This window comes from Gallaecimonas xiamenensis 3-C-1, from assembly GCF_000299915.1.
Classification (GTDB): Bacteria; Pseudomonadota; Gammaproteobacteria; order Enterobacterales; family Gallaecimonadaceae; genus Gallaecimonas; species Gallaecimonas xiamenensis.
In genome coordinates, this window is sequence record NZ_AMRI01000021.1 from 1 (window position 1) to 56546 (window position 56546).

The following is a 56546-nucleotide window of genomic DNA, read 5'->3' on the forward strand; positions in this document are numbered from 1 at the left end:
CAATTTTCCTCATAAGCACATAACGCCCAAAGCAGCGGCCGAGCGTAGCGAGGTCCAGTCCCGCAAGGACGATGCTGCCTTTGCTTGTTAAATGTTGTTGCATGATTATGAGAACTTCCCTTTCACCTCATTACAGTAAGAAACCACCTTGAGTTCACCATTTGTTTCCCTTAGGACCTCTAGAACTGATTTGCCACCCAAAGCAGGAATAGGTTCACGAAGCCACAACTCGGTGTCAGGGCACGGCCCCCTGTTGATAGACTTTAAGCCCACCTTTACGCGATTAGGTAACGACTCAAATATTTGTTGCTTAATCTCAGTGCTCATAGACATTTAACAATAGTTATGAAGCCGGCTCGTTTTTACTCATTAGACCAGTGTCATAACGTTCTGATTAAAAAAGACTATAAGCGATGCTTATGTATGAAAGCGAGCCGGCTCGTTTTGCCACGGGGCGTGGCGCATAATCATCAGAGCCGACCTTTTAATAAGCTTTACCTATCAAAGACCTAAACTGGTCACACCGGTGAAAGCGAGCATGTTGTTGCGTGAAAGCGAGCCATTTTTTGTGCAGTTGCGCAGATATACTGTGTTGTTATACAGATGTGTGGGGGAGTTTTTGGGACCCTGCTCTGGGCGAGCTGGTAGTGTCGCCTTGCTTTACAGCGGCTGCGCCCAACTCATTGGTTGTAGGGCTTGGGTTCGGATCGGGGTAAGTTATTGTGTTTCGATTTAATAAAATAATATCAATGGCTTAAGTTGTTGCTTCCCGAAGATTAATCAACGCTACCGCCCTTGGGTTGCAGCCCCCACATGCTGATATCGTCCCTGTTATCAACTGGCGACAAAGGCCTTCTTGGTTGGCCCTCGGTGTGTGTCCTATACACCCGCTCAAGTTCTACAAGCTAACCTTTGCGGTCTGCTATCTCATCTTTCTACCTTATCCTGAAAGGACTTTATTCCATTTGGCATTATCCCTGTCAAGAATCACCAAAATGCCTGTAGGTACCTATTTTGGCTTAACACTGTGTTGGGGACGAAAGCTTGGGGTAGGGCAAGGGCCTAAGCCGGAGTGGTTACTCGCTTTTTGCCAGTAAGCATTATTGTGTGTGGCTTAACCAGGCAATTATCGGAGGGCAGTGCCTGGGCGAATACTTTACCGATACAAAACTGGACGCTAGCGTGGCCTGTGACCGCCCGGCTTATCCGATACTGCCTGATGGCTGCTTGCAAGTCGGCTAAGTTTAGGCTGCGCCGGAAACTGCCAAGGCTAAGTGCTTGCTGAACCATGCTTGGCCAGCTTTTGGGCTTGTAAGGTCACTTGAGCGTCTGGCCAAACCGACGCGCTATTACCTGTTACATACGGCAAGGCGCTCTGTCACCTTCCAGGCTGCCATTCGTGGTGGGTTGGGATGTCTTCATGGTCCAGCCAGTTCAGATCATGACTCGTCCATATATGAGCTTCCGGCATGGCACCAGGGGCATCGTCCAAAGTGGCAACTCGCAGAATCAACACGGGTTTGCCTGGACGCTCCGCTACCAAGTGGGTGCCGCAGAGCATGCAGAAATGCCTTATCTTTCCTGGGCTGGATTCAAAGCTTGAAAGGCTGCCTTCTCCCTTTAGCCAAACGAAATGCTCCCTCATCACACCTGCTGTTGGGACTAAAGGTGCGGCATGGGCCTTTCTACAGGTTTGGCAGTGGCAGAAGAGGATGGCTGTATCCAAAGCAGCTACTTCGTAGCTGATGGCTCCACACAAACAACTTCCTTTCATAGATAAGGTCCCCCAAGTATCAGTGCATAACATGGCAGGCGATTCACTATGCTTTTGGCCGGGCAATTAGCCAGAACGCCGATGTGCCCATTTAGCCAAATACTCCAAACCTGCAACCAGCCTAGTTTGGTGGGTATGCCATCGGCCATTGTGAGCGTGCCATTGATTTAGGTATTTCTTTTGAATTCGGTATTTCCCAGTGGTCAGGTAAATATTCCCATAGGGAGCGCTGCGAGAATAAAGTGACCAGCAGTGGACCTTTTTATTCTGCCCAGACTGGACGATGAATTTTATCCGTACCAGGGTAAGACGGCAGATACTGGGTTACTGATATGCTCTTAGACAGGCAAAGGCGATTGCCAAGTGGACGTGTTAAGTAGCAGATGTAGGCTGGGACTGGCATTTAATCCAGAAACTGCCATGTATCCGCCCCATCAAACTGCCTGACGACGACAGACGCTAGCAGCTCGGGCTCAAAGTTCCTAAGGTTCACGCCATGGCGGGAGCCAGGGGTTGGTTCTATTGGCTCCCAATGGGTGATGATACCGCAGGTTTTGCAGCGAAAATTTCTCATGCTTCTATCACCCCAGGTGTAGCTCTCGGTGTTGCCGGGGTGCCCTTGAATCACAACCGAGCCAAGCTGGTAGTAGGCCCAAATTCCTCCAGTGCGCCGGCATAAAGAGCAGTTGCAACTGCTCGCCATCTCCGGCGCTGCCGGCAAAGTAAGGCGAACGGCGCCGCAGTGGCATGAGCCCTGTAGCGGTGATGAAGGTCGTTTGTTGCTCACGGCAGTGCTCCCTTGGTTATTGGTCGCCTGGATTCAGCAGGGCTTTTGCCTAGTACGGTGGCCCTTTTGGCATCGGGGCCTGGCTTGTGTCGCTGGAGTTTAGCCAAGGGTGAGATATCGCCATGTCTTAGGTAACTGGGGATTGTTACGCTGGCAGGGCCTTATTCGCCAATGCGTATACCGGCGCCCGGGTGCCCAGCTTAGCCCTCATATCCTAGGGGCTTTTTAGCGGCTGCCAGAGTAATACTTCATCTGTTGCAGCCATCCAGACCAGCTCAGCCCATTGCTACCCAGTGCAGACTCCAGTTTTTGCCCTTCAAGGGACATGGCCCTGATTGTTCTGGCACTCACGCCAAATGCCTTACGAAAAGCCCGGCTAAAGCTGGCCGTGTGGGAAAAGCCGTTGCACTGCGCTATTTCAGCAATGCTGGCACCAGCCATCTCAGGGCGGGTCAACATATCCTTTATTTTATAAAGCCGCCGCAACTGGATGAACTTTGAAACGCCTCCATCCACTTGGAATAGATAGTGCAGCTTTCTAAGGGAAATGCCGAAGTGCTTTGATAGGTACTCTGGTGTCAGGTCAGCATTGTTCAGCTTGTTATCGATGAAAACCACAATGGTTGACCTGATACTGGTATGGATGGCAGGGCGGGTTTGCTCAGTTCCACAGCCATTCATTGCTGCTGCTATCAGGGATACGGTGATCGGCTCTAAATTGTCCACGTCGCGCTGCTTTATACCGACAGCCGTATTTGCCAATGTAGCCAAATGGCTCCTAAGGATCCTTACCAGCGGCTCGTCGCGATGCACAATGCGCATATGCTGATCATTGGGGAAGCTGAGCTTGGATGCCAGAATTGCTCTGGGTAGTACGATATCAATACTGCTGTGCTTTGTGACTTCAGCAGAAAGGGGCTGACTGAGATCGGTGATGATCAAATCACCTGGTTGGCTTTCTGTATTAAAGCGATCTATGCGGTTTCGGCAGCACCCTGTTTCATAGAAGCTTAAAAAATAATGGTCTAGTCCATCCTGGCCTATTTTTCTTAATGAGCGGCTAAATAATTGTGGGCCGATATCAATTTTGGAGAGCGACAGCCGCCCCAGCATATAAGCGTCAATCTGACTGAATGCACCTTCCCCTTCGGGGTCACGTAGTTGGGTATCTAATAATCCGGATACCCTTTCCTGCCAGAACTCTACAGCCGCCTTGCGGGGCATGCCGTAAGTGCTGACAAAAGAGCGCGGGATCTCACTGTCGTGGCTCACATCTCCATGCATAGTCATCTCTGACCACCTCAAACAATCGATTAATAATAGTGTTTACTGACGATAGTGGCGTTAGGGCCTGCGGCCTATCCAGCCTCTATCCTGGCTGTTAGTGGCCTTGAATCACAGGGTTACAACTTATTCAGTGCCGAAGTTTGGGGTGGGCCCAAGGTTAGCTGCGGTGCTTTGTCTATCTTCATCAACACCAAGTGGCCCAGCTAAGTGCAGCCGGTATTGTTTCTAAGCCCGCTCATGCTCGCGTTCCAAGGCTCAATACTCAGTGAGGGCAGGGCGGCGTGGTCCCGTAATGCCTAAGTATTGCACTCAGAGTCAAACCAAAAGCACGCACAGTTAAATGAAATCCAGGTGCGGTTAAATAGCACTTAAAAAGTAAAGCCACTGGTTATAGTGAATGGGCAAAGCGATTACGCTTCATGCAAAAACAATTTGGAAAATCACTAGGACAAGGAGTGGCTATGAAAGGCACAGCAAGGGTTTCTTGGGGCGGCTTAGGGGTTAGCGTCGTACAGGCGGACGTAACACTCGAAAATGGCTTGAGGTTCTTCATGACCAGCACCCTGGTTGGAGTAACCTTTGGCGGGGAGGGGAACATCATCGCCACAGATCTGGATTTCAATCCAGATAAAATCGAAGATGGTAAGCACTACTTCACTACTTTGGATGCTGTAGCGTTGTTCGTTGGCGCGACAGCAATTGTCTATAAAGAAGACATCTTTGCTAAAGACAACGTCGGCCATATCGTCTTTGCCGGTGTGGGTCTTGGCTTTAGCAAGGCCATAGGCGACTCAGAGGCCAAAATAAAGAGCCGTTAACGACGAGCAAAACGAGCCGGTCTTTGCTGTTCTTGAGGGCCGGCTCGTTCTTCTAAACTGTTTGATATCATTGTGCCTTACCGAACATGACTGCTTTATTCCGTTGAGTACATGGACTCGGTGGCATGTCGGCTAAGAAAAATTAGCTGACAGGGTCGGCATAGGGCGAACCCTTTCCTTTCTCTACATAGCTTTTAAGACTTTCCAGAAACTGCCCCCAGCCTTGGCTGCAAACTTCGTAGCATTCAATTTGTTGCGTAAGGCCAATATGTTCCAGATCCAATCGCGTAGTGGATTCGGATGGGCTTGATAGCTGAAAGAGGATTGTCGTACCAATCCATTCGTTTGTTCTTGTCAAGCCAGGCACCACGAGTTGTGCGTCTACTACATTCCAGCGAACCTCAGACTGTGGTCGTAGGGATTCAATGCGCATCACTTTGAAGGTTTCACCAAATTTTATCCTTACCAGTTCGCCGACCCTGGCCCCTACCTCGCAGGACCTAGTCCACCATCCGGCTATGCCGTGCTGCGTGGTCAATGCATCGTAGACACGAGCGGCAGGTGCGCAAAGAAGCATGTTGTTCTTGTAGCTATCCATGGCATGGCTCCTTGAGTAATGGCTGTGAAATGGCCTTGGCACTAAGTACGAGGGCCTAACTGAGTGTAGCCAGGTCCCTTGATGCTGATTGTTAACCGTACATGCGCCTGTAGTGCATGGCGACCACACCGTTATTCAGCGCCGCCGCCGTGAAGGCTAAAGGCTGTTCCAGGCCTCCACGGCGTTGCTGCGTTTAACCCTATAGAGAGTCTTTAACAATCTTCAGCCATTGTTCAAATGACTCAGCTTCCCAGTTGTTACTGACTATGAGCGCAGTAGCGTCATATTCTTTGGGGGTTCCCCCAAACCAATTCAGCCACTTACATTTGCTACCTTCGGAGATCCTCACCAAAGGAACATCAAATTCTTTAATGTAAAATTCTGTCCCCAAAGGGAAGTCTTCTAACTTTGGCAATTGCATCGCTAACTGTTTCCTGAGAAATAACGCCGACAACAGCAGCGTGCAAAGAAAGAGGTGTTCATAAAGTGGCTCGGCTACTTGGCCTGCCATTTAAAAGATAATTGTTTTTTGTGATGATTGCGTGCTTAAAAAACATTCCACGACTTAAGATTGGAAATAAAGACGCTCAGGTACCGCTTTGGCAGTGCTCTATTTTCTATGGGATAGACTGTGCCGATAGCTGTCTTCGATATCTCAGCACACAAACATCAGGCTCACAATAAAGTGAGCCTGGTTCACTCGCTTTTTAAAAAGCCCTTATTGCTGTAGATGCTATGGTAAATGCGCCCAGCTGGAGTGCAAATATCTCTGAGCGTCATATCAGGCCCTTAAGGTTTCCATGCTACAATAGCGCCGTCTTCATGTGGTGCAAGCGGTGCCTGTTTATGCATTTTTCCAACTTAGGTCTTCACTCGGATTTATTGGCTGTCCTTGATACGCTTGGCTATAAAGTGCCAACGCCGATTCAACAAGCGGCGATCCCGGAGGTCTTGGCGGGCCACGATGTCATGGCAGGGGCGCAAACAGGTACGGGTAAAACGGCTGCTTTTGCCTTGCCACTGATTCAACGCCACCTCGTTCGAGGAGTACCTGAAAAAGCCATTCGCGTGTTAGTGCTGACACCAACGCGGGAGCTCGCTCAACAAGTACACCAGAGTTTTATGAAATACAGTCAAGGTTTGGGCCTTAACTCTGTTGTGGCTTATGGTGGCGCGAGTATTAACCCGCAGCTTGATGCATTAAACCAAGGCTGTGATGTCCTGGTGGCCACACCAGGCCGTTTGCTGGAACTTGCCATTAAAGAACTCATTGACCTAAGTACGGTTGAAACACTGGTTCTCGATGAGGCAGATCGTATGTTGGATATGGGCTTTATTGTCGATATCAAGCGCATCTTAAAACGCCTACCCGAAGCGCATCAAACCTTGTTTTTCTCTGCAACCTTTAACGATGAAGTGTTTGCCCTGAGCAAAACCATTTTAAAGCAGCCAAAACTGATTGAAGTCGCCGAACGAAACTCAACGGTGGCGAAAATTGAGCAACGTTTTTACGAGGTCGACAACAAACGCAAAGCGGGCTTGGTGGCGTACCTGATTGGCTCCAAGAACTGGCAACAAGTGCTTATCTTCACTCGTACCAAACAAGCGGTGGATGCGCTGGCCAAAGAGCTTGAGAAAGATGGTATCAGTGCCGCAGCGGTACATGGCGATAAATCCCAGGGTGCCCGCGATCGCGGCTTGGAAGAGTTCAAAACCGGTCAAGTGCGGGCGCTTGTCGCCACCGATGTGGCTGCGCGCGGGTTGGACATTGAGCAACTGCAATTCGTGATCAACTACGAGTTACCCTACAACGCCGAAGACTATATCCACCGCATCGGCCGAACTGGCCGTGCTGGCCAAGCGGGCTTGGCCGTTTCGTTGGTCTCGAACAAAGATAAATACCTGCTCAAAGACATAGAAAAGCTTACTGGCGAGCATTTTACCCTGCAGTGGCTGGAAGGCTTTGAGCCGGCTCTGCTGGAACAGGAAGACACAAGCAGCCTCAAGGGTAAGCCGTCTAAGAAAGCCCTACGCGCTAAAGCCCTTGGGCAAAGTGGTAGCAACAAAGCTAAACCGCGTCGTCGCTAGGTTTTCTCGAAGCGCTCAAAGGAAGGGGTAAGAGTGTTGTGCGCGTAAACCTCACACCCTTGCTGCCTCACGTTCAATGTCGCTCATAGCAATACTCATGAAGCGTAAGGCGTAAAGGAAGGGGCCTAAGCTGCCCCTTTGCCTTTGCTTGCTAGATGCCCTACCTCAGCCAGAATGCGTTCTGCACAAGCATCGGGTTGCGCTTGTAATATGAAGTGCGGGCCGCCGACGTTGATAACCTTCAAGTGTGGGAACCTGTCTCTAAACTCCCTTGTTCTGTCACCGACCAGAGCGTCATTTACTGGGCGAATATAGGTTGCGTGAGTCTCGAAGCTAGTATCAGTTGCGCGGTATTTCGCTATCTGCTGTAAACGCCTTTTCAGCACTTTTGGGTCAACCGCGTTTATGGCCCTTCGCAGCAAAGAGATCGTATCTGGACTGGCGGAGCGCCCTATCAAGAGCACTTTCATGGCCAGAGGAGCCAGAACTGGAATAGCCATTAACGCCCGAATAGGGAGGACTGCCGCTACTCTAGACAGAGTGCGAGAGGGGCAAGAGAGAAAGGAGGCTATAAAAATGACATGCCTTATCTGCAGGTTATGCTTCTTGAGCAGTATTTCTACTATGCCGCCGGAATATGACTCGGCAAGGACAACACACTCTTGCTCCCCAATAAGTGCGGCCACCTTTTCTGCCAGGGAAGAATAATCTTGGGCGCCCTCACTTGGCAAAGGAATGACTTCCGTATCAAGGCTGCCAAGCCTGTTCAATAGCGGACCGAAAAGTAGCCCGGTGCCATCCATACCTGGAAGTAGTATTAGCTTCATTCGCTTCTCAATTCATGCCACTCTGAGCTGCAGCTAACTCATACCATACTAAAAGCAAATCACCAGGAGCACTGATTTTCAGCAAACAGGAAAAAAGAAGAGCAGTTAGAGCTAGCCCTGGATGTCGCTGAAAATAAGTTTAAAACTGGCAGTGCCAAAGAACATTGCGAACACGCCCTCAAAAATCGATTTGGACCTTATATAGAAATTTCTTACACCTGCATGAGAAAAGAGAAGTGCATAGCCAATGAACACGGCTGAGCTCACTGCACCAACTACCACTACCACAGAAAGCAGATCTTGTGGCGTTGCCGTTGTTGGAACAGCTATCGAATACAGGGCGCTAAAGAAGAGGATTGCCTTGGGGTTGGTCAAATGGATCAGCAAACCTTTAAGATAACTGTTGCTTCTTGAATGTAATTGTACTTTTGCAATGTTAGGTGGCCTAGAGGTCAGCGCTGATTTCAATGATTTGTATGAAAGGTACAGAAGATAAAGAGCCCCCAAGTACTTAAGGTTTTCAAACAACCAAATGTTCGACTTCAATACCGCCGCCAAACCAAACGCGGCTAGCATTGACCAAATTAAAGAACCAGTCAGTACACCAAAGGCAAGATATAGGCCAAACAGCCTGCCCTTCCCCATGGATGCTCCAGCTATAGCCAGTGTTGCTGGACCAGGGCTGGCAATTGCTGCTATTGCTGAAAATACTATGAGCAAATAATTTATGTTTTCCAATATTCAGCCCCATAAATATGGTTTCTAGTGTTGAGTCAGACAGCGAACACTCGTGAGCCTGGCAAAGATGCAGTCAGTTCAGATAACTCTTTATCTATCAGATAAACCTGGTTTTAATACTTTTTCATCTCGTCTTTGCCGATATATTTATCCCCATCTTCGGGGTTACGACCCGCCTGATACGATTCTGTTCGTACGTTACTACATGCGCACATCACTTTCCCCTAGTGACAGGAGAGACTATCGACATGGGCGATACTTCGGATGGGAACATCGGCCATATAAATACTGGGCCACAGTCCCTCAGGGGGAGCAATACGAGCCTCCCATTTCAGGTGCTGGGCTAATTCGGTCACATCGATTTCCAAGACAACAGGATTTTCTTCTGGAGATAACCAGAGATTGGCAACGAGTTCTGCTTGCTCCAACCATGTTCAGATGGATTCGTCATGTCGTTGGTCGGCGGCGCACCGAGGAAGGGTGCCGCAGCGCTCTGCGTCATGTAAATCAGCCTAAGGGACAACGCTATACAAGTCCTCCGATGCCGAACCAACCAAGTCCACTAGTAGTAGTGATGAAGCCGAGTTGTTTTCTTGCACTCAATCAGCTTCACAGGCTTCTGATTAAAATACTGAATGCACGTCGTTGGGATGCTTAACAGCAAGCGTTGGCGACATCGTATTGCTTTGCGCCATTTGACACTCAGCCTTGCTGTCAGCGTGGATGCCGGTGCTTGGAAGAAGTTGTCTCTTTATAACTATTAAATATCAATAAGATAGGATTGGTTGAATATAAAGCTAAGGCGACGCTACCGCCCCTAGGTTGCAGCCCCCAAATGCTGATAGCGTCCTTGTTATCCAGTTGAAGGAGGAGCTGCCTGACCCGTTACCCGGCTTATGCTCTCTGGGGATTATCCGCTTTCCCTGCTTTGTTCGCTGGCTTCTTACCATCGTCAGGCAGACTCGTCTGAGCTACCTGTCTCAGAGCCGCGCCGGAGTGCTCCCAAGCTTGGCTTCTTGTATCCATTACCGATCTTAAGCCAGCGTCCTGAAGGTCAATAAAATGGCAATGGCCAGGCAAAGTCAAGCCGCTGCCACTGGCACTGCGGTGCTAGAGTCGGCACCTTACCATTGGCTGCACTGCTTAAAATCGGTCTGACGGAGCAAATGTGAGGGGCTGTGGAAAGGCACCAGATATGGAAAGGAGAGGGCGGGCTCATTGCCGGGGAGTGGTGACGAGATACCCCAGAAAATCGAAAGGGCTAGCGGTTAAACCGGCTAGCCCTTTTAGTATCTGGTGGCCCCTGCCCGACTTGAACGGGCGACCAATCGATTATGAGCGGGTTTTTTGGCCATTTTCCAGAGAGTCGCTATGTACAGCAATGAACAAAAATAATGGATTTATTCATTATTTATCATGTTGTTGCGTTTGGTTGTCTTGTTCATTGCTGTACATGCTAAGCTTTCCTGTATCAATGGTTTTGCTATAAATATGCTATAAATATGGGCATCAAGAAGCGGATCAGTCTGGCCAGCATCAAAGAGCTTCGTCCCGAGGACAAGCGGCTCAACGACACCGATACCCCCGGTTTCCACGCCCTCATTGCCCCTACAGGGCGCATCACGTACTACATCTATTATCGCCACAACGGTAAGCAGGCGAACTTCAAGCTTGGCGTCCATGGCCACCTTACCCCGGCCCAGGCGCGCGACTTGGCTATGGAGAAGCTGGGGGAGGTTGCCAAAGGGGATAACGTCCAAGCCGTTCGCAAGGAAACGCGGCAGCGAACCTTGGCAGAGAAGCACAAGCGCCTGGATAGCTTTCTTGAACACCAGTACCGGCCATGGCTGGAAACCCGCAATCCCAAGACGGCCAAAAGCATCGTTGACCGACTCCGCACCCAGTTCCCAGAACTAATGGAAAAGCCACTGGATCAAATCACCCCCTGGGATTTGGAAAAGTGGCGCAGCCGCCGCGCCAAAGAGATCAAGCCAGCGACCCTCAACTACTACATCACCACCCTAAAGGGCGCCCTTAGCCGGGCCGTGGAATGGGGAGTGATCGAACGCCATGACCTCGGTAAGGTGAAGGCGCTGAAAGTAGACAACACTATAGTGCGCTATTTGACCTCTGCTCAGGAGCTAAAGCTTAGGGAAACCCTAAAGGGTAGGGACCAGCAAATAAAAGATGGTAGGGAAAGCGGCAATAGCTATAGGGTCAAAAGAGGCTATAGGGTGTTGCCGAACATCCCAAAGGGTGATTTTGCTGATCACCTGGAACCTATAGTGTTGCTGGCCATGAATACTGGCATGCGGCGAGGGGAGCTTTTCGGCCTGACTTGGGCTGACGTGAACTTCCATACTAGGGTCGCCACCATCCGAGGGGCTATAGCCAAATCCAGTAAGGCGAGGCACATTCCCCTGAATGGGGAAGCAACTGAAGTGCTCACCCGCTGGAGGGAGCAAAACCCCGATACCTTATATGTGTTCGAAGGTGAGTCAGGTAAAGCCCTAACCGATTTCAAGAAGTCATGGCTCAAGGTGGCCGAAGAGGCGGGGCTGTCTGAGTTCAGGTTTCACGACCTGCGCCACCACTTCGCCAGCAAGCTGGTGATGAAGGGGGTGGACCTCAACACAGTGCGGGAGCTGCTAGGCCATGCTGACTTAAAAATGACCTTACGTTATGCTCACTTGGCGCCAGAGCATAAGGCTGCGGCAGTTAACTTGATAGGCTAAGGAGTGGCTGATGAACTTTGATTCTTTTATCAACTCGCTTCTGGGACTCGTTCCAATGAAGCTTGAATATATAGCGCCACTTTGTTTGTTTATTTTAATTATACACTTTAAACCCTTAGATTTATTTTTCAGGCTGAGAGAGTTAAGACGGGCGGAGGCTTCATTTCTCAAAGAGGTTATCGCATCAAATAGCATTACACTTGAAGATAGGTCCATCGTCGAAGAGCAGTTTGAAAGAAAAGTTTTCTTTATTTCTACCGGTGTTGATGCATGTAAGATTGTGAGGGACTTTTATAAGGATCTTATTTCTTCTGCGAGAGGTCAGTTTGGTTGGCGGCAGATAAAGAGGGCAGATCAATATCTTGTTGTCCGTAATGGAAGACCTTCATATCAAGTGAAATGGTATCACCACCTAAAGTATGGGTTCTCATTAGTTTATATTTTTGGGTGCTCTGCTTATGCACTGTTCTTGGTCGGCTTGGGTGTGCTTTCTATATTCTTCGGTGGTGAATCCGCGAAGTTAATAATCTATGGCTGTTTTAGTGCTCTATGTGCAGTGATAGTCTATGCGGTTGAGCTGGCATACAAAGATACCAAGAAAATAATTTCTCACATCAGTGAATGTTCTTCTATTCCATCAATAGATGTACCTGAACCAAATAAAAAAGAAGCTGCTTAGTAAAAAATGAACAAGGAGTGTTCTTATGAGTCAGTGTCCTGTTTGTCATCGTGCTTTAAGAGTTGCTCAGTACAACGAAGATCAGTCGTTAAAATCATGCCCAGAATGCTCTGGCCAGTCAGGGCAGCACGTCTTCTATAGTAATCCCTCGGCCTTTGGCGTCTCTGATAAGCGGGCAACACCTCAGCATCCTGAAGGTATCCAGAGCTGGTGTAACGCTTGCCGGGATAGAGGTTCTAGCGGTGAACCTATCACGTGTAGTCATCTCTGGGGGGCTGATGACTGATAAGCAGCGGTTGTACTGCCGATTAGATGAAGCCAGTGGTGTGCTGTCGACTAGCCAGGGCGCTTTATTGGCAGCTATGGAAGACCGTAGCTTGACTCTGCTCGTCGGGCTGTCAGCTAAGAGCCTGCTCGGCTTTCTGGTTAAAGATGGTAAACGTACCTGCTTAGGGCGCTTTGATTATGACGGTGTTGTAGAACCCAGATTTGACGATGCCAAAGCCATTTTAAACGGGCGTGCTGGCCTGGTTCGATTCTGCAACATTCTTGAGTCGGAAAAGATCCGAAACTGGCGAGAGATAGCCGGTGATGAGATGCCATTTCCAAACAACCTATTTCAACGTTACCACCATATTGAACGGCCAAATATGGTTATCTCTGCTGCTTGCAATACTAGCTATAGCTCCCATGGTACAAACACCTTGGCTGCTTTACATACGATGTTGGAGAACCCGGCAGGAATTACATCCCCTCAGGATGTGATGGCTAACGTGGAGAAGGTAGTGAATGCCTACGGGCATCGCATCAAACCTCAGGATTTACGCTGTTCCCTGGCAGAAGCCAAGGCGCTATTAGAGAAGGCTATTGCCCTTTCAGCTAAACCAATTAAAGGCATCAAATACAGTAATGACCTCCATGAGGTTTTAGGTCATATGTTATTGGCCGCCGAGAGAGATAGCGCTAAAGAGATCTGGCAGGTACTTGAGCGGGAAGCTGCCACCAGTGAAGGTGAGCGGACCTTTGACCGGTATAACATCCTGGTTGATGTCAGTGGTAGTGAGGTGCTGTGGCGTGACAGAGCCAAAGGTAAAGAACACTATTTTTCATTTGCTTCACTTGGCCCGACGCTGACCAAGATCCGCAAACTTCAGACTAAAAATTAACGCACAGCTTAATTGAATTAACGGAGAGCTTAATTGGCCCTACCTGTGCCTTAGGGTTTGTTCATAGCCATTCGCGAGGAACCGCTATGAACAACCAACGTGCACTAACCGAGATCGAAGCCTCTCAATACATCGCCATGAGCCGCTCCTATCTGCGCCAAGCGCGGATGGAGGGCAACCGCAAGAACCGCACCCCGGCGCCGCCCTTCATCAAGATTGGCCGCGCCGTGCGCTACCTCCGGGAAGACTTGGACGCTTGGCTGGACCAATTCCAGCGCCTTGAGCACCTGGGCCAGGAGGTGCGCCATGGCTAACCTCACCGACCGCCAAAAGGCCCTCCATGCCTGGATGCTGGCCAAAGGTCAGCGGATCTCTAAATGCCTTCACGAAACCATGACCGAATTTCGGTTGATGGGAACCGATGGTTATCCGGGTAACGTCCACCAGTTAAGCCTCGAAAGACTGAAAGAGGCCGGTTGGGTTCGGTGTTATACCGAATCGGATTTGGGTCTGCCTTTGTTGGTTTATGAGGCTGTGGAGGTGGCTGATGCTTAACATCGACCCCCACGACCAAACCTATGTGGAAAGTCAGTTGGCCGGATTACCGGCCATTTTTCGATGCGAGCTTTTAAAGGGCTATAAGCGGCAAAAGACCCGCTTCGATGCCAATACCTGGATACGCCTTAAGCGCCAGGCTATCGCCCAGGCAATAGGGGTAAACCCTTTTGCCTTGGTGTTGGATGCCGATGAAGATGCCCTCAGGCAGCAGGCAAGCAAGCTGGCCGAGATCAATAGTCACATTGTCCTGCTATCGGCGGGCACCAACGCTGCCTACCAAAAAGCCTTAAACTTTGTTGAGGGCAAGCGACTACGGCCACCGGCACCTATAGAGCTTACGGAACCTGGCTATCGCAGCGCCATTGCGCGGATGACGTGCAAAGACTGGTGGCTCAAAAAATTACGAAATCGCCAGGTCAGGGATGTTGAAACCGTGGCGCGTATTCTCGGCTTGGTGAATGTGAAGCGCGGCCTCTATGCCAGTGATATCACGGTACTAAAGCGCCGGGCGCAGAAGGCATACCATGAGCAATTGCTGTCCAGCACTTTGGTGGTGAATGAATGGGGTCAGCAATACAGCCTCAAAGAACTTTCAGAGCTTAACGTTTCCAACCCTGCCATTCGTAAAGCCGAACTCATGGCGCGGATGCGGGGCTTTGAGGAATTGAGCAAAGCCCAAGGGGATGAGGCGCTTTTCCTGACCATGACTTGCCCATCCCGCTTTCATGCTCACCTGGGCACATCCGGCAGGCCCAATCCTAAATGGGACGGTTCAACCCCTGCCCAGGCTCAACACTACCTTTGCAGCACCTTCGCTTGCATCCGCTCCCATCTGCAACGAGAAGAAATCCGCCTCTATGGCTTCAGGGTGGCCGAGCCGCACCATGACGGTACGCCACACTGGCACCTATTGCTGTTCGTCAAACCAGACCAGCGCAAAAGGGTAGAGGCCATATTCCGGCAGCATTGCTTCAAGGTGGACGGCAACGAGCCAGGAGCGGCTGAGCACCGCTTTAAGGTAGTGCGGATAGACCCCGCCAAAGGCAGCGCAACTGGCTATATCGCCAAGTACGTATCCAAGAACATAAACGGCGAAGGGCTGGATGTGGGCGTCTATGGAGAGAACCCCATTGAGGCAGCGGAAAGGGTTGAAGCCTGGGCGGCCTGTTGGCGCATCCGCCAGTTCCAGCAGATAGGCGGCCCTAGCGTCACCGTTTGGCGCGAACTGCGCCGCATGAGGCCCATAGCAGGCCTAAGCGACCGCCTGAAGGCAATAAGGGAAGCGGCTGACCAATCGGACTGGCAAGGCTACACCCGCCTTATGGGCGGCGCTTTTGCGGCCCTCAAGGATAGGCCCCTTCGCATCTACTACGAGCTGAAGCACAGCAAGGAGACAGGGGAGCTATCCATGGGGGCCTATGGGGATCGTTTTATCAAATGCCTGAAGGGCTTGCTGCATGAAGGGCAAAGCATTATCACCCGTCGCTTTAGCTGGAAAGTATTGAAGGCCGGAACGGCCTTCAATACTTCACTTGGAGTTCTGTGAATAAGTGTATTTTTTCAAGGACTACATATTACGTCAGTTTCACAATCTGCAATTTCTTTAACGTATTCAGTAGCGGAGCCAATCAAAGATAAAACATCATCGCTTGCAGATGCTTTAGATAGTGCTGGCTGGACTATTTTTAGACCATATGAAAAATCTATGTGCCTAGCTTTATTTTTAAGCTCACCTATCTGGGTGATGTCACCTTTTTCTATCCTTGTATATCCGTTGCCTGATGCTATATTTTCACTTGATAAAAGTTTATCGAGAATTTTTTCTGCTTTAGGAATCCATTTTACGGACTTTACCAGCTGGCCAAGGACTTGGTAAAAATCATCTACTCGACTCCCAGGCTTCGAGTTTTTAGGGCAATATTTACAATGAAAGAGGTCGATATGATATTTGTCTTCGCCTAATTTTTTAATTGCGACAACATCAGCAACTTCTCCAGAACCATCGTCATCAAAAACAATATCGTACTTTTTTAATTGAGATTCAATGACCTTTCTTTGTATTGAATTTGGAATCTTTATTCTCTTTTGTGACTCAGTTGAAATATCAACGCCTGTCCAATCCCAATATTCTAATTTGTTTTTATCAAATGAGATATTATAGCCACCCTCTATATAGTAATTTGTGTCACCTTCAATAATAGATAAATCGGCATCAAATAATGTAAGGTAGTCATCTTCTAAAAAACTAGAGAGGTTTGTGGTGGTTCTTCCAAAGGAAATGGTCGCTTCAGGAGTGCACTCGATTGTAACGCGCTCGTTTTTAATTTCTTGCTTTACCTTTATTTTCTTGTCATCTTCAAGATAAAGATTGAATTGTATTGAGCCGTCTTTATTTTTTGATATATCAGAAAAACTACACTGTATTGCATTATATGCAATATTGTTTAGTTCTAGCTTTACCTTCTCTACGTCTCTTAAAAAAACAGTGGAAGGCCAGTCGATCGCAATGACATTTGCTTTCGAGTAGTTCGTTATATATTTGGCTCTTAGGGCGTTTTTTATAATATCATCAGTGTTTATTTTATTATTTAGTACTTTTCTACCAACAATATTGCACCAAGCAATCCACTCTTGAATGGTGGTTTGCTCCATGGACCATATTTTCCCTCTGTGAGAGCAGCCCATGGTTTGTGGCAGTCCATTGAAATATCCTTGCCCAAATATATTTGATTTTTTAGTGCCTGCCGTTTTTATTTGGTTTAGTATTTCCTGGATGTCGCTGCCGACGTGCATTTGAAATTTGATGTTTCTGTTGTTTTTGTTGAGACCAACATTATTAAGTTTCAATCTTTTTATATCGTGGAGAGAGCGAAACATCATCTCCCCTGATAAAGGCTTGTCATTCTTGGACACTAGCTTAGCAAGCCGTTTTGCCTCACTGTCAGAGCTACTAGCATTAATGTATAACAATCCGATTTTTCTGTTATAGTGGATAACGTATAAATCTTTGATTCTATCTTTTACATCATCAGCATTTGCCCACTTCACTTGTTCTTCAGATTCGGTGACGAACATTGCAATGCTTTCACTATTGTTTATTGACTTATAAGTTATTCTTTGGTTATTCCTAGGAAAGTTATCTAACTTATCAAAGTCAACGTCTTTATCATTAACTGAAAAAAGCAACGTGCTGCTATTTACTTTTAGTCCCAAGTTAAGGAGCTTTCTTTCTTCTGAATGGAATTCAGCCTTGAAATCTTGTTCGGTAAGCTCTTTTGTAATGTTATTATCACCGATAATTTGAATAGCTTCATTCCAATTTGAATCTTCTCTGTAGAGACGTTTTAGTTGCTCTTCTACACTATCATCAGCAATGTTGCATATAAATTTTGCGTTTCCAATTTTTGGATTATTTGTTCGAGTAAACCTACCAACAAACTGAAGTGTTATATTTGGGCTTTTGTGAGTGTCATGAATAGCGGCGATTTTCAAATTCGGAAGATCAAATCCCTCACCCAGCATATCTACACACACAATAATCTTGTGCTCTAATTGTTTCACTCTCTCTAAAATTTCTTTTATATTGCTGAGTTTGCTGTGCACTAAAATAGGTTTTAGCTCTTTCGATTTTTCATAAAAAGCGAATACTTTTTTAGCCTCCTTGATTGAGGCTGTTCTTGCCATCAAAATATGGTCTAGGCCATTTTTTAAATCAGCTTTGAGGATTTCGATAGCTTTATCGGCAATAGCCTGATGAGATTTTTCTTTAATAAACTCGTAAACAGGATGAAATTCAATTTTTTTGAAGTAATTATCTTCCTGTGCCTTCTTTATAGAGTATGAATAGACAATCCTTCCTTCTATTTTCTTTTTATCAGCTCTATATGGCGTTGCCGTAAATTGAAAGCATGGTTTTTTACCATGTGTTTTTTTAATTCTTTTCCAAGAGGTCGCTTCTACATGATGTGCCTCATCGAAAATCAGATGAGTCACGTTAGCCAATAGTTCTGCGAGAGTCTCACTATCTAAGGAAGACAAAGCCTGTGCAGTTGAAATTAAAACGTTATTACTGAGAAGGTCACTTATTTCTTCTTTCTTAATTCTAGACTTGATGAGTCCTACTCTTGGGGAGAGGATTTCTTTTTTAATAACCCCAATTTTTCTAAGAAGACTTAAGCTTTTAAGCTTTTCTGAAATTTGAGTGCGTAATGAATCTGAAGGCACTACTATGAGAGTTGTATCAAATTTTCCCGCAATAATTAAGCAGGCCATTGTTTCAGTTTTTCCTGTTCCAGTAGGTAAAACTACGGTGGCAGGTTCGTTTGATTCGGAATGGAGGTGTGCTAATGACGCATATAACGCTCCAATCTGTGGAGGGCGTAAACCATCTATACTATTTTTAGAGTCGCTCTCAATGTAATTTACGCTGTTCTCAATCCAGCTGTTTAAAACCAATGAACGTTCATTTACGTGTTGGTCCATTTTCACATTCCTTGTATAGTTACTGTCGATTAAAGCAGTATAAACGTATTGGAAAAAACCTGTTAATTACTTTTTATTGTGTAGGTCTGAACTAAAAAGATCACTGTTGGCTTTGTTTAGCAATATGCTCGAGAGAATCTCTAAGTAAGGCTGTTTCGATGGGCAATGGATTTTGCTGTGGCTGGATAACCTAGCTTCAGAAGAACGTGCAAACCTCTCAGCTCATCCAATGCTACCCCTGGTTAACGGCAGGCCAGGCCAGCTTCCCTTGCCGTGGAGCCGAGAATTTCCTGGGCCAAGCTCCGTGCCAAGGCCGAGACGGTGCAGAGCCTCAGTACCTTCAAGCCCGCCTGCTACCTGCGCCGATGTGTGCTGCCTTTTAGTGGCTGGTACGAGTGGGGCCAGGAGGCCCAGGAAGGCCCCAAACAGCGTTATTACTTCACAGGCCCAGGAGAGCATGGCGGGGATCTGTTGGCCGCCCAGTGAAGAGCGCCCAGGCGGCGCCCTTGTCACCCTGACTCAACCAGCCAACGCCGACTGTGCGCCCGACCATGAGCGTATGCCGGTGATCCTCAAGCCTGAACTCGCCGATGCCTATCTGCACGATGTGGATAGGGCAGGGGTTTTGTTGGATACCTACCAGAGATCAAGCATCAAGGTACAGCCGGTGAGCGGCCCTGCCTTCTGAATACCCGCTTTAAGCTGTCGATTTATGCTCTCTTCGCCTAAAGACACCATCAAAGGCTTCTCTAGGTCACTTTGCTTTGTGGGCGGAGTAGGGGAGGGCTTTGCCTGTTTGGCACAGGGATGGCCGCTAACGGGCCGGGAGGAGCAAAAAATTTGCTATAAATATGCTATAAAATTTGCCGAAAAATACGAAGGGCTAGCGGTTACTCACCTGCTAGCCCTTACTGTATCTGGTGGCCCCTGCCCGACTTGAACGGGCGACCAATCGATTATGAGTCGACTGCTCTAACCAACTGAGCTAAGGGGCCGTGGCTGGGGAGTATAAGGGGTTCGGGGTCGGCTTGTCACCATCTTGGGGGTGTCAAAGTCCATGTGATTGAAGGGTTTGGCGAACTTTTAGGCACCTGGCGAACAGGCTGTTCGGTTTTCCCCATTAGCGGCTTTGCTGAGAATCATTACTATTTGTGGGGAGACGATTCGTAATGAGGACTGACCCATGCTCAAGACCCTGAGTTTTGCCTGTATCCATATGACAGTGGCCTTCAGTGTGGCCTACCTGATGACCGGATCCGTGATTGTTGGAGGCGTTATGGCGCTGATTGAGCCGGCCTGCAATACGGTTGCCTACTTCTTTCATGAGAAGCTCTGGGACCGGATAAAGGCGTCCCGTCGGCAGGCGCAGCAGGCCATGCTGGCCATGTGAAAAAGTGCTAATCTGCGGCTTTTACCGCCCGAGTCTTAGCCGCGTCATGTTTGCCTCCCTTGCCGTTATCCTGCTACCCCTGTTGTTGGGCTACGCCCTGCCCACCCCAGACGCTCGCTGGCTATCTTGGGTAAACCGCAGCGTCAGTGCCTTGGTTTATCTCATCCTGTTTTTTATGGGGATGGGTCTTGCTGCCATTGACGACTTGGGGCCGGCTTTGGTGAAGATGGCCGGTACCACGGCGTTGATTTTCACCGCCATTACCCTGGCCAACGGCCTGGGGCTGTGGCTTTTGTCCCGCGCTTTTCATGAGCACGGCCGCAAGGGTGACCGCCAGCCCATCGCCTGGGGCAAGGTATTGTTGGATTCAGGGATTCTTATCGGCACAGTGGCGACCGGCACCCTGGTGGGGCTGCTGCTGCCTATTAACGCCCATCTCTTGTCCGAGGCGGCGCTGGTGGCGCTGCTGGCCCTTATCGGTATTCAGCTGCGGGCGGCCGGTATGAGCCTGCGCCAGCTGTTCTTAAATCGCCTGGGGCTCTTTATTGCCCTGACCCTGGCGCTGACCACCCTGGCCACAGGGGCGCTGTTGGCCCCTTGGCTGGATTTGCCGGTGCACCACGCCATGGGGGTGGTCAGCGGCTTTGGTTGGTATAGCCTGTCGGGCATTTTGGTGTCTGACGCCCTGGGGCCGCTATGGGGCGCCACCAGCTTCTTTGTGGATCTATGCCGAGAGCTGGTGGCTCTGGCCCTTATTCCTACCCTTATGCAAAGGGCCATGCCCCTTGCCATAGGTTATGCCGGGGCCACCGCCATGGATTTCTCCCTGCCGGTTATCCAAAAAAGCGGCGGTGCCCAGGTGGTACCCATCGCCATTGTCTCCGGCTTTTTACTGAGCCTGGCAACACCGGTGTTGATGGCCATACTCTTGGTATGACCAAAGCCAACCTCTTTACCCCCTTGCCCGATGCCTTTGAAGGGGAAATCTTTGACACCTTGCTAAGCCGCGCCGGCACGCGGCTGGAACGCATCGTATCCCATGGCCAGTGCTCGCCGGACGGCTTTTGGTATGAGCAGGCCGAAGGGGAATGGGTGCTGGTGTTAAAGGGGGAGGCGGAACTGGGCTTTGAAGATGGCAGCGCCGTGCGCCTGGGGCCAGGGGAGTATTTGGACCTGGCCCCAGGTGTTCGCCACCGGGTCAATTGGACCACCCCGGATGAGCCCACCGTCTGGCTGGCGTTATTCTATCCCCCATAAAAAAACGGCACCTCAAGGTGCCGTTTTTCGTTAAGCGCTGGGCTTATTCGTCCAGGAAGCTGCGCAGGATCTCGGAGCGAGAAGGGTGGCGCAGTTTACGCAGGGCCTTGGCTTCAATCTGACGAATACGCTCACGGGTAACGTCAAACTGCTTGCCTACTTCTTCCAGGGTGTGGTCGGTGTTCATATCGATACCGAACCGCATGCGCAGTACCTTGGCTTCACGGGGGGTGAGGCTGGACAGCACTTCCTGGGTGGCAAACTTGAGGCTTTCGCTGGTGGCGGCGTCGGCCGGCAGCTCGAGGGTGTTGTCCTCGATGAAATCCCCCAGATGCGAATCTTCATCGTCACCGATGGGGGTTTCCATGGAGATCGGCTCTTTGGCGATCTTCAGCACCTTGCGGATTTTGTCTTCCGGCATGGCCATGCGAATGGCCAGCTCTTCCGGGGTGGGCTCGCGGCCCATCTCCTGCAGCATCTGGCGGGAGATACGGTTGAGCTTGTTGATGGTCTCAATCATGTGCACCGGGATACGGATGGTGCGGGCCTGGTCCGCGATGGAGCGGGTAATGGCCTGACGGATCCACCAGGTGGCGTAGGTTGAGAACTTGTAGCCGCGACGGTATTCGAACTTGTCCACCGCCTTCATCAGGCCGATGTTGCCTTCCTGAATGAGGTCGAGGAACTGCAGGCCACGGTTGGTGTATTTCTTGGCGATAGAAATAACCAGACGCAAGTTGGCTTCAACCATCTCTTTCTTGGCGCGACGGGCCTTGGCTTCGCCAATGCTCATGCGGCGGTTGATGTCCTTGATGGACTCGATGGTCAGGCCGGTTTCCTGCTCGATCTGTTGCAGCTTCTGTACGCAGCGGCGCAGGTCTTCTTCCAGGCCTTTCATGACCTCGGAATAGCCTTTACCGGCTTCCAGGTGGCCGTCCAGCCAGCCCATGTTGGACTCGTTGCCGGGGAAGGTCTTCATAAAGACCTTGCGGGGCATCTTGGCTTCTTCCACCGCCAGCTTCATGATCAGCCGTTCCTGAACGCGGACGCGGTCCATCATGTCGCGCATGTCGGCAACCAGGCGGTCGAACTGCTTGGGTACCAGGCGGAACTCTTTGAAGATCTCTGCCAGCTTCAGTACTTCTTCGCGGGCTTCGTCAGAGGCGCGGCCTTTGGCCTTGATGACGGTACGGGCAGCTTCGTACTGGGTGCGCAGGCCGGCGAATTTCTCGCGGGCCAGCTCAGGGTCGAGGCTGTTGTCGTCTTCAGAGCTGTCGGAGTTGTCTTCTTCTTCCTCGTCGTCGTCTTCCTCGTTCTGCTGTTCCTGGGTCAGTTCGGAACCGACGTGGGTAGCAGTGGGGGCGGCGTCTTCGACGGCGTTGGGATCGATAAAGCCGGAGATGATGTCAGACAGACGTGCTTCGCCCGCTTCCACCTTGTCGTACTGCTCCAGCAGGTAAGTGATGGCTTCCGGGTACTCGGCTACGGAGCATTGCACCTGGTTGATACCGTCTTCGATCCGCTTGGCGATGTCGATTTCGCCTTCACGGGTCAGCAGTTCAACGGTACCCATTTCGCGCATGTACATGCGCACCGGGTCAGTGGTGCGGCCCAGTTCGCTCTCAACGGTGGCTAGAGCTTGGGCGGCAGCTTCGACGGCGTCTTCGTCGGTAGAATCTTCAGACATCATCAGGGTATCGGCGTCAGGTGCGCTTTCGAACACCTGGATACCCATGTCATTGATCATCTGAATGATGTCTTCTATCTGATCGGAATCGACGATGTCGTCCGGCAGATGGTCGTTCACTTCGGCGTAAGTCAGGTAGCCCTGTTCTTTACCTTTGGCGACCAGAAGTTTAAGCTGCGACTGTGGGGTTTGCTCCATAGACATCATCCGCTCAGGTTGAGTTGCTCTGCCAAAAAGTGAATACGACAGTATAGCGAGTCGTGTTGCTCACTGCTAGCACAGCTTGAGTGTCAGTCAGTCCCGGCCTTGGCCGAGATCAACGCCATAAGTTCTTGAATTTCTTCTTCTGTAGCCTGTTTCCTGTCTTGCTTGGCAACAAGCTCTTGATAGCGAATCTCAAGCGATTCGTTTAATAGGCGCTCGACGGCGCCAACCAGTTCCGGGGCCAGATTGTCTTCAACAGCAGAAAGATCAAGTTCTGCCAGCTTGGTAAAGATGGGGGCATGTTGGCTATTTTCAAGCCTGCGCAGCAATTGTCCCGTGGTGGGTGTGCTGCCGCTTTGTATTGCCCGCACCGCTTCGTCCAGTACGTCCGCCCCAGGCAGCCGCAATGCACGAAAATCCATATCAGGTAGTTCTGTAACCAGGGCCGGGTGTTGCACCAAGATGGCGATGGTCAACCGCATCAGTGGTGGGCGCCCAGCTTTGCCCTTGAACTGGGCCACTTGTGCCTTGGCCGGGGCTTTGGCCACAAAACGTTCCAGTTGTTCCTCCGCTACCCCAAGGCGCTTGGCCAGGCTTTCCCGCAGCATCACCCGGTAAACCGAGTCTGGTAACCTGTCCAGTAGCGGCACCGCCTTTTCGGCCAGGCGCGAGCGGCTGTCAGGGCTACCCATATCGATGCTCTTTTCCAACTCCTGGAACAGGAACTGGGACAAGGGCAGGGCGCCGGCCAAGGCTGTTTCGAAGGCGTCTTTACCTTCCTTGCGCACCATGGAATCCGGGTCTTCGCCGTCGGCCAGGAAGATAAACTTCAAGGTGCGGCCGTCGCGCAGCAGCGGCAGGGCATTTTCCATGGCCCGCCAGGCCGCTTCCCGGCCGGCGCGGTCGCCGTCGTAACAGCAGATCACTTCAGGGGCCGAGCGGAATAGCAGTTCCAGCTGGTCGCTGGTGGTGGAGGTGCCAAGGCTTGCCACCGCATAGCTGATACCGGCCTGGAACAGGGCCACCACGTCCATGTAACCTTCTACCACCACCAGCCGCTCCAATTCGCGGTTGGCTTGGCGGGCCTCGTAAAGGCCATACAGCTCCGAGCCCTTGTGGTAGATGCGGGTCTCGGGAGAGTTAAGGTACTTGGGGGTACCGTCTCCCAGCACCCGGCCACCAAAGGCGATGGTGCGGCCCCGGCGGTCGCGGATGGGAAACATGATACGGTCGCGGAAGCGATCGTAACGGCGCCCTTTCTCGTTCTGCACCAACATGCCGGTGTCCATCAGCAATTGCTGGCGCTCAAAACTGGTGCCGAAGACCTTAAGGACGCTGTCCCATTCGTCGGGCACAAAGCCGATACCGAACTGCTTGACGATATCTCCCGACAGGCCACGGCCCTTGAGGTAGTCCACGGCAGCCGGGTGGCCCTTGAGATTCTGGTAATAGTGGCGCTGTATGTCCTGCATCAGGGCATAGGCGTCTTCGCGGCGTTCCTGGGCTTTGGGGTTGCGCTGGTGGCCCTGTTCACGGGGCACTTCCATGCCGTGCAGGGCGGCCAGCTCTTCCACGGCCTCGGCAAAGCCGATGCGGTCAAACTCTTCGACAAACTTGATGGCGTCGCCCTTGGCGCCGCAGCCAAAGCAGTAATAGAACTGCTTTTGCGGGCTAACCGAAAAAGACGGGGTCTTTTCACTGTGAAAAGGGCAGCAGGCGCTGTAGTTTTTGCCGGTTTTTTTCAGTTTGACGCGACTGCTGACCAGCTCAACGATGTCGGTGCGAGCCAACAGATCGTCGATGAAATCACGGGGAATGGTTCCAGCCATGATGCTCCAATCAGCACGATAGAAAGAGAAGGGGGTGAAAGGATTATCCTAACACCCCAATCAGAATTGTCAGGCGCTTAATTTAGCCTTCACCTGGCCACTGATGGGGCCAATTTCGGCACGGCCTTGCAGCTTGGGCTTCAGCCAGCCCATGACCTTGCCCATATCGGCAGGGCCAGCAGCACCGGTAGCGGTGATGGCCTGCTCGATCAGCGCAGCGATTTCATCGCCGCTAAGCTGTTTGGGCAGGAAGTCCTGAAGTACGACGATCTCTGCGGCTTCCGCGTCGGCCAGCTCTTGGCGGCCAGCGTTCTCATACTGCGAGATGGAGTCGCGACGTTGCTTGATCATCTTGGTGATGATGGCAATAACGTCGTCGTCAGAGAGTTCGCGGCGCTCATCAACCTCAACCTGCTTGATGGCAGAGAGGGTAAGGCGCAACGTGCCAAGGCGCAGTTTGTCCTTGGCACGCATGGCATCTTTTTGCGCGTCGGTGAGTTGCTCTTTGAGACTCATAACGGCTCCGGATGCAAAAAGGTATTAGTACAGACGAACGCGACGGGCGTTTTCGCGAGCCAGCTTCTTGGCGTGACGCTTAACAGCAGCAGCTTTCTTGCGCTTACGCTCAGTGGTGGGCTTCTCGTAGAATTCGCGCTTGCGGCACTCGGCCAGAACGCCTGCTTTCTCGCAGGAGCGCTTGAAACGACGCAGAGCTACGTCAAAAGGTTCGTTCTCACGTACTTTAATTACCGGCATGTACCATCACCTCAGGGGTTATACGGTTAGGTGGTCTGCAAAATGACCACTGCGACTAAAAATGGTGCGGAATTCTAACGTAGCCAAAGACCCAATGTAAAGCCGATATGTCCGCCAAAGGTGGAGATAGTCGTGCCCTGCGGGTAAGATAGCGGCCCCCGAGGTACAGAGGCTCTATCCATGCGCGTTCTTGGCATTGAAACGTCCTGCGACGAAACCGGCATTGCCATCTATGACACCGAACAAGGCCTGTTGGCGCACCGGCTCTACAGCCAGGTGAAGCTCCATGCCGACTACGGTGGGGTGGTGCCCGAGCTGGCGTCCCGTGACCATGTGCGCAAGACCCTGCCGCTGATCAAAGAAGCCCTGGCCGAAGCCGGTCTTAGCGGCCAGGACCTGGACGGCGTTGCTTATACTGCCGGCCCCGGCCTGGTGGGGGCGTTGCTGGTAGGAGCGACCATCGGCAAGAGCCTGGCCTATGGCTGGAATATCCCGGCCCTTGGGGTGCACCACATGGAAGGGCACCTGCTGGCCCCCATGCTGGAAGAGCGCCCCCCCCAGTTTCCCTTTGTGGCGCTGCTGGTGTCCGGCGGCCACACCCAACTGGTGGCGGTAGAGGCTATCGGCAAGTACCGCATCTTGGGGGAGTCCATTGATGACGCCGCCGGTGAGGCTTTTGATAAGACCGCCAAGCTTCTGGGACTGGACTACCCCGGCGGCCCGCGCCTGGCCATGCTGGCCGAAAAGGGCAACCCGGACCGCTTTACTTTCCCCCGCCCCATGACCGACAGGCCGGGCCTGGACTTCAGTTTCTCCGGCCTCAAAACAGCGGCGGCCAATGTCATTCGCAGCGAAGGGAACGACGAGCAGACCCAGGCCGATATCGCCCGTGCCTTCGAAGAAGCGGTGGTGGACACCCTGGTGATCAAATGCCGCCGGGCCCTGAAAGAAACCGGCTTTAAACGTATCGTCATCGCCGGTGGCGTCAGCGCCAACAAGCGCCTGCGCGGCGCCCTGGAAAAGCTGATGGCGAGCCAAAAAGGCGAGGTCTTCTACGCCCGCCCCGAGTTCTGTACCGACAACGGCGCCATGATCGCCCTGGCCGGCGCTTTGCGCCTGGCCAAGGAAGGCAGCACCGAACTGAGCGTCAAGGCCCAGCCGCGCTGGTCCTTGGAGAGCCTGGCGCCCATCGCCTAAGCGATAACTGACATCAAAAAAGGCGGCCTTGGGGCCGCCTTTTTATTTGGGTTTACGAAACCGTACCTTGGGTTCGGTACCGTTCCACAGCCGCCGCAGGTTGTCCTTGTGGCGAACGATGATAAGGGCCGACAGCATGGCCACCGGGATCACGTAGGCGGGTTTGATAAACCAGGTATAAAGGGGCGACAGGGCGGCGGTGATGATGGCCGCCAGGGACGAGAGCCGGGTCAGGGCCACCAGCAGCATCCAGGTGAGGATCTGGGCTCCGGCCAGGATCAAGCCTATGGGCAGCATGGCGCCAAAGGCGGTGGCTACCCCTTTGCCGCCGCGAAAGCGAAAGAAAATGGGGAAGATATGGCCCAGGCAGGCGGCGATGGCGATCACCCCCAGCCAGATGGGGTCGATGCCGAGAAAGTAAGAGCCCCAGACCGGAATGGTGCCCTTGAGCACGTCACCGGCCATCACCGCCGCCGCCGCCCCCTTGCCCCCCAGGCGCAGCACATTGGTGGCGCCAGGGTTACCTGAGCCGTGTTGGCGCGGGTCGGGCAGCCCCACCAGCCGGCAGACAAGGACGGCACTGGATACCGAGCCCAACAGATAGGCGACCAGGGTCATCAATACGGCTGTGGCGATCATGATAGGGCTTAGTTTTTTCCAGTTAGGGGATAAGGTAAACTCGGCTGCCGTTGTCACACAAGCAGGCCCGCAGCTTAACAGGGCCGGCGCCTAAACGAGAACCGACCTGTGACCGATCGCATCTTTATCGAAGGCCTGGAAGTTTACGCCGTTATTGGTGTTTTCGACTGGGAAAAGACCCATAAGCGCAAGCTGGTGTTCGACCTGGAGCTGGCAACCGACATCCGGGCGGCGGCCCGGGGCGACGATTACGGCCAAGCCCTATGCTACGGGAAAATCAGCGCTTTTATTACCCAGTACACAGAAAATCACCAATTCGAGTTGCTGGAAACCCTGGCTGAGCGCATTGCCCAGCATCTGATCAGCGATTTTGGGGTGAGCTGGCTGCGTCTGAAACTGTCCAAGCCCCGCGCCGTGGCCAATGCCCGCAACGTCGGCCTTATCATCGAGCGCCAGCCGTGACCCCCATACTGCTGAGCCTGGGGTCGAACGTGACCCCGGAACTTCATCTACGGGCCGGGCTCAAAGCCCTGCGCGATGCCTTTGGCGAGCTGCAATGCTCGCCGGTATTCGAGGCAGAACCTGTGGGGTTTAAGGGCACCAACTTTTTGAATATGGCGGTCAAGGCCTGGACCGACTGGCCCCTGGAAGAGGTGCTGGCCTGGATAAAGGCTTTGGAGTTTGCCCACGGCCGGCCCCTCAATGCCAAGAAGTACGCCCCCCGCACCTTGGATATCGATCTGCTGACCTTCGGCGACCTGGTTTGCACCCAACCGGTGGTGCTGCCCAGGCCCGATATCTGCAAGCTGGCTTTTGTGCTTTGGCCCCTGGCCGAACTGGTGCCAGGGGAAACCCTGCCCGGCAGCCAACTGAGTTACGCCACGCTCTGGGAGGGGTTCGACAAGAACCAGCCCCTGTGGCAAGTGCCTTTTGAGGAATAAGTCTTGAGTATTGTTGAAGCCATAGTCCTGGCGTTGTTGCAGGGCCTGACCGAGTTTTTGCCCATTTCCTCTTCCGCTCACCTTATCCTGCCGTCCCAGTTGCTGGGCTGGAAGGACCAGGGGGTTGGCTTTGACGTGGCGGTGCACGTGGGCACCCTGCTGGCCGTGGTTTGGTATTTTCGGGAAGACGTGGGCCGCATGCTGGTGGCCTGGCTGCAGTCTTTTAAGGGGCGCCGTGACGCCGATAGCCGCCTGGCCTGGCAGATCATCGTCGCCACCATACCGGCGGGGCTGTTTGGCCTGTTGGCCAGCGACGCCTTGGAAGAATACGGCCGTTCCATTCCGGTGATCGCCACCACCACCATTTTGTTCGGCTTGCTGCTGTGGTGGAGCGACGCCAAGACCAAGGGCGGCAAGGACGAGCACCAGGCCAGCTGGAAGGACGCCGTCCTTATTGGCCTGGCCCAGGCCTTGGCACTGATCCCCGGCACCTCCCGCTCTGGGGTCACCATGACGGCGGCGCTGATGCTGGGGCTGAACCGGGTGGCGGCGGCGCGCTTTTCCTTCCTGATGTCCATACCGGTCATCGTCATGGCCGGCGGCTATGAAGGGATGAAGATGCTGGACAAGGGCCCGGGTGTGGACTGGAGCATCATCGCCCTGGGCACCGCCATTTCCTTTAGCTGCGCCCTGGCCTGTATCCACTACTTCCTGAAGGTGTTGGAGCGCCTGGGCATGCTGCCCTTTGTTGTCTACCGCCTGCTGTTAGGCGCCGGCCTCTTCCTGTTTCTGGGCGTTTTTTAACGCCTGAACCAGCCGAATACGTTCGGCCTTTACCGCGTCACCTACCGCAGGGCCCTTGAGGCCCTGCGCTACTATGGCCTTCACATCCACCTGGCGGGCCGCCGAAAAGGCGCTGCGCAGCCAGTCGGCCTGGGGGTAGGGGCGCTGTTCAAAACCGGTGCGGCCTTTGTAATCGGCGATACAGGCCAGGGCCAGCTTGTCTACCCGCTCGGGTTTGCGCCAGGCGTCCAGCTTGTCGAAAAGCCGCACCAGGGTGCTGGCCTTGAGCTCAAAGGCGGTGTGGACCTGGCAGTGCAGGTCGGACACCAGCAGTGCCAGGTCCCGGCAACCGTTGGGTACCCGAAAGCGCTCACAAAAGGCCTTGATAAGGGGCAGGCCGCTCTGGCCATGGCCATGGTGGCTTGGCCATTTTTCCGGCGGGGTCAGGGCCTTGCCAAAGTCGTGACACAGGGCGGCAAAACGGACCTCGATGTCGCTGCTCAGCAAAGCGGCCTGCTCAAGTACCATCAGGGTGTGGATACCGGTGTCCACTTCCGGGTGCCATTTGGCCGGGGCCGGCACTCCAAACAACTGGTCCAGTTCCGGGAACAGGGCGCCAAGGGCGCCGCAATCGCGCAGCACCTGGAAAAACACCTGGGGCGAGTCAGTGGCCAGGGCCTTTTCCAGCTCCTTCCAGACTCGTTCTGGGGTCAGGGCTGCCAGTTCGCCGGAGTCGGCCATGGCTTTAAGCAGGGTCTGGGTTTCCGAGGCGACGGTAAAGCCCAGATGGGCAAAGCGGGCCGCAAAACGGGCCAGGCGCAGCACCCGCAAGGGGTCTTCGCTAAAGGCCTCTGACACATGGCGCAGTAGTCGGTTGTCCAGGTCGGCTTTGCCGCCGTAGGGGTCGATAAGGCTGCCGTCCTCGGCCTTGGCCATGGCATTGATGGTCAGATCCCGGCGGATCAGGTCCTCTTCCAAGGTCACCTCAGGGCTGGCCGAGACTTCAAAGCCGGTGTAGCCGCTGCCTTTTTTGCGCTCGGTGCGGGCCAGGGCGTATTCCTCGTGGGTTTTGGGGTGCAGGAATACCGGGAAGTCCCTGCCTACCTGCTCAAAGCCTCTGGCCTTCATGGCCTCCACGGTTTCCCCCACCACGACCCAGTCCCGGTCCTGGACCTCAAATCCCAACAACTCATCGCGGACAGCACCGCCAACCAGATAACAGTTCACAAAACCTCCTGATAACCCGGCCATTATACCTTGCCAAAGCGGCGAGGGCGCGTAACCATATTGCCCAGAACCTGAGCACTTGACTGGCCATGTACGAATCCTATTTCGGGCTGACCGAGAACCCCTTTTCCATTGCCCCCAATCCGCATTTCCTCTATATGAGCGAACGGCACCGGGAGGCCTTGTCGCACCTGAAGTTCGGCCTGCGTGAAAGCGGCGGCTTTGTACTGCTGACCGGGGAAGTGGGCACCGGCAAGACCACGGTATCCCGTCGCCTGTTAAAGGAACTGCCCGAGCAAACGGACCTGGCTTTTATCCTCAACCCCATGCTCACCGAGAGCGAGCTGCTGGCCACCCTCTGTGACGAGCTGAAGATCCCTTACCCCGCCGAGCCCAGCCTCAAACAGCTGACCGACGCCATTCAGGGTTTCTTGCTGCAAAACCACCAACAGGGGCGCCAAACGGTACTGTTGGTGGACGAGGCCCAGCATTTGAAGGTGTCGGTACTGGAGCAGTTGCGACTCTTAACCAACCTGGAAACCGACACCCAGAAGCTGCTGAAGATCATCCTTATCGGCCAGCCCGAACTTAACCAGTTGCTGCGCCGCCAGGAGCTGCGCCAGCTGTCCCAGCGCATTACCGCCCGTTACCACCTGCTGCCCCTTAGTCGCAAAGACTGCGCCCAATATGTCCTGCACCGCCTGCGCATTGCCGGCCGTGAAAGACCCCTTTTTACCCGGGCGGCGGTGGCCAGGCTCCATAAGCACTCAGGGGGCATTCCCCGTTTGATGAACCTGCTGTGCGACAGGGCCATGATGGGCGCCTATGGTGCCCACCAGGAAAAGGTGGACGCCAAGCTGATGGACCAGGCCGCCAGAGAGGTACTGCATCAAGAACCTATGCCTGGCCGGCGCCAGCCCCTTTGGCCTTGGGCGCTACTGGTGGCGGTAGCGGGGGCGGCCATTGCCGCCTATCCCCTCTGGGAGCGCCAGGGCAATGTGCCCCAGGCTGCTATTCAGCCCAAGGCCGAGCCAGCCCCGGTCGCGGACCACGTGCAACCGACTAGCCGCGACCGCATTTCCCTGGCCGCCTTCGACGCCCTTTACGGGGCCTGGGGCATGCCGGCACCCAAGGGCGAGCCTTGCGCCCAAGCCGAACCCTTGGGCTTTCGCTGCCTGCGCCAGCAGTCTCCCTGGCGTGAGCTGGTGGCACTGGGGCGGCCGGCGGTGCTGGAACTGCTGGACGATAAAGGGGAACGTTTTTTTGCCACGCTGACCCAAGCAGGGGATAATTACCGCCTGGTGCTGAGCCAGGGTAGCCAGACCGTCAGCAGCCATTGGCTGGATCTGCATTACCGGGGCAACGCCATTTTGCTGTGGCGGCCGCCGCCGCAGTTTAGCCAGGCCCTGCTGCCGGGCAGCCAGGGCGCTTTGGTGGGCTGGCTGGACACGGCCCTGGCCCAGGCAATGGGGGATACCCCCAGCAGCAGTAACCAGTACGACCAACAGATGCAAAACCGGGTGCGGGCCTTCCAGATGCAGGTGGGCCTCAAGGCTGATGGCTTAGCCGGCGAAAACACCCTGGTAAGACTCAATCGCGCCTTAGGCGCGCCAGGACCTGTATTATGAGTTTGCTCGCCAAGGCGCTGGCCAAGCGCCAACCTGAAACCGGCCCACAGCGGATAGAGGGAGGGTTTCAGGCCGATACCGGCCTGATGTTAAGGCGCCTGCTGGGCACAGCGGGCTTGTGCCTGGCCATGGCCGCCGGCGTCTGGCTGTGGCCGCAGTTGCAGTGGCTGGACCTCAACCCCCCAGAGGCCTTGCAGCCCAAAGTACCCCAGCAGGTTCAAGAGGGCAGTGCCCCGGCCCTGCGCATGCGTGAACCGGCTATCGTCGCCGATCCTTTCTTCCTGGCTCGCCAGCAATTGCCGGCCGCTCCTAAGGCCACCACGCAGCCGGCGCCCCAGGCCATTCATTACACCGGCCATTTTTACGCCACCGAACCGGCATTGCGTTGGGTTAAGTTCAATGGCCACAAATTGCACCAAGGGGACAGCTGGGAGCAGATCCAGGTGCTGGAAATTGGCCCGGAAAGCACCAAGGTAAAACTGTCCGGTAAGGTCTTGTGGTTAAACGCCCTGACCAACTGGCCGGTGCAAAACCAGGCTTCATAAAAAACGCGGCTCTGAGCCGCGTTTTTTTATGTGCCGGTAGGCTTTAGAAGCTGAAGTTGATGCCGAAGGTTACGGCGTCAATGTCATCACCTTCCACTTCCATCAGCTTGGCGTATTCCAAGAAGAGGTGAGCCTGGTCGCTGACCGCCAGTTTCAGGCCGCCGCCAAAACCCATATCGCTATCGCTGTCGCTGGCGCTCTGGCCGTAGCCGGACACCTTAAGCTTGGCCTTGGTCCAGCCTACCAGACCGTAGACGGAGAACACATTGTTGAAGTGATACTGGGGCAGCAGGTAAATCCCGTAGTTGTTTTGCAGCTCCACGTCGATGGAGGTGCCGCTGATGTTATCGTCTTGCACGCTGAATGCGGCGCGGCCTTCCAGGGCGAGGAAGTCGTTGAACTGGTAGCCCAACTGGCCCCCCAGGTTACCGAAGTCGAAATTTTCACCGTCTTCAGAGTCGAGGCTGATAGCGCTGTAGTGGGCGCCGCCGTAGAGACCAGGCTGGGCCGCCATAGCCGGCACGGAAATAAGGGAAGCGACAAGCAGGGGCAAGTATTTTTTCATGGCTCGAAATCCTTTCATGAGTTTGCCAATGAAGTTGGCGACGAGATTATGCCCAAAATTTAGGGAATAAAAAACGCGGCCTTGGCCGCGTTTTTTAGTGCATCGGGTTTATTCGCCCAGGGTCAGCAGGGTGGCGTTGCCGCCGACCGCCGTGATGTTGTTGGTGCGGGTCTTCTCGGTCACAAAGCGGAACAGGTAGTGCGGGCCGCCGGCTTTGGGACCGGTGCCGGACAGGCCCTGGCCGCCGAAGGGCTGGGTACCGACCATGGCGCCGATCTGGTTACGGTTGATGTAGCAGTTGCCCACGTTGGCCTTGTCGGCGATCTCCAGGGCCAGGCCCTCGTTGCGGCTGTGCACACCCAGGGTCAGGCCGTAGCCGGTGTCGTTGATGGCATCGATAACGGCGTCCAGCTCGCTGGCCTTGAAGCGCACCACGTGCAGTATGGGGCCGAAGTTTTCTTTGCTGAGCTGATGGATACCGGCGATTTCAACGGCGGTGGGGGCCACGAAGGAGCCTTTGGCCGCAACCTCGTCGCTCACCGGGGCGGTGGCGATGGGCTTGGCGAAGGCTTTGAGGGCTTCTAAGTGCTCGTCCAGCAGGCCTTTGGCCTTGGCGTCGATCACCGGGCCTATGTCGGTCTTGTACTGCCAGGGATCGGCCACCACCAGTTCCTGCATGGCGCCTTTAAGGAGTTCAAGGATGCGGTCGGCCACATCGTCCTGCACGTACAGCACCCGCAGGGCGGAGCAGCGCTGGCCGGCGGAGGTGAAGGCAGAGCCAATGACGTCGTTCACCACCTGCTCAGGCAGGGCGGTGGAGTCGACGATCATGGCGTTCTGGCCACCGGTTTCGGCGATCAGGGTCTTGATGGCCCCTTCGTGGTCGGCCAGGGCCTTGTTGATGGCCTTGGCGGTGGCGGTAGAGCCGGTGAAGACCACGCCGGCGATGCGGTCGTCGCCGGTCAGGGCGCTTCCGACAGTGGCACCGGTGCCGGGCAGGAAGTGCAGCACATCACCGGGGATACCAGCTTCAAGAGCCAGCTGGATGGCGCGATAAGCTACCAGGCAGGTCTGCTCGGCCGGCTTGGCCAGCACGGTGTTACCGGTGGCCAGGGCCGCCGCGACTTGGCCGACGAAGATGGCCAGGGGGAAGTTCCAGGGGCTGATACAGACGAACACGCCCTTGCCCTGTACATAGAGTTCGTTCAGCTCGCCGGTGGGGCCAGGCAGCACTTCGGCGCCGTTGAACATCTTGCGGGCCTGCTGGGCGTAGTAGCGGCAGAAATCCACGGCTTCGCGCACTTCGTCGATACCGTCTTGCAGGATACGGCCGGCTTCACGGGTCACCAGGGCGATAAGCTCGGCGCGGTGCTCTTCCATCAGGTCGGCAAATTTTTCCAGGGCCTTGGCGCGGTCTTCAACATTGCTGCGGCGCCAGGCCGGGAAGGCGGCATGGGCGCTGTCCAGGGCGGCCTTGACGGCGTCGTTGCCGGCAAAAGCCACGGTGCCCACCAGATCTTCGTTGTTCTGGGGGGAGCGCACTTTTTGCAGCTCACCGGCCATTTCCTTACCGGCCACTATGGGGGCGGCCTGCCATTGGTGAGTCTGGAAAGGGGCCATGGCGTCGTGGAAAGGCTGGGCTTCAGACTGGATATGCAAGTTGATTCCTCCAGAATTCTTACGGGTACCGTAGATGGCGTCCGGCATCGGGATCTTGTGGTTGGCAAGGCTCGGGGCCTCGGCCAGGGTTTTCATGGGGTGGGTGGCCAGGCTTGCCACCGGAGTCTTGGGGTCCACCAGTTTGTGGACGAAGGAGCTGTTGGCGCCGTTTTCCAGCAGGCGGCGCACCAGGTAGGGCAGCAGATCCTTGTGGCTGCCCACCGGGGCGTAAATGCGCACGTGCTGGCCTTTGTTCTCTTCCAAGACGGTGTCGTAGAGCTCGTCGCCCATGCCCCACAGGCGCTGGTACTCAAAGGCACGACCGGCGGCCATGGTCTTGATGGCCACCACGGTCTGAGCGTTGTGTGACGCAAACTGCGGGTAGATCACCCCTTGGGTGTGCTCGCTCAGCAGGAAGCGGGCGCAAGCCAGATAAGAGGCGTCGGTGGACGCCTTGCGGGTATAGACGGGGTAACCGGTCAGGCCGGCCGCCTGGCACAGTTTGATCTCGGTATCCCAGTAGGCCCCTTTAACCAGGCGCACCGGAATCAGGTCACCCTGCTCCTTGCCCAGGCGGGTCAGCCACAGCAGCACCGGCAGGGCGCGCTTGGAAAACGCCTGTACCACCAGGCCGAAGTTACCCCAGCCCTTGGCGGCATCACTGCGGTAGACCGCTTCGAAGATGTCCAGGGAGATCTCCAGGCGGTCTGCTTCTTCGGCGTCGATTTGCAGGCCGATATTGGCGGCGCGGGCTTTTTCCACCAATTGGCGGACAATCTCAACCATCTCGGTGCGCACCCGGTCGACGTTCTGCACGTCATAGCGGGGATGCAGGGCGGACAGCTTGATGGAGATGGTGGGGCGGGGCGCCTGGCTTTCATCGTATTCGGCGCTGCCCAGGGCAGCGATGGCGCTGGCGTAGTCGTTGAAATACTTCTGGGCGTCCTTGGCAGTCAGGGCTGCTTCACCCAGCATGTCATAGGAGTGGGTGTAGCCAAGCTTGCGGGACTTTTGCGAGTTCTTCAGGGCTTCCTTGATGGTGCGGCCCAGCACGAACTGCTTGCCCATGATCTTCATGGCCGCATACATGGCCTTACGTACCACAGGTTCGCCCAGGCGGTTGACCATGCGGTTAAGAAGGTTGGCGGGGCTGCCGTCGATGCGGCGGTCCATGGTGATCACCTTGCCGGTGAGCATCAGGCCCCAGGTGGAGGCATTGACCAGCAGAGATTCGGACTGGTTGAAGTGACGGGCCCAGTCGGCGCCGGACAGCTTGTCCTTAATCAGGGCGTCGGCGGTGTCCGGGTCGGGAATACGCAGCAGCGCTTCTGCCAGGCACATCAAGATGATGCCTTCCTGGGTGTCCAGGCTGTATTGCTGCAAGAAGGCCTGGATGCCGTCGCCGTTGTCGTGGTGGGCGCGGATCTTGGTGACCAGGCGCTCGGTGTCGGCGGTGATGGCGGCGGTTTGGGCTTCATCACTGGGGACCAGCTTGAGCAGCTCGGTCAGATACTGCTCTTCATCGACCTGGTAGTTGTCGGTGATGGCCTGGCGAAGGGCGTCGAGGCTGGGCACCTGGAAATCCGGTGCAACCACTTGGCTTGCGTTGAACATAGGGCTAGCGACCTTTAGTGCGAGGCCCCCTGATACCTCAGGAGCTGGGCCAAAGGCTGATGATTTTTCCCCGCCAAGGGGATAAGACGCGCAGAGTATACAATATACCTTCTGCATGAAAATCCCCTTTTCACCGCATCTGGCAGGCGAGTCAAAGCGCTGTCGGCGCCATCACAGAATAGGCCAAAAGGCTGCCAATTTTTCCATTAGAATACAGTTGTTTATGGGGCTAATGTTTTACGGGCGTAGCCCTTGTTTGCTGGGCCTTGATGCGGTTTGGGTTGGTTGCGAAGAGTGGGTGGTTATTCCCTTGTCCGATCAGTGCTTGGGAGGATTTTTCATGCTGGGTAAGGGGTTTATGGGGGGCTTATTTTTTGTGTGAATTTTAATTCGTTTAATGTGAGTTTTTAATTAAACCCGAGTGCTTGCTTAGGGCACAAAAAAGCCGCCCTGAGGCGGCTTGATCTATTAGGGGCCGAAGTATCAAGCCCACATATCCTTACGCTTCTTGCGTGGGATCAGATGAGGCAGCAACAGACCCAGCAGCAGGCCGCCACCGGCCACGCCACCGCCGTAGAGGAACCAACGCATCAGGTTGCTCTGGTCCATACCCTCTACTTGGGCCTTGAGCTTGCTGATGGTGGCCTCCTGCTCGGCGACCTGTTGGGTCAGCTGGACTTTGTCCTGCTTGAGGTTGTCCAGGGTGCTGGTCAGAGACTCATGGCCGGAGGAGAGGTTGCCAATCTTGGCTTCGGCGGCCTCAAGAGACGCCTGGAGCTTAGGAATGGTGACCCTGAAGCTGGGTTGGTTGGTCAGGAACTGGCTTTCCACCCAGCCACTGCGGCCTTCGGAGTCTTGGACCTTGGTGAAGTCCTTGCCTTGTTCGAGCACATCCAACTGGGTACCGGCATTGACCGACCCTATGATGCGGTAGTCACGGGAAGGGCCGGAATGCAGGAAGATATAAATGTCTTCACTGACATAGGCAGCATTGGCAAAAGAAAAGCCAGGCGCCATGGCCACAAGCAAAAGCAGCGCACGCATTAGCATTGTATTGATTATTCCGAAATAAAGTCGCCGGAACATCCTAGAGAGCATAAGGGGCCATGGCAAGAGCCAGGCCCCTCAATGTTCAGCCGAGGATCAGGGCTTCGAGGATCCAGAAGATGATGATGGACAGGAAGGCCCCGGCCGGCAGGGTGACAACCCAGGACACCACGATGTTGCGGATCACCGACATGTTCAATGCGGCGATACCACGGGCCAGGCCCACGCCCATGATGGCGCCAACCAGGGTCTGGGTGGTGGAGATGGGCAAGCCGGTACCGGACGCCAGTACCACTGTGGTGGCGGTGGCGAACTGGGCGGCAAAGCCACGGCTGGGGGTCAGGTGGGTGATGCCGGTACCGACGGTGGCCATCACTTTTTTACCCATGATGGCCAGGCCAAAGACGATACCGAAGGCACCCAGGGGCAGTATCCACCAGGCGATCTTGGACTGGGCCGCCACGGCGCCGCCAGCTTCCACCACGCTCACTACCGCAGACAGGGGCCCGATGGCGTTGGCCACGTCGTTGGAGCCGTGGGCGAAGGCCATGGCGCAGGCGGTCAGCACCATCAGGATGGCGAACACCTTTTCCACGTTGGCAAAGCCCATGTCTTTGTCGTCGGAGGGGTTGTAGTTCTTACGGCCGATAAAGAGATAACCCAGTGCCATTACCACCAGGGAGGCCGCCACTGAGTAGAGCCAATGCTCGGTGCCGCTGAGCTTGAGGCCGATGTGGGACAGGCCCTTTTTCAGGGTAACCAGGCTAATTACAAAGGCGGTCAGGAACATGTACAAGGGCACGAAGCGCTTGGCGTTCTTGAGGGGGTTCTCGGTATCGAAGATCAGCTTTTGCACGCTGACAAAGATGAAGTAGGCGATAAAACCGGAGATGGCCGGGGTGATCACCCAGGAGCCGACGATACCCAGGGTCTTGCCCCATTGTACGGCTTCGCTGCCCACGGCCACGGTGGCAAAACCGATGATGGCGCCGATGATGGAGTGGGTAGTGGATACCGGCCAACCGTAATGGGAGGCCACAATCAGCCAGACACCGGCGGCCAGCAGCGAGGCGATCATGCCCAGTACCAGCAGGTCGGAATGACCGACAAAGGCATTGGAGTCGATGATGCCCTTGCGGATCGTAGAGGTGACTTCGCCACCGGCCAGGTAGGCGCCGGCGAATTCAAAAATCATGGCGATGATGATGGCTTGCTTGATGGTCAGCGAGCGGGTGCCCACTGAAGTCCCCATGGCATTGGCCACGTCATTGGCACCGATACCCCAGGCCATCAAAAAGCCGACAACGGCCGCGAGCAGCACCAGGGTGGTACCGTAATTAGCGATGATTTCCATGTTGTTTTCCTGTTAGCTGCGCGCGAGCAACAGCTCCAAGCGGGACCCCACGCCTTCAGCGCGGTCGGCCAGATCGCCAACCCACTCAAGAATGGAGTAGAGGAACATGACGTCTACCGGGTTCAGATCCTTCTCGATCGCCAGCAGCTGGCGACGCAGGCGGATCTGCAACTCGTCGGTATCGTGCTCGATTTCGTCGAGCTCGTTGATCATCCTGTTGACCAGTTCCACCTCGCGACCACGGAAGCCGGTTTCGAGCAGCTCATCGAGCTCGTTGATGGCTTTGGCGGCCAGGGCGGTTGCGTCCAGGCAGCGGGAAAGGTAGGCGCCGAACTCTTTGGCGAAGAGGGCCGGGATCTGAAGCTGGCGGCCCAGTACCCGGCCGGCAATATCTTTGGCCTTGTTGGCAATGCGATCCTGTTCCTTGACCAGTTCCAGGAGATCGGTGCGCTCCACCGGCATGAAGAGGCCGGACGGCAGGGTGAGGCGGATCTCCCGTTTCAGGCTGTCAGCTTCCTTCTCCAGGCCGCTGATGATGTTGCGCACCTGACTGGCTTTTTCCCAGTCATTTGCCAACACTGCGTCGAAGAAGGGCAGCAGGTTCTGGCAGCACTCGTGGACCTTGTCCATGTGCTGCTGCAGGGGCCGGATCGGCGATTTTGCGAATAGACCTAAAATACTGTTTGCAGGCATGGTTGCCCCTCATATTTTTGACGATATTGTCGGCATCAGGCCAATGCGGCGCGCATGGTAGCGCAAAGGCTCTTTGCAATAAAACGGTAATAGCGTTTTTTTTGGCGCCATGCTCGTTATAATCAGCCCGACACCTGTCAACTAAAAGCCACAATGGCCATCGAAACTGAACTCAAATTGCGTGTTGCCGATCAGGTCGACACAGACGCACTGCTGGCTCCGCTGCTTGAAGACGCGGCGCCCAAGCACCTAAAAAACACCTACTTCGATACCCCCGACGGCCAACTGGCCGGCTGGCGTATGGGCCTGCGTATCCGCGAGGTCAATGGTGAGCGCGAACAGACCCTGAAGCTGGCAGACAATGCCGGTTCGGCCCTGTCTGCCCGTCCCGAATATAACCTGCCGGTGAGCGGTGATAAACCGGACCTGGCCGCTTTCCCGGCCGAGGTCTGGCCGGAAGGCACCGACCTTGGGGCCCTGCAACAGGCCCTGGCACCGGTTTTTGCCACCGATTTTGCCCGCCGCAAGACCCTGGTGGCCAATGGCCAGGTGGAACTGTGCTGGGACCAGGGAGAGATCTGCGTAGGGGAGCGTTGCCTGCCCATTCGCGAACTGGAACTGGAAATGCAGGGTGAGGATCTCAAGGCCCTGTTCAGCATCGCCGAGCCGCTGTTGGTGGAAGGGGTGCAGTGTTTTGGCCTGTCCAAAGCCGCCCGGGGCAACTGGCTGGCCAAGGGGCAGGGCGCTTTTGACCTGAGCGAGCCGGTGCCGGCCATCAGCCGGGCCCAGAGCAATGACCAAGTGCTGCAACAGGCCCTGGGCGCCGCCCTTGGCCAGTGGCAGCAGGCCGAAGACGCCTTCTTGATGCAGCCGGGCTGGCAACCGCTGTTGGCCTTGGCCGACGCCTTGCAGTATTTCCGCCAGGTGCTGAGCCTCTTTGGCGGCCTGGTGCCGCGCAAGGCCTCCAGCGAGCTGCGCCAGGAATGCCAATGGCTGGCCGACCAGCTGGCCCAGGCCCAGGCCCAGGTGCGCCTGGCCAAGGTGCTGGCCGGCAAGAGCAGCGCCTTTAAAAAGCTCAATATCAGCGACGAGCTGGTGGAGCTGGCCCAGCAGCGCCAGCAGGCCCTGCCCAGCCTGAGCAGCTTTACCGCCTTGCTGGCTGGCCCCAGGGCCAACAAGCTCAAGCTGGCCGCCCTCAAGTTCGCCACCCTTAAAAGCTGGCGCGAGCGCCTGGACGCCGGCGCCCTGGCGGAGCTGGATAAACCGATCAAATGGTTTGCCGACACCCAGCTTGCCAAGGCCTTTGCCGAGCTAAAAAGGCACCTGCCCAAGGGCATGAGCCTAAACGACTATGTGGACCAGGAAACCCGGGTGATCCGCTACCTGACCTGTTGTCGCACCTTTGCCGCCCTGTACGGCGAAGAGCGGGCCTTAGATGGCCTGGAGCAGTGGCAGGACTTCTTGTACGGCATCGAAGAGGCCAAGCGCCTGGACGGTGTGGCACAACTGGCGGCCCGACTGGACTTGTCTGAAGAGGATGCCGAACAGCTGGAAGGCTGGCTTAATCGCAAGCGTCAGTCTTTGGTGTCGGCGATGGACCAGTCCCGTCAGCTGGGGCTGAACCAGCCTGTCTACTGGCCCTGAGCTCGGCGCACAGGGTATCGAGCTGGCCGCCCATGGCGGCCAGTTTTTCTTCCAGCCCCTGCAATTGGTTGTGCAGGGCGCGCCTTTCCACTTCCTCTCGTTCGTCCCTCATGGTCAGCTTGGCGGCCATCAGGCCGCTGACACCACCAAAGAGCGACACCCCGGTGATGATCACCAGGGCGCTGACGATGCGCCCGGCGGTGGACACAGGGTAAAAATCCCCATAGCCCACGGTGGAAATGGTTACCAGTGACCACCAGATGGCGTCCTCGGCGGTGTGGATATTGGACGCCGGGTTCTGGCCTTCGGTCAGCAAGATGGCGATGGAGCTACCCCCTATCACCACCACCAAAATCACCAGCATGGTGGCCAGCACCGCATGGGTGCTTTGGCGCAGCAGTTGGCGTATGGCCTGGTTGGCCAGGCGCAGGATGCGCAGCACCCTTACCACCTGGAATAGCCGGCCGTAACGGAGGATGTCCACCGCCGGGATGCTGGAAACCAGATCGATCCAATGGGTACGGATATAGGGCCATTTCTGGCCGGCCCTGGCCAGGCCGATAAAAAAGCGGCCAAGGAAGATGATGCAGATGGCGGTGTCGATGAGCAGCAGCAGTTTGCGCTCGTCAAGGTTGAGGGGGGCAAATTGCAGGACCAGAACCACCGCCACCGCCAGGATGGACAAGATCATCATGGCCAATTCGATGGGGGTGGGAGCCAGTACCCGAATTTCCTGTTTCACGTCAGCAGTCCTTGAGGAGGCGGTCAGCCTGGTCCATCAAATCCTGCATCACCCGCTTTTTGATTTCCAGCTGCTCGTCCGGGGCCAGGCCGTACCTTTGCCCCAAAGCCAGATAGTCCTGGGGGTTCAAGGTGACGGTGAGCCTAGGCCGCTTGGGCCTGGTGGTGACCGGCAGGGCCAGCATGGTACGAATTTGATCGGACGGGCTCAGGCCTTCCTTGAGTGCGGCCAGCCGGATGGCGTACTGCATGCGGGCATCGAGGTCGAAGGCTACCTGCACCGCTTTCATGGCGGCGATGGAAGAGGCCCACTTTTCCTGGAGTTTTTTACTCAAGGGCGCTCCCCCTTGAGGCGGGCCAACACCGAGGCGGCGCTGGCCGGGGCCTGCTGGTCCTGGGTTGGGTTGCCCTGGGCCTCGCGCTCGCGAATTTGCTGCAAGGTGGCTTTGACCGGCCCCTGGCGCTTGGGCCAAAGGGGCTGGAGGGTATGCTCCATCTTCTGCAGGCCCTCGGCGGCCACCAACAGGCTTAATTGGCGTTTCAGATCCACCAGGTGCCGTTCCAACTGGAGGGCCTGATTGACGCGCAGTTGCAGCTGCTGCTGGTCATGGCGCAGTTGCAGCTCCTGGTTTTCAAGGCCAGCCAGCACGGCGGCGGCCGCTTCCAGTTCTGCCGCTGCGGCACTGGCCAGCTTGGCCTTAAGGGCCTGCTCGCCTTGGGCCAGCTGCTGTTGCAGCCGTTGGCGTTGGCTGCCTAATTCGGCTAGCTGGCGCTGCCACTGGGGCAGCTGCGGGGCGCAGGCGGCCAGGGCGGCGCCGGTGTCCCTTACCGCGTCTTCCAGCCCTTTTCGGTCCTGGGGGCTGTTGGCCATGACCTCTTTGAGCAGTGTCATAGGGCCTCCAGGAAGTGGCTCATGTCGTCGAGGATATCCAGGGTGTTGTCGGACAACACCACCAGTTCGTGTTCGATGTCGGCCAGGCTGGAGTGGACCGACAAGGCCCCGAAGATAAGGTAGCGGTCGCCCATCTTGGCAAAGGCGGACAGGGGCATGGGGATGTTGAGTTCGAGCATGGTTTCGAGCATGGCCAACCTTTTGTCCTTGGCCACTTCCGCCTCTTCCCACAAAAAGCTCATCACCAGCACCTGATCTTCGGCTAGGGACAGGAAGATAGGCAGCTCTTCGCGGCCCTGCACCACGATTTGCAGCACCTCTACTTCGCCGCTGATGGGGGTGCAATCGAAATGGCAACCGGTGTGGCCGGCATTGGCCGACTGACTCAGGTGGCGGGCTATGGTGTCGATGGTGGCGGCTTGGGCTGGCACTGCGGGGCCTTTGGGCTTTATGCTCATGATGCCCTTTGTCTAGCAAAATCGACATAATATGTCCACCCAGTCCCTGCTGGTGCACCAGGCCGACAAGGCCCTGGCCAGCCTTTTAGAGCGTCATCCCCATTGTCTTGACGGCCTCAAGGCCGAAGACACCGAGCGCCTGCGCCAGGCCTTGGCCTGTTCCGACTTCCTGTTGGCTCAGTTGCAGCGCCACCCCGATTGGCTACCCTGGCTGCTGGCCTGCCATACCGCCAGCCTGACCCAGGGTCCTTGGCAGCCGGACCTGGGCGATATCAGCACCGAGGCGGCGCTGATGAGCCGGCTTCGCCAGTTCCGCCACCGGCAATTGGCGGCCCTGGCGTTTTTGGGGGCCCTTGGTGACATCGACGAGCCGGACCGGCTCTTTTGCCTGTCGGCCCTGGCCGAAGGCCTTATCGCCTGCGCCCGCGACTGGCTCTACGCCCAGCAGGCCAGCCTCAGGGGCACCCCCACCGATAGTGAAGGCCAAGCGGTGCCGCTGCTGGTGATGGGCATGGGCAAGCTGGGGGGCGGCGAGCTTAACTTTTCTTCCGACATCGACCTTATCTTTATGTATCCCCGCAGCGGCGAAACCAGGGGTGGCCGTAAGGAACTGGATAACCACGAGTTTTTCGTACGCCTTGGGCAAAAGCTGATCCAGGTGCTGGACGCCGTCAGCGAGGACGGCTTCGTCTACCGGGTGGACATGCGGCTGCGCCCCTTTGGCGATGCCGGGCCCCTGGTGCTGTCCTTCTCGGCCCTGGAAGATTACTACCAGTCCCAGGGCCGGGAGTGGGAGCGCTATGCCATGGTCAAGGGCCGGCTGATGGGGGGCGGCTTCGGCTATGAAGCGGAGCTTGAGCAATTACTGCGGCCCTTTGTGTACCGGCGCTACCTGGATTACTCGGCTATCAATTCCCTGCGGGACATGAAACGGCTTATCGAGGCCGAAGTGCGCCGTCGGGGCCTTAAAGACAACATCAAGCTGGGGCCGGGGGGGATCCGCGAAGTGGAATTCCTGGTGCAGGTATTCCAGTTGATCCGTGGCGGCCGGGAGCCGGCCCTGCGTACCCCGTCCCTGCTGGCGGCCCTGGCCATGCTGCCGGGCCTGGGGGTTATGAGCAGTGACGAGGCCGAGCAGCTCAGGGCCAGCTACCTGTTTTTGCGGGTGGCGGAGAACAACCTGCAGGCCATAGCCGACGAACAGACCCAGACCCTGCCGGCCGACCCCTTGAACCGGGCCAGGCTGGCGGCCATGCAGGGCTTTGGCGGCTACAGCGCTTTCCAGGCGGCCCTGGAAGGGCACCAGGCCTTTATCCATAAGCTGTTCCGGGAAGTGATAGACGAAGGCCCCACCGAAGACGACCTGCCCCAGGCCCTGCGCACCCTGATGCTGGCGGACTGGTCCGAAGAGGAAGTGGCGGCGCTGCTGGCCGAAGCGCAATTGGCCGAGACCCTGGCCCCGGCCCTGGTGGCCCTTCGCCAGCAGTTGGCCCGCCGCTCCATGGGGGAGCGGGGCCGGCGCCAGTTGGACAAGCTGCTGCCTTACCTGCTGCTGGCCCTCAAGGACGACGACCACCCGGTGCGCACCCTGGCCAGGCTGGCAAGGTTGCTAGAACAAATAGCCAGCCGCACCGTCTATTTGGAGCTGCTGCTGGAAAACCCCGGGGCCCGCCGCCAACTGGTGAACCTGATGGGGGCCTCGGCCTTTATCAGCGAACGCCTGACTCAGATGCCAATTTTGCTCGACGAGCTGATAGACCCGCGCCACCTCTATTCGCCGCCGCCCCTGGACGCCTACGAAGGGGAGCTGCGCCGTTTTATGCTGCGCATCGAACCGGGTGACGTGGAAGGACAGATGGAGGCCCTGCGCCAATTCAAGGCGGCCCAGACCCTACGCATTGCCGCCGCCGACGTCACCGGGGTGCTGCCCTTGATGAAAGTGAGTGACCACTTAACCTGCTTGGCCGAAACGGTGCTGGCCGCCTGCCTGCCCCTGGCCTGGCAGGACGTGGCCCGCCGACACGGCAATCCCCCGGGGCTGGACCCTTACCAGCCTGGGCTATTGGTGGTGGCCTACGGCAAATTGGGGGGATTGGAGCTGGGCTATAGCTCGGATCTGGACCTGGTGTTCCTTACCGACTTGGATGAGGCCCAAGCCAGTGCCCAAACCGATGGTGAGCGCCCCATCGGCACCCGGGAGTTCTTCCTGAAATTAGTGCAGCGCCTGACCCATTGGCTGGCCACCCGCACCTTAAGCGGTGTGCTCTACGACATCGACATGCGGCTGCGCCCCTCCGGCGCATCGGGGCTGCTGGTCACCCCCCTGGACAGCTTTGCCCAGTACCAGCAACAGGAAGCCTGGCTTTGGGAGCACCAGGCCCTGGTGCGGGCCAGGCCGGTGCTGGGGCCCCAAAATATGCGTGAGCGCTTCAGGGCCATTCGTTTAAAGGCCCTGTGCCGGGAGCGGGACCAGTCACAGTTGCGCCAGGAAGTGCGTGCCATGCGTGACAAGATGCGCGCCCACCTGGACAAATCCAGCCATCGGCAATTCGATTTGAAGCAGGGTAGGGGCGGCATCACCGACATCGAGTTTTTGGTGCAGTACTGGCTGCTGGCCTGCCGGGACCCGGCATTGCTGCAATATAGCGACAATATCCGCCAGCTGGACGCCTTGGCTAGCGCCGGTCATATCCTGGCCGACGACGCAGAAGCCCTCAAAGGGGCCTATGTGGCCCTTCGCCAGCAGCTGCATCGCCAAAGCCTGGATGAAGGCTCCAACCTGGCGGCGGTCGATGCCTTTATGGCAGAACGCGCCCTGGTGGGCGCGCTCTGGGATAAGACCTTGGGATCTCAGTAGTAGGAAGGATCCGACTCATTGGGGCGGGTCTTAAAGCGCCGGTGCACCCACATGTATTGCTCCGGCTGCTTACGAATTTCCCGGGCCACGATTTGGTTGACCAGCTTGGTGTCCTGCAGGTCGTCGCCGCTGGGCAGGGTCTTGAGGGGCGGGAAGAAGCTCAGCTTGTAGCCGGAACCGTCGGCCAGACGGGTTTGCACAAAGGGCACCACCTTGGCGCGGCCCTGCTTGGCAAACATGGAGGTGGCGGTGACGGTGGCGGCGTCCGGCACCTCGAAGAAGGGCACGAATACGGCGCGGCGGCGGCCATAGTCCTGGTCCGGGGCATACCAGACCGCCTCACCTTCCCGCAGCGCCTGCACCATGCCCCGCACGTCCCGTTTGTCCACCAGGTATTTGTTGGAACGGACCCGGCCATGGTATTGCAGGTATTCCATCAGGGCGTTGTTATGGGGGCGGTAAAAGCCAACACCGGGTTGCAGCATGCCGAACATCCGCGCCCCTATCTCCAGGGTCACAAAATGCATGGCCATCAGGATCACTCCTTGGCCCTGGTCCAGCACTTCCTTGATGTGGTGAAAATTCTCCACCTGCATGTGCTTTTTCACCCGCCACTGGGGCCACCACCAGGCCATGCCGGTTTCCAGCATGGCCACACCTGTGGCTTCGAAGTTGGCGATCAGCAGGGCGTCACGCTCGGCCTGGCTTTTCTCGGGAAAGCACAGTTCCAGGTTGCGCTTGGCAATTTTAGCGCGGCTTTTCAAAAGTTTACCCAGGGTGCGCCCCAGGGCTTTGCCCAGTCCCAGCTGCCAGCGATAGGGCAGCCAGGACAGGCCGTACATCAGTATCACCCCCAGCCAGGTCAGCCAATAACGGGGGTGGAGCAGCGCCAAACGGAAACGGGGCGCTTCGATTTTCTGGATAGCCAAGGACTCATCTCCTTGTAATTGCCGATTGGCCGCCAGTTTACCCTAAAGCCAGGGGCTGCGAAGGGCGCTTTTGCCTATGGTAATATCCACCCATCTGAGTGAAAGGAAAGAAGCCCTCGATGAAACTGAATTTGCCGGCCTTCGACAAGGCCAAGGTGCTGGTGGTTGGCGACGTCATGTTGGACCGCTACTGGCATGGTTCCACCAAGAGGATCTCCCCCGAGGCACCGGTGCCCGTGGTCAAGGTGGAACAGCGCGAAGACAGGCCGGGCGGCGCCGCCAACGTGGCCCTTAACGTGGCTGCCCTGGGTGGCCAAGTAGAACTGCTGGGCCTGGTGGGCATCGACGAGCCGGCCCAGACCCTGGGCCAGACCCTGGCCTCGGTGGGCATCAAGAACAACCTGCAGGCGGTCGCCACCCACCCCACCATCACCAAGTTGCGGGTGTTGTCCCGCCACCAGCAACTGCTGCGCATGGACTTTGAAGAACCCTTCGCCGAAGGCGATGCCCAGTTGCTGCGCACTCCTTTCGAATCGGCCCTGGCCGAAAGCGGCGTGGTGGTGTTGTCTGATTACGCCAAAGGCGCCCTGGCCGACGTGCCGGCCCTGATTGCCCTGGCCCGCCTGGCCGGCAAGCCGGTGCTGGTGGACCCCAAAGGCACCGACTTTGCCCGCTATAAAGGCGCTACCCTGCTCACCCCCAACCTCAGCGAATTCGAGGCGGTAGTGGGCCATTGCCCGGACGAAGACAGCCTGGTGCAGCGCGGCCTGGGGCTGATTGAACAGTTCGACTTCGAAGCGTTGCTGGTGACCCGCTCCGAGCACGGTATGACCTTGCTGGAGAAGGGCAAGGCGCCTTTGCACCTGCCCGCCACCGCCAAGGAAGTGTTCGACGTGACCGGCGCCGGTGACACCGTCATCTCCACCCTGGCCTCCAGCCTGGCCGCCGGCAGCAGCCTGGCAGAGGCCTGTGCCATGGCCAATATCGCCGCCGGCATAGTGGTGGGCAAGCTGGGCACCAGCACCGTCAGCACCGTCGAGCTGAGCGGCGCCCTTGGCCAGGATAAGGAACAGGGCCTGGGTGCCCTTAGTGAAGACCAACTGGTGCTGGCGGTACGGGACGCCCAGCAGCGGGGCGAAAAGGTGGTGATGACCAATGGCTGCTTCGACATCCTCCACGCCGGCCATGTCAGCTACCTGCAACAGGCCAGGGCCCTGGGCCAGCGCCTTATCGTCGCGGTCAACGACGACGACTCGGTGCGCCGCCTCAAGGGTGACGGCCGCCCGGTCAACAACCTGGAGCGGCGCATGGCGGTGCTGGCGGCCCTGGGGGCCGTGGACTGGGTGGTGAGCTTTAGCGAAGACACTCCCCAACGATTGATCGCCAAGGTGCTGCCGGACTTGCTGGTCAAAGGCGGCGACTACAAGCCGGAAGATATCGCCGGCGGCAGTGAAGTCATCGCCAATGGCGGCGAAGTGCGGGTACTGGGGTTTGAAGACGGGGTGTCCACCACCGCCATCATCAACCGCATCAAGACCAAATGAGCCGCTTTCTCTACAACCTGGTGCTGACCCTTACCTTCCCGGTGCTGCTGCTCTGGCTCTATTGGCCGGGGCGCAAGCCCGACTTTCAGGGCCGGGCCGGGGAGCACTTTGGCCTGGTGCCCAGGCTGGGGGAGGTGGATCTGTGGGTCCACGCGGTCAGCGTGGGGGAGGCCATGGCGGCCATCCCCCTTCTTAAGACCTGGCGGGCCCAGCACCCCGACGCCAAGCTGCTGCTCACCAGCAGTTCCCGCACCGGTTATGACCGGCTTAAGGCCGCCTTTGGCGACCAGCTCTGCCATGTCTACGCCCCTTACGATTTCTGGCCCTGTGTCTGGCTTTTTTTTTGCCGCATTCAGCCCAAGCGGCTGTGGATCATGGAAACCGAGCTGTGGCCCAACTGGCTGGCCTTTTGTGCCAAAAGGGGCACCCAGGTGTCCTTGGTCAATGGCCGGCTGTCCGCCTCATCTGCCCGCCGCTACCGGCGTTTCAAGGGGTTGTCGGCCAAGCTGATGCAGCGCCTGGGCCAGGTGTTGGTGCAGACCGCCGAAGAGGCGGATCGCTATCGCCAATTGGGCCTGGATCCTGCCAAGCTGACCGTTACCGGCTCGGTGAAGTTCGATATCGAGGTGAGCGCGGAACAGCGCCAGCAGGGCAGGATTCTACGCCAGGGTTTTGGTGACAGGCCGGTGTGGATAGCCGCCTCCACCCACCAGGGGGAAGACACCCTGATGCTGGCGGCCCACAAGGCCCTGAGGGAGCGCCACCCCAATGCCTTGCTGCTGCTGGTGCCCCGCCACCCCCAGCGCTTTGACGAAGTGGCCAAGCTGTTGGAGCGCCAGGGCTGGGCCTTTGCCCGCCGTGCCAGCCAGCAGCCAGTGGCGGCGGACACCGCCGTTTACCTGGCCGACACCATGGGGGAGATGTTGACCCTGATGGCCGCCAGCGACCTGGCCCTGGTGGGGGGCTCTTTCGTCAATGTCGGCGGCCATAACCTGTTGGAACCTGCCGCCTGCGCCCTGCCGACCCTGACCGGCCCCATCTACTTTAATTTCCAGGACATTACCGACGCCCTGGTGGCTGCCGGTAACTGCCAGGTGGTGACGGCCCAGCAACTGCCCGCCGCCCTTGTCGCCCTCTTTGAGGACGACTCAGCCCGCCAGAGCGCCGGCCAGGCCGGCCTTAAGGTGCTGGCCAGCAACCAAGGGGCCATAGCCCGCAGCCTGGCGGTGTTAAACGGCCAATAAGGCTTGGATGGAATAAAAAAGGGTTGCTGAGTGGCAACCCTTTTTATTGGGTAATCCCCTGACGGCAAGGCTTGCCGGGAGCAGTGGGTTTTCCACGGCCAATAAAAAAGCCCCCTGGCGGGGGCTTTTTGTGCCAAGAGCGCGCTTACTCGGGCTTGGGGGCCTGGGCGGCGGGCATCAGCACCTTGTTGATCATTTCCACATCGCTGTCAGCCAGGCTACCGTCGGCCTGTTTCAGGGCCAGGTTGCTCAGGATGAAGTTATAGCGGGCTTGGGCCAGCTGCTGCTTGGCTTGATAGAGCTGACGGTTGGCGTTCAGCACGTCCACTATGGTGCGGGTGCCCACTTCAAAACCGGCTTCGGTGGCTTCCAGGGCAGACTGGCTGGAGATAACGGACTGCTCGTAGGCCTTGACCGAAGACTGGCTGGCGCGGACGTTGTTGTAGGTGTTGCGCACGGTACGCACCACATCACGGTAGATGCGCTCCAGCTCCTGGCTGCTGATCAGGAACTGGCTCTGGGCCTGCTCAACCTGGCTGGAGGTACGGAAACCGGAGAAGATCGGCACGCTGACGCCAATACCTATGCTGGCATTGTCCAGGGTAGGCTGGTTGATGTCAGGGGCGTTATCGGGCTCAAGGGTGGTATCTTCCATGCTGTAGCTGCCGGTCAGGTTCACTGTGGGGTAGTGGCCGGACTGGGCAACCTTGATGTCGTCACGGGAGATTTCGACGCTGACCCGTTGGGCTTGCAGGTTGAGGTTATTCTCCTCGGCGCGCTTCACCCAATCCTTGACAGCCCCTTGGGGCAGTGAAGGGTCGAATTTGTTGGTGTTGAGCACGGACAGGTCGGTGTAGCTGACGCCGGTGATCTGGGTCAGGCCTTCGTAGCTATTGTCCAGGTCATTCTGGGCGGTGATCTCGTTGGCTACGGCGGCGTCATACTGGGCCTGGGCTTCGTGAACGTCGGTGATGGCGGTCAAACCCACGGCGAAGCGTTGCTTGGTTTGCTCCAACTGGCGCTCGATGGCACGTTTTTCGGCCTGGCGGAAGGCCAGGGTGTCCTGGGCCTGGAGCACGCCGAAGTAGGCTTGGGCGACACGACTGATCAGATCCTGGCGGGACGCGCCATAGCTGATCTCGGCCTGGGAAGCGCTCTTCTCGGCCTGGTCCATCTGTACCCAGGTGCCGTAGTTGAAGATCTGCTGTTGCAGGCTCAGGGTGGCGTTCCAGCCCTTGCTGTTGCCTTCCAGAACGCTGTCGGTGGTTTGGTTGTACTGTTCATACATGTTGAACTGGTAACCCAGCTGACCGGTCAGCTGCGGCAGAAAATCTGCCCTGCGGATATCCACGCCAGACATGGCCACTTTGCGTTGGGCATCGGCTTGTTGCAACACGGGATCGTGCTGCAGGGCCTGCTGGTAAACTTCCACGAGGTCGACGGCCTGCGCCTGGGCGATGAAACCGGCGCTTACCAGTAGACTCAAAAGGGTACGCTTCATTCGTTGTTTCCTTGTGTCCGCAACGGCGACAATGGCTGGAACAGTAAATAACGGACTGATTTCACATCAAGTCGCAAGTGTAACAGATTATAAATTCAGCACGGCGGCGGGTAACACATTGTTACCCGAAGCGGGCAGCGCAGTGTTTTGTTAGGCTGGCAGCCCTTGCCGGCAGGGAGTGGTACATGAAGGAAAATTTCTCCGCATCCGATGTGGAAATCAAGGAAAAAACGCCTTTATATCAGGGGTTTTTCAAAATGGTGCGCTTTGTGCTTCGCCACCGCAAGTTCGACGGCGGCTGGAGCCCCTGGTTGACCCGGGAAATTTTCGAACGCGGTCATGCCGCTGTCGCCCTGCCGTACGATCCCAAAACCGATCAAGTGGTGTTGCTGCGCCAGTTTCGGGTCGGCGCTCTGGCCACCAGTCCCGATCCTTGGCTCTACGAGCTGGTAGCCGGGATCATAGAACAAGGGGAGAGCCCGCAAGAAGTGGCGGTGCGGGAAACGGCCGAGGAAGCGGGACTGGCGGTAGGACGGGTGTTGCCGGTGCTCAACTACCTGGCGTCTCCCGGCGGCACCACCGAGCGCCTTCATATCTATGCTGTAGAGGTGGACGCCACCCAGGCCAGCGGTATCCATGGCCTGGACGAAGAAGGGGAAGACATCGCCGTCTACCCGGTCAGCCGTGACCAGGCCCTGGCCATGCTGGCCGCCGGCCAGATTGACAACGCCGCCACTGTCATAGGTTTGCAGTGGTTGGCCCTGAATCACGAGGTATTGCGCCACCAATGGCAATGAGAAAGCCCTATCGTCCCAGCCTGCGTGCCCTGCACAGCACCTGCGAGCAGAACTACGCGGCCTTGATGAAACTGGCCAAGCGCCTGAGCGAGGTGGGGGACAGCGTTTCCTACCTGGTGGGCAAGGGCCAGCGCTTTCGGTTGCGCCTGGACGAAGACTTTCCCTATACCTCCACCATTTCCATCGAGCAGCAGGGGCTGATGCCCCAGTACCTCAAGGCCCTGATGATGGTGCGCCTCTACCACGATGTACGAATGGCGGAAGTGTGCGCAAGCCAGCACTTTTCAAGGCTGGCGCCACGCTATGCCTACCCCAATGATAAGATGCATCAGCCTGATGAAAAAATGCAGGTGAACCTGTTCCTCACTGACTGGCTCAAGCTCTGTCTCAAAGAAGGAAGGAGCAGTTCGGATTTGCTTGGCACCTTGTTGTAGAGGCCCCCTGTTTGAGCTTGCAGACCCTGGATCCCACTGAAAAGGACGTTCTGAGCTTTTGGGTTCTGACTGATCCCCATCTGTTTCACGACGATAACGGCGCCCTGATGGGCATTCCCACCTGGCAGAGTTTCACCGCCGCCGAGGCCCTGGTCGACGTGCCGGCCGACGCTTGGTTGCTCACCGGTGACCTGGCCCAGGACCACAAGCTCGACACCTATCTCAAGCTCAAAGGCCACCTGGGAGCTAAGCCCTGGTATTGGGTGGCCGGCAACCACGACGACCCGGCCGCCATGGCCCAGGCTTTCGGGCCGCCAGTGAAACGTTTGCATAACAAACATTGGCAGGTGTTGTTACTCAACTCCCACGATCCGGGCAAGGTCAGCGGCTGGCTAGCCGAAGAAGAGCTGGCCTGGGTTGAACGCTGGGCCAGCGCCGACCTGCACACCCTGGTGGTGCTGCACCACCATCCCTTGCCCTGCCAGTCCACTTGGCTGGACCATCACCAGTTGAAAAACGGCCAGGCACTGATGGCGCGGCTGGCGGCCTATCCCAAGGCTAAGGCGGTGCTGTTTGGCCATATCCACCAGGAGGTGGACCAAGAGGTGGACGGGGTCCGGCTGCTGGCTACCCCTTCCACCTGCGTGCAGTTCAAGCCCCACAGCCACGACTTTGCCGTTGATGCCCAAAGCCCTGGCGGCCGTTACCTGGCCTTGCTGCCGAACGGCCGTATCGACACCCGGGTGGTGCGGCTGGCCCAGGGCCAGTTCCAACCCGATGCCAATGCCAGCGGTTATTGATGCGCCTGTACTACCTGCACGGCTTTAATTCGTCCCCCGGCTCGGCCAAGGCCTTGCTGGTCAAGGACTTCCTGGCCCGCTACCATCCCCAGGTGGAGCTGGTGCTGCCGGCCCTGCATTTTGCCCCGGCCGAGGCCATAGCCATGTTGGAGGCCGACATCCAGGCCCACTCCGGCCCCAAGGCGTTGATGGGCAGTTCCCTCGGCGGCTTTTACGCCACCTGCCTGGCAGAGAAGCACGACCTCAAGGCGGTGCTGGTCAACCCGGCGGTGCGCCCCTTCGAGCTGCTGGCCGATTACCTGGGGCCCCAGGTGAACCCCTATACCGGGGAGCATTTTGAAGTGCGCGCCGAACACATGGCCCAGCTCCAGGCCCTCTATATTCAACCCCTGGCTAAGCCGGGTCGCTTTTGGGTATTGCAGAAACAAGGGGATGAAGTGCTGGACTGGCGCCAGGCGCGTGACCATTACCAAGGCGCCCGGCTCACTATTGACGCCGGCGGCGACCACGCTTTCACCGATTTAGCCAAGTATCTGCCGCAAGTCCCGGCTTTTTTAGACTTTTATTGACAACATTTCCGGCTATGGCTGACCATTGCCTCTAACCATTCTTGATAAGCCCCGTCATGAGCACTCAGTACACCTCGCAAGACCTGGAAGTCCTGGAAGGCCTGGAGCCTGTCAAACGCCGCCCCGGCATGTACACCGACACCACCAGGCCCAATCACCTGGGTCAGGAAGTCATCGATAACTCGGTTGACGAAGCCCTGGCGGGCCATGCCAGCAAGGTGGAAGTGATACTCCATGAAGACCAATCCCTGGAAGTCATCGACGACGGCCGGGGCATGCCCGTGGATATCCATCCTGAAAAAGGGGTGCCTGGGGTCGAGCTGATCCTTTGCAAGCTGCACGCTGGCGGTAAGTTCTCCAGCAAGAACTACCAGTTCTCCGGCGGCCTGCACGGGGTGGGGATCTCCGTGGTCAACGCCCTGTCCACCCGGGTGGAAGTGGGGATCAAGCGGGATGGCCAGGAATACAGCATCGCCTTCGAACACGGTGCCAAGGTCGAAGATCTGACGGTGGTGGGCGGCGTCGGCAAACGCAATACCGGTACCCGGGTAAGGTTCTGGCCCGACGCCAGCTATTTTGACTCCCCCCGTTTCTCGGTGGGCCGCCTCAAGCACATCCTCAAGGCCAAGGCGGTACTCTGTCCTGGGCTTACCATCAAGTTTGAAGACAAGGTCAACAAGGAAGTGCACGAATGGCACTTCGAGCGTGGCCTGGAAGACTACCTGGCGGATGCCGTGGCCGATTGGCCCAAGCTGCCAGAGGGCCCCTTTGTGGGCGCCTTTGCCGCCCAGACCGAAGCGGTGGACTGGGCCGTGCTCTGGCTGCACGAAGGTGGCGACCTGATTCAGGAATCCTACGTCAACCTTATTCCCACCGCCCAGGGCGGTACCCACGTCAACGGCCTGCGCCAGGGCCTGCTGGAGGCCATGCGCGAATTCTGTGAATTTCGCAACCTGCTGCCCCGTGGCCTGAAGCTGACCCCTGAAGACATCTGGGAGCGCTGCGCCTTCGTGCTCAGCGTCAAGATGCAAGACCCGCAATTTGCCGGCCAGACCAAGGAACGGCTGTCGTCGCGCCAATGCGCCAGTTTCGTATCCGGCGTGGTCAAGGACACCTTCAGCCTCTGGCTCAACAGCCACACCGAAGTGGCCGAGATGCTGGCGGAGCACTTTATCGCCAACGCCCAGCGCCGCACCCGCAGCGCCAAGAAGGTAGCCCGTAAGAAGGTCACCTCCGGGCCGGCCCTGCCCGGCAAGCTTACCGACTGTACCAGCGACGACCCGGCCCGCACCGAGCTGTTCCTGGTAGAAGGGGACTCGGCCGGCGGCAGCGCCAAGCAGGCCCGTGACCGTGACTTCCAGGCGGTGATGCCCCTGCGCGGTAAAATTCTCAACACCTGGGAAGTGGACTCCGGGGAGATCCTCGGCAGCCAGGAAGTACACGACATTTCCGTGGCCATCGGCATGGATCCGGACTCCGAAGCCCTGGACGGCCTGCGTTACGGCAAGATTTGTATCCTCGCCGACGCCGACTCCGACGGCCTGCACATCGCCACCTTGCTGTGCGCCCTGTTCCTGCGCCATTTCCGGGTGCTGGTGGAGCATGGCCACATCTACGTGGCCATGCCGCCGCTGTTCCGTATCGATCTCGGCAAGGACGTTTACTACGCCCTGGACGAGCAGGAGAAACAGGGCATCCTCGACCGGTTGGTGGCCGAAGGCCGCCGTGGCAAGCCCCAGGTTACCCGCTTTAAGGGTCTGGGCGAGATGAACCCCCTGCAACTGCGCGAAACCACCATGGACCCGGCCACCCGCCGCCTGGTGCAACTGACCGTGGATGATGCCGAGCAGACCCTGGCCCTGATGGACATGCTGCTGGCCAAGAAGCGTTCCGGCGACCGCAAGGAATGGCTGGAAGCCAACGGCCACCAGGCGGAGCTGGCGTGAAGAGCACCCGGGCTGTACTCAGCCTGCGCTGGCAGCTGCTGGTGCCTTTCTTCTGCCTGTTGCTGCTGGTGTTCTCTGCTTTTGTGGCTATCAACCAGGGCAGCGTCAACAAGGTTTATGACGGGGTCCGGGAACGCACCACCCTTTATCGCAAGCAGGTGTTCAGTGCCGAGCTGCTCCAACAGCGCACCCTGAGCCCCTGGACCCTGCTCTGTGGCGAAAGCCAATGCCGGCTGCAAAGCGCAGGTAACGACCTGGACCTGCAAGCCCTCAGCCGCCTTTTGCAGGCGGATGTACTGGTGGTGGAAAGGGCCGGTAATCGGCTGCTGGCCGCCAGCGGCGAGACCCAGCCCAAGATCCGGGCCCATTGCCTCAGCGAAGGCCAATGTGACCTGGGTGGGCTGTGGCTGGTCAGCCTCTTTGAGGATGACGGCAAGGTGCTGATGGCACAGTTGGACGGGCGCAACATGCTGGCCGACAAGAACCAGGCTCTGGTCAGCACCCTGGTCTTTGGCCTGGGCGGCCTGGTGGTTTGCCTCTTTATCTTCTACCTGCTGCTGCGCCGCCCCCTGGAGCGCCTCACTGCCATCAGCGACGCCGTACCTTTGCTGGCCAAGGGCGCCTACGAGGGCTTTCGG

At 56.6% G+C, this 56546-nt stretch carries 54 protein-coding genes and 1 tRNA gene (1 of these 55 running past the window's edge); 29 read left to right on the forward strand and 26 right to left on the reverse strand.

The annotated features are described in order from the left end of the window. Positions 1–1378 precede the first annotated feature (1378 nt). The 3 genes from B3C1_RS19875 to B3C1_RS13970 form a co-directional block, all read right to left on the reverse strand. Entirely contained in the window at positions 1379–1807 is a 429-nt protein-coding gene (locus B3C1_RS19875; protein WP_008485602.1) for a GFA family protein, read from the reverse strand. 370 nt (positions 1808–2177) lie between these two features. Beyond that, the gene (locus tag B3C1_RS20895; protein WP_008485603.1) at positions 2178–2561 is read right to left on the reverse strand and encodes a GFA family protein; all 384 of its coding nucleotides are present in this window, start codon (positions 2559–2561) and stop codon (positions 2178–2180) included. Between the two features lie 225 nt (positions 2562–2786). Beyond that, positions 2787–3833: a helix-turn-helix domain-containing protein gene (locus tag B3C1_RS13970; protein WP_192813382.1), complete on the reverse strand. Its 1047-nt coding sequence runs from the start codon at positions 3831–3833 to the stop codon at positions 2787–2789. Between the two features lie 476 nt (positions 3834–4309). On the opposite strand from B3C1_RS13970, the gene B3C1_RS13975 reads away from it, so the two are divergent. Next, positions 4310–4666 (forward strand): hypothetical protein, encoded by a 357-nt coding sequence (locus B3C1_RS13975; protein ID WP_035482253.1) that lies wholly within the window; start codon positions 4310–4312, stop codon positions 4664–4666. Positions 4667–4808: 142 nt separating this feature from the next. Here the strand turns inward: B3C1_RS13975 and B3C1_RS13980 are convergent, their stop codons facing one another. After that, positions 4809–5264, reverse strand: coding sequence for an SRPBCC family protein (locus B3C1_RS13980; RefSeq protein ID WP_008485606.1), 456 nt, complete (start codon positions 5262–5264; stop codon positions 4809–4811). A gap of 846 nt (positions 5265–6110) precedes the next feature. Here B3C1_RS13980 and B3C1_RS13990 point away from each other — a divergent pair. Then, complete coding sequence (locus B3C1_RS13990) at positions 6111–7352, forward strand: DEAD/DEAH box helicase (RefSeq protein WP_035482274.1); 1242 nt, start codon at positions 6111–6113, stop codon at positions 7350–7352. A gap of 125 nt (positions 7353–7477) precedes the next feature. Here B3C1_RS13990 and B3C1_RS13995 read toward each other — a convergent pair whose 3' ends face one another. The 3 genes from B3C1_RS13995 to B3C1_RS20865 form a co-directional block, all read right to left on the reverse strand. Continuing rightward, positions 7478–8179: an alpha/beta fold hydrolase gene (locus B3C1_RS13995; protein WP_008485610.1), complete on the reverse strand. Its 702-nt coding sequence runs from the start codon at positions 8177–8179 to the stop codon at positions 7478–7480. 111 nt (positions 8180–8290) lie between these two features. After that, positions 8291–8917, reverse strand: a complete 627-nt coding sequence (locus tag B3C1_RS14000; RefSeq protein WP_035482256.1) for a LysE family translocator — start codon at positions 8915–8917, stop codon at positions 8291–8293. Between the two features lie 224 nt (positions 8918–9141). Continuing rightward, complete coding sequence (locus B3C1_RS20865) at positions 9142–9345, reverse strand: DUF952 domain-containing protein (protein ID WP_192813383.1); 204 nt, start codon at positions 9343–9345, stop codon at positions 9142–9144. A 1074-nt stretch (positions 9346–10419) separates the two neighbouring features. Here B3C1_RS20865 and B3C1_RS14005 point away from each other — a divergent pair. From B3C1_RS14005 to B3C1_RS14030, 6 genes are all read left to right on the forward strand, one after another. Continuing rightward, positions 10420–11652 (forward strand): tyrosine-type recombinase/integrase, encoded by a 1233-nt coding sequence (locus B3C1_RS14005; RefSeq protein WP_008485612.1) that lies wholly within the window; start codon positions 10420–10422, stop codon positions 11650–11652. A gap of 10 nt (positions 11653–11662) precedes the next feature. Then, positions 11663–12331: a hypothetical protein gene (locus tag B3C1_RS14010; RefSeq protein ID WP_008485613.1), complete on the forward strand. Its 669-nt coding sequence runs from the start codon at positions 11663–11665 to the stop codon at positions 12329–12331. A gap of 278 nt (positions 12332–12609) precedes the next feature. Next, positions 12610–13497, forward strand: a complete 888-nt coding sequence (locus B3C1_RS14015) for a hypothetical protein (RefSeq protein WP_035482259.1) — start codon at positions 12610–12612, stop codon at positions 13495–13497. A gap of 86 nt (positions 13498–13583) precedes the next feature. Further along, positions 13584–13811, forward strand: a complete 228-nt coding sequence (locus tag B3C1_RS14020) for a helix-turn-helix transcriptional regulator (RefSeq protein ID WP_008485615.1) — start codon at positions 13584–13586, stop codon at positions 13809–13811. Further along, entirely contained in the window at positions 13804–14052 is a 249-nt protein-coding gene (locus tag B3C1_RS14025) for a hypothetical protein (RefSeq protein ID WP_008485616.1), read from the forward strand. The genes B3C1_RS14020 and B3C1_RS14025 overlap by 8 nt, the downstream gene beginning before the upstream one ends. After that, positions 14045–15601: a replication endonuclease gene (locus B3C1_RS14030; protein ID WP_008485617.1), complete on the forward strand. Its 1557-nt coding sequence runs from the start codon at positions 14045–14047 to the stop codon at positions 15599–15601. Before B3C1_RS14025 ends, B3C1_RS14030 begins: the two co-directional genes overlap by 8 nt. A 14-nt stretch (positions 15602–15615) precedes the next feature. On the opposite strand, the gene B3C1_RS14035 is transcribed toward B3C1_RS14030, so the two are convergent. Then, positions 15616–18537 (reverse strand): DEAD/DEAH box helicase, encoded by a 2922-nt coding sequence (locus B3C1_RS14035; RefSeq protein WP_083858354.1) that lies wholly within the window; start codon positions 18535–18537, stop codon positions 15616–15618. 273 nt (positions 18538–18810) lie between these two features. Between B3C1_RS14035 and B3C1_RS19885 the strand changes: the two genes are divergently transcribed. After that, entirely contained in the window at positions 18811–19023 is a 213-nt protein-coding gene (locus B3C1_RS19885; RefSeq protein WP_083858355.1) for an SOS response-associated peptidase family protein, read from the forward strand. After that, positions 18995–19225, forward strand: a complete 231-nt coding sequence (locus tag B3C1_RS14040; protein ID WP_008485621.1) for an SOS response-associated peptidase family protein — start codon at positions 18995–18997, stop codon at positions 19223–19225. Before B3C1_RS19885 ends, B3C1_RS14040 begins: the two co-directional genes overlap by 29 nt. 230 nt (positions 19226–19455) lie before the next feature. Here B3C1_RS14040 and B3C1_RS14045 read toward each other — a convergent pair. Next, positions 19456–19532, reverse strand: a tRNA-Ile gene (locus tag B3C1_RS14045). 188 nt (positions 19533–19720) lie between these two features. Between B3C1_RS14045 and B3C1_RS14050 the strand changes: the two genes are divergently transcribed. The 3 genes from B3C1_RS14050 to B3C1_RS14060 are packed head-to-tail and all read left to right on the forward strand — an operon-like array spanning position 19721 to position 21184. After that, on the forward strand, positions 19721–19927 hold the full coding sequence (locus B3C1_RS14050) for a DUF2061 domain-containing protein (protein WP_008485622.1): 207 nt from the start codon (positions 19721–19723) through the stop codon (positions 19925–19927). 46 nt (positions 19928–19973) lie between these two features. After that, positions 19974–20864: a LysO family transporter gene (locus B3C1_RS14055; RefSeq protein ID WP_008485623.1), complete on the forward strand. Its 891-nt coding sequence runs from the start codon at positions 19974–19976 to the stop codon at positions 20862–20864. After that, the gene (locus B3C1_RS14060) at positions 20861–21184 is read left to right on the forward strand and encodes a cupin domain-containing protein (protein WP_008485624.1); all 324 of its coding nucleotides are present in this window, start codon (positions 20861–20863) and stop codon (positions 21182–21184) included. Before B3C1_RS14055 ends, B3C1_RS14060 begins: the two co-directional genes overlap by 4 nt. 43 nt (positions 21185–21227) lie before the next feature. Here B3C1_RS14060 and rpoD read toward each other — a convergent pair whose 3' ends face one another. The 4 genes from rpoD to rpsU form a co-directional block, all read right to left on the reverse strand. Next, a complete protein-coding gene (gene rpoD / locus B3C1_RS14065; protein ID WP_008485625.1) occupies positions 21228–23069 on the reverse strand; it encodes an RNA polymerase sigma factor RpoD in 1842 nt (613 codons plus the stop codon). Positions 23070–23161: 92 nt separating this feature from the next. Further along, positions 23162–24904, reverse strand: a complete 1743-nt coding sequence (dnaG, locus tag B3C1_RS14070; RefSeq protein WP_008485628.1) for a DNA primase — start codon at positions 24902–24904, stop codon at positions 23162–23164. 69 nt (positions 24905–24973) lie between these two features. Then, positions 24974–25420 (reverse strand): GatB/YqeY domain-containing protein, encoded by a 447-nt coding sequence (locus tag B3C1_RS14075; protein ID WP_008485629.1) that lies wholly within the window; start codon positions 25418–25420, stop codon positions 24974–24976. A 24-nt stretch (positions 25421–25444) separates the two neighbouring features. Beyond that, positions 25445–25660 (reverse strand): 30S ribosomal protein S21, encoded by a 216-nt coding sequence (gene rpsU, locus B3C1_RS19480; RefSeq protein ID WP_008485630.1) that lies wholly within the window; start codon positions 25658–25660, stop codon positions 25445–25447. A gap of 180 nt (positions 25661–25840) precedes the next feature. On the opposite strand from rpsU, the gene tsaD reads away from it, so the two are divergent. Next, positions 25841–26857, forward strand: coding sequence for a tRNA (adenosine(37)-N6)-threonylcarbamoyltransferase complex transferase subunit TsaD (gene tsaD / locus B3C1_RS14085; RefSeq protein ID WP_008485631.1), 1017 nt, complete (start codon positions 25841–25843; stop codon positions 26855–26857). A 42-nt stretch (positions 26858–26899) separates the two neighbouring features. Here tsaD and plsY read toward each other — a convergent pair whose 3' ends face one another. Next, on the reverse strand, positions 26900–27496 hold the full coding sequence (gene plsY / locus B3C1_RS14090) for a glycerol-3-phosphate 1-O-acyltransferase PlsY (protein WP_008485632.1): 597 nt from the start codon (positions 27494–27496) through the stop codon (positions 26900–26902). 108 nt (positions 27497–27604) lie between these two features. Here plsY and folB point away from each other — a divergent pair, with 108 nt between their 5' ends. The 3 genes from folB to B3C1_RS14105 are packed head-to-tail and all read left to right on the forward strand — an operon-like array spanning position 27605 to position 29241. Continuing rightward, positions 27605–27958: a dihydroneopterin aldolase gene (folB, locus tag B3C1_RS14095; RefSeq protein ID WP_008485633.1), complete on the forward strand. Its 354-nt coding sequence runs from the start codon at positions 27605–27607 to the stop codon at positions 27956–27958. Continuing rightward, positions 27955–28437 (forward strand): 2-amino-4-hydroxy-6-hydroxymethyldihydropteridine diphosphokinase, encoded by a 483-nt coding sequence (gene folK, locus B3C1_RS14100; protein WP_008485634.1) that lies wholly within the window; start codon positions 27955–27957, stop codon positions 28435–28437. The genes folB and folK overlap by 4 nt, the downstream gene beginning before the upstream one ends. A 3-nt stretch (positions 28438–28440) precedes the next feature. Beyond that, entirely contained in the window at positions 28441–29241 is an 801-nt protein-coding gene (locus B3C1_RS14105) for an undecaprenyl-diphosphate phosphatase (RefSeq protein WP_008485636.1), read from the forward strand. Here B3C1_RS14105 and B3C1_RS14110 read toward each other — a convergent pair. After that, complete coding sequence (locus B3C1_RS14110; protein ID WP_008485638.1) at positions 29203–30447, reverse strand: multifunctional CCA addition/repair protein; 1245 nt, start codon at positions 30445–30447, stop codon at positions 29203–29205. The two genes, B3C1_RS14105 and B3C1_RS14110, sit on opposite strands and share 39 nt — an antisense overlap. Positions 30448–30536: 89 nt before the next feature. On the opposite strand from B3C1_RS14110, the gene B3C1_RS14115 reads away from it, so the two are divergent. Together B3C1_RS14115 and B3C1_RS14120 are read left to right on the forward strand one after the other, a co-directional pair. Further along, positions 30537–32075, forward strand: coding sequence for an ExeA family protein (locus B3C1_RS14115; protein WP_008485639.1), 1539 nt, complete (start codon positions 30537–30539; stop codon positions 32073–32075). After that, a complete protein-coding gene (locus B3C1_RS14120) occupies positions 32072–32620 on the forward strand; it encodes a general secretion pathway protein GspB (RefSeq protein WP_008485640.1) in 549 nt (182 codons plus the stop codon). Before B3C1_RS14115 ends, B3C1_RS14120 begins: the two co-directional genes overlap by 4 nt. Before the next feature lie 43 nt (positions 32621–32663). Here the strand turns inward: B3C1_RS14120 and B3C1_RS14125 are convergent, their stop codons facing one another. The 5 genes from B3C1_RS14125 to B3C1_RS14145 all read right to left on the reverse strand — a co-directional run bounded on the left by B3C1_RS14125 (position 32664) and on the right by B3C1_RS14145 (position 39552). Then, positions 32664–33185 (reverse strand): porin family protein, encoded by a 522-nt coding sequence (locus tag B3C1_RS14125; RefSeq protein ID WP_008485641.1) that lies wholly within the window; start codon positions 33183–33185, stop codon positions 32664–32666. Between the two features lie 108 nt (positions 33186–33293). After that, positions 33294–36458 (reverse strand): bifunctional proline dehydrogenase/L-glutamate gamma-semialdehyde dehydrogenase PutA, encoded by a 3165-nt coding sequence (gene putA / locus B3C1_RS14130; protein ID WP_008485642.1) that lies wholly within the window; start codon positions 36456–36458, stop codon positions 33294–33296. A 483-nt stretch (positions 36459–36941) separates the two neighbouring features. Beyond that, positions 36942–37502: a TIGR04211 family SH3 domain-containing protein gene (locus B3C1_RS14135; RefSeq protein WP_008485643.1), complete on the reverse strand. Its 561-nt coding sequence runs from the start codon at positions 37500–37502 to the stop codon at positions 36942–36944. 88 nt (positions 37503–37590) lie between these two features. Continuing rightward, positions 37591–38859, reverse strand: coding sequence for an inorganic phosphate transporter (locus B3C1_RS14140; RefSeq protein ID WP_008485644.1), 1269 nt, complete (start codon positions 38857–38859; stop codon positions 37591–37593). A 12-nt stretch (positions 38860–38871) separates the two neighbouring features. Next, positions 38872–39552 carry a TIGR00153 family protein gene (locus B3C1_RS14145; RefSeq protein ID WP_008485647.1) on the reverse strand — a complete coding sequence of 227 codons (681 nt, stop codon included), beginning with the start codon at positions 39550–39552 and terminating at the stop codon, positions 38872–38874. Between the two features lie 153 nt (positions 39553–39705). Here B3C1_RS14145 and B3C1_RS14150 point away from each other — a divergent pair, with 153 nt between their 5' ends. After that, a complete protein-coding gene (locus B3C1_RS14150) occupies positions 39706–41196 on the forward strand; it encodes a CYTH domain-containing protein (protein ID WP_008485648.1) in 1491 nt (496 codons plus the stop codon). Here B3C1_RS14150 and B3C1_RS14155 read toward each other — a convergent pair. Genes B3C1_RS14155 through B3C1_RS14170 form a run of 4 tightly spaced genes read right to left on the reverse strand, consistent with a single transcriptional unit; the run spans position 41114 to position 43287 of the window. Next, on the reverse strand, positions 41114–41938 hold the full coding sequence (locus B3C1_RS14155) for an ion transporter (protein WP_008485649.1): 825 nt from the start codon (positions 41936–41938) through the stop codon (positions 41114–41116). The two genes, B3C1_RS14150 and B3C1_RS14155, sit on opposite strands and share 83 nt — an antisense overlap. Position 41939: 1 nt before the next feature. Continuing rightward, a complete protein-coding gene (locus B3C1_RS14160) occupies positions 41940–42272 on the reverse strand; it encodes a hypothetical protein (RefSeq protein WP_008485650.1) in 333 nt (110 codons plus the stop codon). Continuing rightward, positions 42269–42829, reverse strand: coding sequence for a hypothetical protein (locus tag B3C1_RS14165; RefSeq protein ID WP_008485651.1), 561 nt, complete (start codon positions 42827–42829; stop codon positions 42269–42271). The genes B3C1_RS14160 and B3C1_RS14165 overlap by 4 nt, the downstream gene beginning before the upstream one ends. Continuing rightward, complete coding sequence (locus B3C1_RS14170; protein ID WP_008485652.1) at positions 42826–43287, reverse strand: YjfI family protein; 462 nt, start codon at positions 43285–43287, stop codon at positions 42826–42828. The genes B3C1_RS14165 and B3C1_RS14170 overlap by 4 nt, the downstream gene beginning before the upstream one ends. Before the next feature lie 31 nt (positions 43288–43318). On the opposite strand from B3C1_RS14170, the gene glnE reads away from it, so the two are divergent. Then, positions 43319–46144 (forward strand): bifunctional [glutamate--ammonia ligase]-adenylyl-L-tyrosine phosphorylase/[glutamate--ammonia-ligase] adenylyltransferase, encoded by a 2826-nt coding sequence (glnE, locus tag B3C1_RS14175; protein ID WP_008485654.1) that lies wholly within the window; start codon positions 43319–43321, stop codon positions 46142–46144. Here the strand turns inward: glnE and lpxL are convergent. Beyond that, positions 46138–47073 carry an LpxL/LpxP family Kdo(2)-lipid IV(A) lauroyl/palmitoleoyl acyltransferase gene (lpxL, locus tag B3C1_RS14180; protein ID WP_008485656.1) on the reverse strand — a complete coding sequence of 312 codons (936 nt, stop codon included), beginning with the start codon at positions 47071–47073 and terminating at the stop codon, positions 46138–46140. The genes glnE and lpxL overlap by 7 nt on opposite strands. A 119-nt stretch (positions 47074–47192) precedes the next feature. Here lpxL and hldE point away from each other — a divergent pair, with 119 nt between their 5' ends. Continuing rightward, positions 47193–48617: a bifunctional D-glycero-beta-D-manno-heptose-7-phosphate kinase/D-glycero-beta-D-manno-heptose 1-phosphate adenylyltransferase HldE gene (gene hldE / locus B3C1_RS14185; protein ID WP_008485657.1), complete on the forward strand. Its 1425-nt coding sequence runs from the start codon at positions 47193–47195 to the stop codon at positions 48615–48617. After that, positions 48614–49861, forward strand: coding sequence for a lipid IV(A) 3-deoxy-D-manno-octulosonic acid transferase (gene waaA, locus B3C1_RS14190; protein ID WP_008485658.1), 1248 nt, complete (start codon positions 48614–48616; stop codon positions 49859–49861). Before hldE ends, waaA begins: the two co-directional genes overlap by 4 nt. 145 nt (positions 49862–50006) lie before the next feature. Here the strand turns inward: waaA and tolC are convergent, their stop codons facing one another. Then, on the reverse strand, positions 50007–51362 hold the full coding sequence (tolC, locus tag B3C1_RS14195; RefSeq protein WP_008485659.1) for an outer membrane channel protein TolC: 1356 nt from the start codon (positions 51360–51362) through the stop codon (positions 50007–50009). A 185-nt stretch (positions 51363–51547) separates the two neighbouring features. Here tolC and nudF point away from each other — a divergent pair, with 185 nt between their 5' ends. The 6 genes in view from nudF to B3C1_RS14225 are tightly spaced (at most 56 nt apart) and all read left to right on the forward strand, a layout consistent with a single transcriptional unit that may run on beyond the window. Continuing rightward, entirely contained in the window at positions 51548–52159 is a 612-nt protein-coding gene (nudF, locus tag B3C1_RS14200) for an ADP-ribose diphosphatase (protein ID WP_008485660.1), read from the forward strand. Continuing rightward, positions 52156–52593, forward strand: coding sequence for a DUF1249 domain-containing protein (locus B3C1_RS14205; protein ID WP_008485662.1), 438 nt, complete (start codon positions 52156–52158; stop codon positions 52591–52593). The genes nudF and B3C1_RS14205 overlap by 4 nt, the downstream gene beginning before the upstream one ends. Before the next feature lie 11 nt (positions 52594–52604). After that, the gene (cpdA, locus tag B3C1_RS14210) at positions 52605–53393 is read left to right on the forward strand and encodes a 3',5'-cyclic-AMP phosphodiesterase (protein WP_008485663.1); all 789 of its coding nucleotides are present in this window, start codon (positions 52605–52607) and stop codon (positions 53391–53393) included. Beyond that, the gene (locus B3C1_RS14215) at positions 53390–53962 is read left to right on the forward strand and encodes a YqiA/YcfP family alpha/beta fold hydrolase (RefSeq protein ID WP_156804553.1); all 573 of its coding nucleotides are present in this window, start codon (positions 53390–53392) and stop codon (positions 53960–53962) included. The genes cpdA and B3C1_RS14215 overlap by 4 nt, the downstream gene beginning before the upstream one ends. 56 nt (positions 53963–54018) lie before the next feature. Beyond that, positions 54019–55908 (forward strand): DNA topoisomerase IV subunit B, encoded by a 1890-nt coding sequence (gene parE / locus B3C1_RS14220; RefSeq protein ID WP_008485666.1) that lies wholly within the window; start codon positions 54019–54021, stop codon positions 55906–55908. Next, positions 55905–56546: the 5' portion of a putative bifunctional diguanylate cyclase/phosphodiesterase gene (locus tag B3C1_RS14225; RefSeq protein WP_008485667.1), read on the forward strand. Its footprint extends 1407 nt past the window's final position; only the first 642 of its 2049 coding nucleotides appear in the window; it begins with the start codon at positions 55905–55907; the stop codon falls past the right edge of the window. The genes parE and B3C1_RS14225 overlap by 4 nt, the downstream gene beginning before the upstream one ends.

Excerpts from the sequence above, each read along its gene's own strand:
- glnE (WP_008485654.1), top strand. The coding sequence starts at position 43,319 with ATGTCCACCCAGTCCCTGCTGGTGCACCAGGCCGACAAGGCCCTGGCC.
- B3C1_RS14120 (WP_008485640.1), top strand. The coding sequence starts at position 32,072 with ATGAGTTTGCTCGCCAAGGCGCTGGCCAAGCGCCAACCTGAAACCGGC.
- B3C1_RS14035 (WP_083858354.1), bottom strand. The coding sequence starts at position 18,537 with ATGGACCAACACGTAAATGAACGTTCATTGGTTTTAAACAGCTGGATT.
- rpoD (WP_008485625.1), bottom strand. The coding sequence starts at position 23,069 with ATGGAGCAAACCCCACAGTCGCAGCTTAAACTTCTGGTCGCCAAAGGT.
- parE (WP_008485666.1), top strand. The coding sequence starts at position 54,019 with ATGAGCACTCAGTACACCTCGCAAGACCTGGAAGTCCTGGAAGGCCTG.
- B3C1_RS14140 (WP_008485644.1), bottom strand. The coding sequence starts at position 38,859 with ATGGAAATCATCGCTAATTACGGTACCACCCTGGTGCTGCTCGCGGCC.
- B3C1_RS14055 (WP_008485623.1), top strand. The coding sequence starts at position 19,974 with ATGTTTGCCTCCCTTGCCGTTATCCTGCTACCCCTGTTGTTGGGCTAC.
- putA (WP_008485642.1), bottom strand. The coding sequence starts at position 36,458 with ATGTTCAACGCAAGCCAAGTGGTTGCACCGGATTTCCAGGTGCCCAGC.
- B3C1_RS14050 (WP_008485622.1), top strand. The coding sequence starts at position 19,721 with ATGCTCAAGACCCTGAGTTTTGCCTGTATCCATATGACAGTGGCCTTC.
- B3C1_RS13975 (WP_035482253.1), top strand. The coding sequence starts at position 4,310 with ATGAAAGGCACAGCAAGGGTTTCTTGGGGCGGCTTAGGGGTTAGCGTC.
- B3C1_RS14170 (WP_008485652.1), bottom strand. The coding sequence starts at position 43,287 with ATGAGCATAAAGCCCAAAGGCCCCGCAGTGCCAGCCCAAGCCGCCACC.
- B3C1_RS19875 (WP_008485602.1), bottom strand. The coding sequence starts at position 1,807 with ATGTTATGCACTGATACTTGGGGGACCTTATCTATGAAAGGAAGTTGT.
- waaA (WP_008485658.1), top strand. The coding sequence starts at position 48,614 with ATGAGCCGCTTTCTCTACAACCTGGTGCTGACCCTTACCTTCCCGGTG.
- hldE (WP_008485657.1), top strand. The coding sequence starts at position 47,193 with ATGAAACTGAATTTGCCGGCCTTCGACAAGGCCAAGGTGCTGGTGGTT.
- B3C1_RS14030 (WP_008485617.1), top strand. The coding sequence starts at position 14,045 with ATGCTTAACATCGACCCCCACGACCAAACCTATGTGGAAAGTCAGTTG.
- B3C1_RS13995 (WP_008485610.1), bottom strand. The coding sequence starts at position 8,179 with ATGAAGCTAATACTACTTCCAGGTATGGATGGCACCGGGCTACTTTTC.
- B3C1_RS14150 (WP_008485648.1), top strand. The coding sequence starts at position 39,706 with ATGGCCATCGAAACTGAACTCAAATTGCGTGTTGCCGATCAGGTCGAC.
- B3C1_RS14005 (WP_008485612.1), top strand. The coding sequence starts at position 10,420 with ATGGGCATCAAGAAGCGGATCAGTCTGGCCAGCATCAAAGAGCTTCGT.
- nudF (WP_008485660.1), top strand. The coding sequence starts at position 51,548 with ATGAAGGAAAATTTCTCCGCATCCGATGTGGAAATCAAGGAAAAAACG.
- B3C1_RS14025 (WP_008485616.1), top strand. The coding sequence starts at position 13,804 with ATGGCTAACCTCACCGACCGCCAAAAGGCCCTCCATGCCTGGATGCTG.
- B3C1_RS14015 (WP_035482259.1), top strand. The coding sequence starts at position 12,610 with ATGACTGATAAGCAGCGGTTGTACTGCCGATTAGATGAAGCCAGTGGT.
- B3C1_RS14115 (WP_008485639.1), top strand. The coding sequence starts at position 30,537 with ATGTACGAATCCTATTTCGGGCTGACCGAGAACCCCTTTTCCATTGCC.
- B3C1_RS14145 (WP_008485647.1), bottom strand. The coding sequence starts at position 39,552 with ATGCCTGCAAACAGTATTTTAGGTCTATTCGCAAAATCGCCGATCCGG.
- B3C1_RS14165 (WP_008485651.1), bottom strand. The coding sequence starts at position 42,829 with ATGACACTGCTCAAAGAGGTCATGGCCAACAGCCCCCAGGACCGAAAA.
- rpsU (WP_008485630.1), bottom strand. The coding sequence starts at position 25,660 with ATGCCGGTAATTAAAGTACGTGAGAACGAACCTTTTGACGTAGCTCTG.
- B3C1_RS14205 (WP_008485662.1), top strand. The coding sequence starts at position 52,156 with ATGAGAAAGCCCTATCGTCCCAGCCTGCGTGCCCTGCACAGCACCTGC.
- dnaG (WP_008485628.1), bottom strand. The coding sequence starts at position 24,904 with ATGGCTGGAACCATTCCCCGTGATTTCATCGACGATCTGTTGGCTCGC.
- B3C1_RS14125 (WP_008485641.1), bottom strand. The coding sequence starts at position 33,185 with ATGAAAAAATACTTGCCCCTGCTTGTCGCTTCCCTTATTTCCGTGCCG.
- B3C1_RS14010 (WP_008485613.1), top strand. The coding sequence starts at position 11,663 with ATGAACTTTGATTCTTTTATCAACTCGCTTCTGGGACTCGTTCCAATG.
- B3C1_RS14020 (WP_008485615.1), top strand. The coding sequence starts at position 13,584 with ATGAACAACCAACGTGCACTAACCGAGATCGAAGCCTCTCAATACATC.
- B3C1_RS13980 (WP_008485606.1), bottom strand. The coding sequence starts at position 5,264 with ATGGATAGCTACAAGAACAACATGCTTCTTTGCGCACCTGCCGCTCGT.
- B3C1_RS14135 (WP_008485643.1), bottom strand. The coding sequence starts at position 37,502 with ATGCGTGCGCTGCTTTTGCTTGTGGCCATGGCGCCTGGCTTTTCTTTT.
- plsY (WP_008485632.1), bottom strand. The coding sequence starts at position 27,496 with ATGATCGCCACAGCCGTATTGATGACCCTGGTCGCCTATCTGTTGGGC.
- tsaD (WP_008485631.1), top strand. The coding sequence starts at position 25,841 with ATGCGCGTTCTTGGCATTGAAACGTCCTGCGACGAAACCGGCATTGCC.
- B3C1_RS14060 (WP_008485624.1), top strand. The coding sequence starts at position 20,861 with ATGACCAAAGCCAACCTCTTTACCCCCTTGCCCGATGCCTTTGAAGGG.
- tolC (WP_008485659.1), bottom strand. The coding sequence starts at position 51,362 with ATGAAGCGTACCCTTTTGAGTCTACTGGTAAGCGCCGGTTTCATCGCC.
- B3C1_RS14075 (WP_008485629.1), bottom strand. The coding sequence starts at position 25,420 with ATGAGTCTCAAAGAGCAACTCACCGACGCGCAAAAAGATGCCATGCGT.
- B3C1_RS13990 (WP_035482274.1), top strand. The coding sequence starts at position 6,111 with ATGCATTTTTCCAACTTAGGTCTTCACTCGGATTTATTGGCTGTCCTT.
- B3C1_RS14040 (WP_008485621.1), top strand. The coding sequence starts at position 18,995 with ATGGCGGGGATCTGTTGGCCGCCCAGTGAAGAGCGCCCAGGCGGCGCC.